The sequence below is a fragment of the Absicoccus intestinalis genome, assembly GCF_033971885.1.
Lineage (GTDB): Bacteria > Bacillota_I > Bacilli_A > Erysipelotrichales > Erysipelotrichaceae > Absicoccus > Absicoccus intestinalis.
In genome coordinates, this window is sequence record NZ_JALBUS010000005.1 from 56,636 (window position 1) to 113,509 (window position 56,874).

Below are 56,874 nucleotides of genomic sequence, written 5' to 3' on the forward strand. Positions count from 1 at the left end.
ATCCATTCTTTGTAGGAATATGCCCTACTTTACAAAATCCTGATCATTGACAATGTTCAGGAATAACTGATTTAAGGGTTGCCATTTGGTTTCCATATCGTCCATGTTCTTTGCCACCCCTTTGATTTCTTCTAATTTTCTTTCCGCATATTCATTGATGATGCCAATCTTTGGCACCGTTTCCATTTCGGGAACATTTTTCTTGATTTCAAGCAATCGGCGGACCGCTGGTCTCATTTCGTCTTCCAGTTCGGCATCCAAAAGTTCATCAAATCGCACAGGTGGACAAGATTGTTTGTCAAGGATCCATTGAGCAGCCAAAAGAGGTCGAAGCACATATAAATATTTTTTCAATTGCACTTCATCACCTTTCAAATAATTTCGATAGTTCGAATCTGCCATATGCAAATAGTGAAATAAACTTTTCTTAGCCGAGAAATAGTGTGGTTGAATTTGTTTGATCCACTCGGCTTCTTCTGTTTCTGTATAGACAATTGGTGAAACACACCATACCATGATCGTCGGATTGGCATGATACAACAATTGCAGACTTTTCTTCACATCCCATCCAGAAATATCAAAAACTGTATCCAATCGCCATTCGATCACATCTCGTACGCGGTCCAATCGCAAATAATCGGCTTCTTTCCGGACATAAATGAAACGTACATCATAGTCACTGTCTGGTGAGGCAAAGCCCCATGCTCGGCTTCCCGATTCCACAGCCATGATAATTTTCACATCTTCTGTTTCTTCGATTTTTCGTAGTTCTTCGATGATCTTTAATTTCATTTCCTTGTTCATTTGTTTTTTTCCTTGTTTTAATGAATCAATTATAACAGATGATATTGTGCTTCTACAGAGTGACATGAGATCCTATTGGCATCACATAAAAAAATTTCTGCTTCAATAAAAAAGTGACCTTTTCAAGAGATACCTTAAAGGTCACTTTATTCGATGTGTTCCATTTATACATTTTCCAAGGCATCAACATCCAATATCTTGATTCTTCTTCCGGAACGTTGGATAAGACCGGCCGTTTCAAGATATTTCAGTTTTCGTGAGAGTGTTTCTGGTGTTGTACCCAAATATTGAGCAACATCCATCATCCGCATTGGGATCGTAATCTCATTATCTACCGTTGTTTTTGGTAAGTTCAAGAGATAATTTGCCAATCGCTCTTCCACGCGTTCCATGGACAAGAACTGGGTTTGTTTTTCCAATTGCACCATCTTCCGGGCAGTCAGTTCAAACAATTTCAAGGCAATTTCAGGATACCTCATCAACACCTGATTGAATGCAGATTTGCTTAATGTACAAATGACCGTTTGTTCAAGTGCCTGGCCAAACAAAGTTTCATTGGGAATACCAAACAATTGTTTATCTCATCATTCTCCTTGATCTTCTCATCTATGCCTGAAAGTACAATAACAATGCCATCTTGCTGATGCCTTGGAGGAATCGGGATTGTCATACTACCAAGCGTTTTAGCATTAATGTTTCCGCGAGTACTTCCAGTATTAAAAGAGTGAACCCAGCCCTTAAAGGTATCAGACATACAATAGTATTTGACATACTTCGGATTGACTTTCTTGGGATCGATACTGAATTTAATAAGGAATCCTGCGTAGACAAACTGTCCATCTGAGCCATCATAAAAATAGTTTCTTCCTGTACTTGCGCCGGTTCGAGCAAAAACGATATCGTTTGGCTCGAGAATATATTGGCTTGCTCTTTCATCATCAACAGATTTTAGATCATCTTTGTTTAATGTTCCGTCATCACGAATATCTGTGATACGCAAGTAAGTGTACAGATCATCTGAAAAATCCACTGCTGAAGCTGCAATGCCATATGAGCCTTTACCGTCCGTAGTAAGATCAGCTAATGTCGCTGTACTGAAATCCATCATTCCACTTCCTATCCAATATATTTCTTATGCGCCAGCTTCACATTGCTCTGCTTGACCATCGCATACTGAAGCGTCGTATCTATTCGTTTATGCCCTAGTAGCTGCTGAAGCTGCTCGATCGGCATTCCCTTGTCAATCGCCTTCGTGGCAAGAGTCCGACGAAATTTATGCGGATGCACCTTGTCGATGTTCAGACGCTTGCCAATCTCCCTGACTCGTGATTCCACGCCGCCGATTGTCAGTCGCGAATGCGGCTCCTTCAATGTGACGAACAATGCCTCGCAGTCATCACTCCGGCTATCGAGATACTCCTGCAAGTGTATTTTCGTGCGAGCGTCAAAGTAGACGATACGCTCCTTGTTGCCCTTGCCAAGAACCTTACATTCTCGCTCATTGAAATCAATATCCGACTGGTTCAACAGCACCAGCTCACCAACGCGCATTCCCGTTGAGGCCAGCATATCAATAAGCGCGAGATCCCGCTTCTCCGCACAGCTGTCACGCATCTTCTCCAAGTCCTCATCGGAGTAGGTGTCCTTGATGCTGCTCATTGTCTTCACCTTGTGAATCCGGCGAATCGGACTCTTGATCAGGTATTCCTCATCCTCCAGCCAGGAGAAGAAGCTCGACAGAATCCGACGTACATTGTCGATCGTAACGCGGCTGAGACTGTTCTGCTTCTGATAATCCGTTAGGTATGATCTCAAGTCCTCTGTCATGATGTGCGTTACCTCCTTGCCCGTTTCAGTGAGCATGCGATTGATCGTGTTCTGGTAGTAGGTCAGCGTCTTCTCGGAACATCCCTCGATCCGCTTTGCCTCCAGAAACTTCTGTAACAGCTCCTGACTGCTGATTTCGTCCTTATCCGGTTTATCCTCCATGTACTTGCATAGCACAGCTTCAAGCGACTGTTCCAGCGCCTTTGCCTGTGCATTGTCCAAAATCGGCAGCATCCGCTGCAGCACTTCCTGTTTGATTGATTCTTTCATATTGTCGTTTCTCCTTCTATAGATTTTCCAAAGAACGACATCAACGGCAGTTCCGTTGGTTTGTTCCTCCCGCCGTTGGTGGGAGTTATAAACAAGAATTTACTTCATCAGGCCGATGCCATTTTCACCCAAGAGTTCTTAAACCATGATGCAATACCAGATGGGTGGGCAAAAGGCTCCTTGACTGACATTGCTGATTACCTTAATGGTCTTGCTATGCAGAAATACCGTCCCAAAACCGGCGAGATCGGCCTGCCTGTTCTGAAAATCAAAGAACTTCGGCAAGGAAGTTGTGACGAAAGCAGTGAGCTTTGTTCTCCTTCAATCAAGCCTGAGTATGTTATCAATGATGGTGACGTTATCTTTTCATGGTCTGGAAGCCTCCTTGTTGACTTTTGGTGTGGCGGCACTTGTGGGCTTAATCAGCATCTTTTTAAGGTCACATCTCAAAAATACGATAAGTGGTTCTATTATTCTTGGACAAATTATCATCTACAAGAGTTTGCCGCCATCGCCGCTGATATGGCTACAACCATGGGGCATATAAAACGGAGAGATCTCAATGCGGCTAAAGTTTTAATTCCCTCTCATGACGATTACATGCGCATAGATGCTATTCTCAAGCCTTTGTATGACCTTGTGATTGCAAACCGCATTGAGAACAGGAAACTTGCATCTTTGCGAGATGAATTGTTACCACAACTGTTGTCAGGAAATATTGACGTATCTGAGGTGAGAATATGAGCGATAGACAGTTAAAAATCCTGTTCAATGCTCAACTAAATGCGCAAGATATAGAAACACAAACCTATGTCTGTCGTCAAAATAATTCAGACATCTGCGGGAACAATGGCCTTCCTGGCATCTGTTCCTTCGTAAGTAAAGATGGAATTTGCCGAAAGCCACATCGCGTGTGGAAGAAACAATACTTGAAGCTCAAAGGTTAAGCCGCAGATAAATTCTTGTTTTTCGCCCTCATAACCGCCTGGTCCGACAACACGTAGAAGTTGTTCTTTACCACTTGCAGTGAGTTCATACACTTTCAATCGACCAGATGCAACAATATCCAGTCTTTCATCTCCCGGCCTGAAAATTTCTTCATTTTTTTCATAGGTCCTGTGATGGACCAATTTCATAATTTTCTGCTGTTCCTGTCTCGAAAGATCGTGGAACAGTGGAACCAGTGCAACACATAAATGTTCTTCGATGATCTTCTCCTCCTTATCTTTTTTATTGTAATACGATTTTATCAAATGTAGCAAGTAACGTATAGGTTGCTCTGAATGCATCACATACATCATTTGGAATCGCATAATTTCCGGTCAAATCGCGCAATTTTTTAAACTCGTCTTTTACATCCAGATTTCCTTCTCTGATTTTCTTTTGTATTTGTTCATATACTTGGCGTACCTGGAAGACTTCCGGATGATGTTGCCCATGAACCTTTGCGATTGCCTTTGTATACACATCTAAAATGGCATTGTTTTCTTCATAAAATTCTTTGATCATTGTATATACCCTCCTTATTTTACCGATGTTTTCAAAACATCGTACCCAATGGAACGGACTGCATCCGCTGCTATTTCCATATTTGTCTGTGTTTCATCAAACACAAATTTAGCCTTACTCGCATTAAAGAGCACTTTTACACTTTCCGATTGGACACCTTTTACCTTTTTTAGGGCGCCTTCTATCTTTTGCATGCAGGTTGGACATGCCAATGTTTCTAATTGTAAGATTCCTTTTTTCATTTTTCTTCATCCTTTCTATCATCAGTTTAGCCATAGCTTGCTGATCCATAATTGATTTCTATCAAGAAAACCTATTTTTTTGTCGTACAGAAGTCGCATGGCATTCATAATAACAACCAGAATGCTACTTTCATGAACAAACATACCAATTTCCATATTCATCCAGTCACTGGCAAACAAGCTCACCAACAACACCACAACGACAAACAAGGCGATTCCCATATTTTCGATTCGATTACGACGAGTTGCCTTGGCAAGACGAAAAGCATCGGGAAGACGATGAATGTCTGAATGCATCAATACTACATCGGATGTCTCAATGGCAGCATCCGTACCATCTCCCATCGCAATGCCAATGTCTGCCTCAGCCAAAGATGGACTGTCATTGATGCCATCGCCCACAAAAGCTACAATTTCTCCCATTTCCTTTCGCGCTTTGACATACGTTGCTTTGTCTTGTGGTAACATGTTGCCTCTTGCTTCTGTCAATTCAAGTTCCTGGCATACAAGCTCAACCGCCATCGGCTGATCACCAGAAAGCAGAATCAGATTTTTAACTCCCATTTTCTGTAATGCCTGGATATCTTCTTTCACGCCTGCTCGGATCTGGTCGCGGATACCCACAGCCATGGCAAGTTGTCCATCCACTGCCAATAAGACAGTGGAATTGCCATCCGCTTCCATGCTCGCAATATCGCGTTTTGTCTTGGCATCCAAGACAATATGATGTTTATGCATCAAACCAACATTGCCAACAAGCACATCGTGTTCATCCACTTGTGCAACAATACCGCCTCCCTGCATCACTGCAGACGATTGCACAACATGTGTCTGGTCACTCGAATATTCGTTCAATATGGCTTTTGCGAGTGGATGAGACGACTCCTTTTCAACACTGATAAGCAACTCAGTTGCAAGTTGATGGTCTTGACTTGTATATACAGTCCGAACGACCTGTGGATTTCCATAGGTCAGTGTGCCTGTCTTATCAAATAGGATCGTATCTGTCTGCGCAAATTTGCCTATGACATCACTTCCTTTAAACAAGATGCCCTGACGGGCTCCTTTCCCAATACCGGACACATTTGAGACGGGTACACCAATGACAAGAGCTCCTGGACAGCCCAGCACTAAAATGGTAGTGGCCATGGCAATATCTTTTGTCCAGAGCCAAACAACGATACCAAGCATCAAAACAATGGGCGTATAATATTTCGAAAACTGATCAATGAATCGCTCTGTTTTGGATTTGGAGTCCTGTGCTTCCTCTACTAATTCTATGATCTTTCCAAAAGTTGTATCTTCACCCACTTTTTCAGCCTTCAACTGTAAGGCTCCATTCTCAAGTATCGTCCCCGCAAAGACTTTGTCACCTACACTTTTTTCCACTGGAATGGATTCACCGGTAATTCCTGCTTCATTGACAATGCCATTACCAAAAGTCACTTCACCATCCACCGGAATTTGGCTACCCGTTTTCACAAGTAGAGTATCTCCTTTTACCACTTCATCAATTGCCACTTCTTCAAATTCACCCGATTTGTTTTTGCGCCATGCCGATGCCGGTGCCATTTCGACTAGACTCTGAATGGCTGAGCGTGTTTTTGCCAACGTTTTCTGTTCCAGATAAGCACCAAACAAGAACAAAAACGAAACAATGGATGATTCCTCAAAGGAACGAATCCCAAAAGCCCCCGCTATCGCAAGAGTCACCAATACATCTATACTAATTACCTTTACTCTTAATGCCTGCACAGCCTGTATGGCAATGGGAAGCCCACCGATCAGGGAAGCCCCAATAAGAAAGTAAGTAGAAATTTTTCCTGGCACGGAAAGCATTTTGAGACCAAACGAAATCAAAATAAAAATTCCCGTCATGACCATCCAATGATTGCGATTCTGTAACACCCATTTTTGCATGTCATCCTCCTCCTTTAGACAGTCTCAGTATAAAAAAATCTTCCAAAATAAAAATTGATAGGTATCAAGTTTCTGTATTTTTTGGGTGTGCATAAGTTATAATTTTCTACTTCCATAAAAAAACACGGAAATGGGCACACCATTCCGTGTTTCTGGTTATTCATTTAGACAATAGGAATACATTGAGCCTACCCCTATTCATACTGAAACTTTACTCCCTTCTCTTTGAACATTGCTTCCAATTCTTTCTTGTCAATCTTTCCCTCTTTTATGGCTTGTTGTATTCCCGGTCCAAGAGATATGGTTAATGGGCCCCGTCTCATTGTCCGCTGTGCCAATTCAACTGGTTTCCAACCACGATTGCTATATAGATGCGTATGATTGTGATAATCCATAAAAAGTTGTACCAGTTTTTCTAGATCTTTCTTTGAAAGAAGTACGCCACATTCCCTGAGTTCCGATGTGATCCATTTGAGTTGCAACGTAGGAGATACCAGACCAAGCACCGATTTGCGATGAATATCTCGCAATAGCTTCTCTAATTCTGGCCCTTTCCGATCTTCCAGATACTTGTTCAATTTCTTCTCGTTTCGTTTTGGTCCACCCTCTATCTCACCACTAAGATACTTCACTTGGAATTCTTCATGATGAGAAAGAAAGGAAAATTCACTTAATCGTTTTCCCACATGATTGGATTTCTTTTTATGTCCAGACATATCCACCAGTTCTTTCGCATCTGCTTTCAACCTTCCAAGAAAATCTTTCAATTTTTTCTCTTCAATGGATAGTTGTTTAGTGGTCGCATAAGTCAGAAAATCATCTGGAATAAAATAGGGCTTATCCGCCTGGGCATCTGTTAGTTGATAATATACCATCCGTTTTCCATAACCACTCCCCATGATCTCTCTAGCTACAAGCTCTCGATCCAATGGCTTTGATGGCTCCTCTGTATCCAGATCGTATAATTCATCCTCTTCAAAGACATAATAGGAATGTTCTTCTCTTCTCGCAATGCCAGAAAATGCCACAAGATCTTTTTGACGTATGGATGGTATATCTATCCTGGTGGACAAATCTTTATAAATTTCCCACAAATGACGAATAGGAACGGTACCATAAAGATTTACAGCAGCATCAAAAAAAGCATGAAGAAAATCTTGTTGTTTGGTTGTAAGGCCAGCTTCCGCATATTTTCTAGCCAATGTTTTTTCGGATAATGGTTTTGGATATGACATATTTTCACCTATCTTAAAAGTCATTCTATCATAAATCCGGTCTTAGCGATCGTTATTGACCCATCAAGATAAATAACTTCTCTTTTACCTTATGTATTGAACTGATCTAACGACGATTTCATAGGAAGCAAGGACAAAGAGTGTATCATAAAAAAACAGACATCTTTGAAATACATAGTCTGCTTTTCTATTTTATTGTTTGTTGATTTAATCATTTTCATCGGCAATTGCTTTTCTTGTATCTTGTACAACATCCGATAAGGTTATCTTTTTCAGTTCCTCCTCCATCGCTTGTTGAACTCGATTCAGTTTTTGATCCACCCCTTTATGGATATTTCTTCCGATCGGACAGTTTGCATTCGGATTTTCATGAAAATGAAAGAGGCCTTCTTCACTAACCGCATCAACTGCTTTATAAATCGCAAAGAACGTTATTTCATCCAGTGGTTTTGCCAGAGTTATACCGCTTTTTCCTTGACTGATCGCAATGATGTCAGCCTCTTTGAGCGCACACATGACATTCCGTACGATGACTGGATTGGCTCCAACACTGCTAGCCAAAAATTGGCTCGTTACTTTTTGTGTGTCTTAATAATACGTTCCTTGGATTTCAAAGAAGCACCAACTAAACCACTGAAACATTTTCCAACATCTGATTCTGGTACTCATAATTTAGTCTGTCAAAGATCTTGCCATTTATACACAACGCAGAATGTTCAATATTGATAAATTTCATCCCACATTTTTCCATGACTCTTTTGGAACCTTGGTTCTCTGCAGCACACCAAGCCCTCACAACTTTTATCTTCTTTTTTGCCGTTAAATATTGCAGGACAGCTTGTAAAGCCTCCGATGCATACCCTTTGGACCAATTTCTACGTTCAATGCTGATTCCAACTTCAATTGAACTCAATTCATCATTGTAATCATAAGCCCCAATGGTTCCTATCAATTCGCCATTTAATTCGATGGCCCAGCTGAAAAAGAAATCATCATCGTAATGATCGATGAAAGTCTGTATCGTTTTGTGAGCCATCGCCTTGGTTGCATATGGATTCCATCCAGAATACGCATACATTTTTGGATCCATACCCAAAATACGATATAACCAATCTGCATCTTCTTTTTCGTGTTTCCTTAGTACAAGTCTTTTCGTTTCTATTCGTTCGGTTCCACTCATTTCGTACTTTCCTCCCATTGATTTCAACTTTGTCTCTTATTTTATCAACGCTATGCCAACAATGCACAAAATCATTTTCGAATGACAGATTCTACATGTAGCGACTGGATTTAATCTTCAAATAACACAACATGATTTGAAATCACATCCGTATCATCAAATTCATTTCCAACCACAAATACCTTGGTTCGTATTATTTTTGGCAATATTCGTTTCCATATATCCCATTTCTCCTAAAGAAAAAGGCATCCAAAGTAGAATCTTATTGCATAAATTCGTACTTTAAATACCTTTTTATCACCCATCCGGTAAGGTTGAAGGCTATTTTCATTCAACAACATGGTATCGAAAAAAATATATATTTATCAAGAAAAATGGATTACCTTACCAAACGAAATTCCTGCATCAAATAATCATACAAGCAATAAGAAGCGTTTATCCTCATCTGTTTCCGCTCAAACATATAATTCGCATTCTGAAAACAATATGGCTTTTCCTGCCAAAAACACCTTATCCTCTGCCATTCTACAATAAAGCATGCCACCTCGTTGGGAAGCTTGATACGCTACAATATTTTCTTTGCCAAGTTTCTTGGCCCAATAAGGAACAATATGACAATGTCCGGATCCACATACCGGATCTTCCATGATCTTTAATTTGGGTCCAAAACTTCGAGAAACAGAATCGGTATTTTCTCCTGGAGCTGTTACATGCACAAGCAAACCATCCAATCGCAACAATTTTTCCATATCTGGTTCGAGCTTTTTCACAATATTCGCATCATCGAATACACAGAGTAGGTCTCTGCCCATATAAGCTTCAATCGGTGTGGCACCAAGAGCATCGACAATCTCTTTTGTGATAGAAACTTTTTTCAATGCATACGCTGGAAATTCCATTTCCAACAAATCATTCTTTTTCCTAACCATCAAATCACCACTACAAGTTGAAAATGTAACCGTATCTTCATTTGGAAGATAGAATCGAAACAACACATAGGCACAAGCAAGCGTGGCATGTCCACACAAATCAATTTCACCACCACAAGTAAACCAACGCAATCGATACTGACTCCCTTCTTGAACCGCAAAGGCCGTCTCTGAAAAATTGTTTTCTTTCGCAATATCTATCATCCGACTTTCAGGGATCCATTGGTCCATGATACAAATAGCCGCTTGATTGCCATGAAAAACTGTATCTGTAAATGCATCGACAATATATTGTTTCATCTGCTTCCTCCGCTTCTCATTTTGCCAAGATATCACTGCCTTATTTCCTTTTCCTTCTTATCAACAAACAGATCGATTATGGCTTGAATAAACCTTGCCACAGACACATTTTCGTCCGTTCTGAAAACCGATATATCCTTTTTAAGAAGCGTTTCCAGGATCGCAATGCGCCGATTCAAGGAAGTACCAAGTGCTTCAGGGCTCAATCTATCAACGTCAAACTCTGGGTAATCCATTGACTTCTCAAGTATTTTTAGATTTTTATAAATCAATTTGATGCTTTCAGACATAGCTAGCTTCCGTCCCATTCAGGCCAGTCATCGTCATCGGCTAATCTATCCATAATTTTTTCGGCTTCGTATGTTTTTTCTGTCGGGTTGTCGTCTTTATCCATTTTACTAACCGAATATAAGGCTAGTTCAGTAATAATATCATTAGGATCGCTCATAGATAGTACTTCATTAGCATTCGACATATTTTCTGATATCCATCTTTTTTCTGATTCTAATAGCATCATTTCACCTTCTTGCCTTTCTTATTTATACGGTTAGCTTGAATCAATAATCCAGTTTTAGGCCTTACCACAGACACATTTTCGTCCGTTCTGAAAACCGCCCTTTGTGGAAACCTGTCCCATTATAGAATGGAAAGGAAGGAGTTCATCGTCTCAGTCCTCATTGATTGAGCAAACATTTCATGCTCCATGAAAAAACTCAATAATTAATGCTAGCTATGTCATTACGATTGCCAAAGCACGAAAATATCAACGTAATAAGACTTGCATTAAAGCCTTTACAGTATCTTGCCCATCTAAACAAGTACCGATTAAATAGCCTTTCTCATTATCCCAATTTGCCAATCTACGATAGTAAAAGCCTTTTTTACTATCCTCAATAATGAACGGAACAATTCTATGCTTTCCACTTCCAGGCGAATTTGCTTTCACCAGTTAGAAACATGCGTCATCGGCGCACTTTAAAAACTCGAGGGTGAAAACCTTCAAGGGAGGATGATGTTTATTATCTGGACAATTTCTTCTGATTTGTCTTGTTACACATACCTTATGTACATCACAAGAGGATGTCCGCAAGAACTTTTAGTAGCAACTCGTTATCACTATGCTTTCGAATAGCGATACGACAATATGCGGAAGATAAACCATAAAACTGTGAGCAGTCTCTAACTTTTATTCCTCTTATCAGGAGTTCTTGCAGCATATTCTTTATCGTGGATTTGAACAACAAAAAATTTCCTTTTGATGGAAATACCATTAATGGAAGTTTTTCCAGTTCACCAACTAACCAATCTCGCTCGCTTAATAAGAATTGGTATGTTTTCTGCATGTATGTCTCATCCATAAGCACACATAGTCCAGCAAATTGCGCTGGTGTAGAAACCGAGAAACTTTGACCACAAGAATACATGCGTGAAAGCAACCTTATATTGCTGGAAATGCAGAATCCTAAACGAAAACCTGCAAGGGAGTATGTTTTTGTAAACGCATCTATTACAACTAGATTTTCATATTTCGTCGTAAGTCTCTTTGCAGAATAATCTCTCCACTGCGGTAGAAACTCTATAAAACACTCATCAATAACAACAATAATGTTATTTTTGACACAGCAATCGAGTATCTTTTCTATAAATGGTTTGCTTACGATTTGTCCTGTTGGGTTATTGGGATTACACAAAAACAACATGTCACAATCTGGTTGAATAACAGACAGAATTTCCTCGTCTAATTCAAAGCCATCTGCCTCACTTAATGTGTAGTGTAATACATCGCAGTTCACTAACTTTAAGGCGCGCTGATATTCTTCAAATGTAGGTTCCACAATGATTGCATGCTTAGGCTTGACTGCAAATACTACACGATACAGCAGGTCATCCGCACCATTTCCACATAAAATATGAATTGCAGGGACATTGTATTTTTCAGCCAAACAGGCAGTTAACTGGTTACACTCAGGGTCGGGATATACATCAGATATATCAGCAATCGCATTCATGTTTTCTTTTACTACCCTAGGAATACCTAACGAATTGGTGTTGACCGAAAAATCAATAAGTGTACCATCTCCGTATTCAGTTATGACCTTCCAAGAATAATTATTAAAATTCGACCGCATGAAATAGAACACCTCCAAATACTCATTTGTCTTCCAATCATCCATCCCCTACCCTACATCCAATCACGAAACTCAACCCTATAAAAATGCTCTTTCGATAAGTTCCCCCAGAGAGTATTTTCTTAGTTGAACCATCCTTTTGGAAAAAAGTAAAATGTATAAGAATGGCTTAAAATAAGGCTTTCATCACATCTTAGCCATTGACCTTGAACATCAATGCTACCGTCTCCACATGGCACGAGAAAAGCACCTGAATGTCTGGTTTCTGGCCACAATTCCGTTCGTTAGCGGGAATTGCTCAAAGCCGAAAATCGGCATTTTTACAGTTACTCTCCGTTTACAGATATATCCAAGTGCTATTTCCACCTATAATACGGCGGGCTGGAGGAAGCCATCGTCTCGACCTGCTCTCCTCTGCTCAATCGGTTTATGATCAAGGTCTCAACCCAGTATGCTGTTAGCTTGGTCGCTTATCTTGGTCGGTCAGCGATCAAGTGATTGCTGACCTATTGCTGCCTGAACCGGTATTTCCCTTTACCAAATCCGGAAACTGGCTCAATGATACCCCGCTCTACCATTTCCTTCAAAAGCTCAGAAGACCTTGACGCTTTCATATCAAGCACGCGCATGACATCCGACCGTCCAAAGATCGTCTGGCCTTGAAATTCTTCGCGAAGCTTCAGGATATGTTCTGTCGTTTTAGCTGTAAATCTATTGTCAATATCCGCCTTTAAAACCTCAATGTCCGATTTTCCATCTTGAATGTCCGGTTTTTCCGTTTCCTTGAACGCTCCGCTGATATGCAATGTCCGGTTGTGAAGCGGATTATCCTCGCCAAGCATGAGATTCCTTAAAAACAGTTCCAGATATTCCGTCGTCTCATGGATGCCTTTTGTGAAGTCATTGTAGTTAGCGCGGACAAGCGAATTGCGGAAATACCACGCGTTTTCAGCGAAGATGTCATTCGTTACGTCAAAACCAAGCGTCCGCAGATACTTGATGAAGAACACCGCCGTGGTCCTGGTATTACCTTCACCGAAAGCATGAATCTGCCAGAGCCTCGAAACGAAAAACGCAAGATGTCGGATGATCTCATCCATGGAAAGACCCCGATATGAGAACTTCCGCTCCTCGGAAAAATCATACTCCAATGTCGCTCTCAACTCAGTCGCACTGCCATAAATCACCGTCGCTCCGTCGAGCACCCATTCCTTCTTCGTGATGTTATAATCACGAATGTGACCAGCATGTGGATAGATGCCCGTAAACAATCTTCTGTGAATTGACAGGTACTCATTCGGTGTAAAACTGAATGCCTGCTCGGACAATATCTCTGCGATTCTAGCAGAAACCTTGTCAGCCTCTTCCGTGCGGTCATTTACATCATGAGATGGATTTTCCTTGTAATAGCTCTGCAGAAGCGCATTCGCTTCTTGGAAGGAAATCTCTCCCTCGATATTGCGAACCGCCGTATGTATCAGATAAGCAGATGTCTTCAGGCCATCAACTGCCTGAAGTCCAATGGCCGTATGCCATGCATAGCCCTTATTTCGCTTATTCGGTTCGGACTCCTTGATATATTCCTTGAAAGGGTCTTTATCCATCCCACTCACCTTCCTTTTCCTATTTCAACTGACACCGCGACACCCATCATTAAACGATTCAAGCTATGCATGACATCTAATCCCGACACGCGCGCCGTATCTATTAAGACCTCATTTTTGATACAAAGCCCGTATGAGTTTTTTGCCCGGAAACCGTTCTGTTTCTAGGCTTTTCTGCGTTTCAGGGCATAGAGCAGGAGCGCGTCTGTAACCCTGTACTGATATGATCTTGTGGCTACTGTAGTCAAAAGCAACACCCCCCAATCTGCAATCGTTAAAAAGTATGGCTATCGTTGAAAGGTTTATTAGTCCTGATATTCAGCCTGGGCATCGGTGTCGATTGCCTTTATCTCAAAGGTCTTTCGAATCGAAACGCAGAAATTGTATTTTATCATCAGGTTTGCCAGATGTTCACCATCAATGAGAATGATCTGATGCTTCTCCGCGTAGTCTCCGGCCTGCTGTGAAAACCTGGCAGTCGTTACAAAAAGTCCATCTCCATGTTTCTCGGCAATTGCTCCGACGAAATTTTGGATATCTTGTCTGCTTACCACCTTGTCCAACGCCCACTCTTTGGCCTGTACGTAGATGACCGAGAATCCAAGCTTGTCTTCCATGATGACACCATCGATTACTTCATCACCAGAGGCGATCGTTGCATGGCTACCATAAGTCACTGTTCCGTAACCCATCCTGGACAGAAGATCAACAACAAGCTTCTCAAAGGTATATGGTGTTATCTTCAACACCTCGCTAAGCAGATCAGAAGCCAAGCTGTAATTTATCTGCTTGTATGCATCCTCAAACTGGCCATCCGGCGTGAGGTCTGATAGCTTTGGAACTGCTAGCGCGGGATTAGGATTATCGGGGGGGTGGTTCAGGCGCAGACGCAAAATCTACAAAGGAAGGAAATTGCTCTAGATACTTGGATTCTATTTTCTCCGGATTATCCGCAACGACTTGTTTTCCGGCATTCGCAATGACAATTGTGGCACGGGCTGGGCTGTCGAGAAGCCCGACTTTTTTCAGATATGTTTTCGCCCACCCAACCCTGTTCTTAAAAACAGTCTGTCTTCCACTTGGAAGCATCTCAGCAAGTTCTTCCGAGGACAAATTCAGTTGTTCTGCCAAAAGAGCCGTAACATCCTTCATCTTGTAAATTTTGCCATCGCTGACCGCTACCAACAAGGGCTTCATCAATTCATCATATTTCGGCCTGCCATAATCGGTCTTCCTTATTCCTTCTTCCCATATTCAGCCTTCGATTCTGCAACCATACCCATATCATATGTTTCATTCACATACTGGTTTAGTCTGTTCGAATAAGCGTTGACGCGTTCTCCCATGTCGTTGTTGTCTGCCCACAGCTCGCATTGCGTCATCACCGTCTGGACGGCGTCGTCCATGCCTTCCGGCGGATACTTGTGCTTTTTCAGAAGCCTCTTGATGAGCATGCGCATCCTCGCCCGTGCCGAATCGCGCTTCTGCCAGTCGATGGTGCGGTTCTTCCGCAGCGTGTCGGCGAGTTCCTTTGTAATGGCGATTAGCTCGTCGTTCTCGTAGAAGTCTTTGATGGCCTGCGGCTTGGTGAGTGCATCGTAGAACGCGAGCTCATCAGCAGTAAGCCCGAGCTCTTGCCCCTCTTTCTGCGCTGCCTGTATCTGCTTGGCAAGATTGAGCATCTCCTCAATGACCTGCTCGTTTGTCAGCATGCCGTTGAGATACTGGTTCATCGCCTGCTGCAGGATTTCGCTGAACTTCGCTGATTTCACGACATTGGTATGCTTGTAGACGACCACCTGTTCAGCTATGATTTTCTTGAGGAGCTCGACCGCAAGGTTCTTCTCCTTCATGTTCGCGATTTCTTCAAGAAAATTTGGATCGAATAGTGAGAATTCACCGTTGGTATCCTGGAAAAGGTTTATCACACCGTCGCTGTGGATGCTAGCTTTCAGCAGATTATTGATCCGGGCGTTCATTTCCGGCAGTGATATCCTCTTTCCTTCGCCCTGATTCACAAGCCGATTGACGAGTACACGAACGGACTCGAAGAACGCGGCTTCTATGCGCTCATCCTCTGCAGCCAGTGAAGAGCAGAGGGACAGTGCCTGTTTTAGCATGAGTGATTCCTTGAGAAACGTATCGCGGTCGTCTTCCTTGCCCACGGCGACGATGAAGTTGACCGCGCCGCTGATTGCTTTCGAGCGGGCAAGGTTGCTGCCATGAATGAAGTCAGAGTAATCATAACCGTAGAACAGGTCTCGGCAGACAGACAGCTTCTCCTGGAACTTCGGATACGCGACCTTGGCCACATCCGTATCGCCATAGTTCTTCCGGTCGCGGGCCGTGTAATCGTTCATTGCCTCTTTGAGCGCGGATGCAATACCAACGTAGTCGACGATCAGACCGCCTTCCTTATCCTGAAAGACACGGTTCACGCGGGCGATGGCCTGCATAAGGTTGTAACCCTTCATTGGCTTGTAAATGTACATCGTGGCGAGCGACGGAACATCAAATCCTGTCAGCCACATGTCCACTACGATGGCGATCTTGAACGAACTGTCATTGTCCTTGAATTCAGCAGCCAGCTCGTCCTTGTGGCGCTTGTTTCCGATAATCTCTGCCCATTCCTCCGGGTCTTTGTTCGAACTGGTCATGACAACCTTGACCTTGTCCGTCCATGCTGGGCGCAGCTCGAGAATCCGCTTGTAGATCTTCATGGCGATCGGACGCGAATAAGCTACGATCATGGCCTTGCCGGTTAGCAGGTTCTCGCGGTAGTTCTCGTAATGATCGAGGATATCGTTGACGAGCGATTCGATGGTCTTGTCGTTGCCGAGGATGGCCTCCATCTGGCCTAGTTCCTTCTTACTGCGCTCGATGACATCTGGATCGGCGTTCTCCGCCATGATGTCATATTCCTTATCAATGAGAGCAAGCGTGTCCTCGTCGAGTTTCAGTTTGATGACGCGGCTCTCGTAATAGACGGGCCTTGTTGCTCCATCCTCCACGGCCTGCGTCATATCATAGATGTCAATATAATCACCAAACACCTCGCGCGTGTTCCGATCCTTCATGGCAATCGGTGTGCCGGTGAATCCAATATAAGTCGCATGCGGCAGACTGTTGCGAATTACACGTGCAGTGCCAATCTTTATCTCGCCGGTCTTGGAATCGATTTTCTCCTTCAAGCCGTACTGGCCACGGTGCGCCTCGTCCGCCATGACGATGATGTTGTGGCGCTCAGACAACGGCTCGTGAGATTCCTCGAACTTCTGCATGGTGGTGAAGATGATGCCGTTCGCTTTCCTGCCGTCGAGGAGCTCCTTCAGGTTCTGGCGGCTCTGCGCGTGGATCGGGTCCTGCCGCAGAAAGTCCTTGCACTTGGCAAACTGGCCGTACAGCTGATCATCCAGATCGTTCCGGTCGGTGATGACAACGATGGTCGGCGAGTCCAGAGCCTCCTGCAGAAGATGCGCGTAGAAGACCATCGACAGGGATTTCCCGCTACCCTGCGTATGCCAGAACACGCCGCCGCGGCCATCGGTCGCCATGCCTTTCTTCGTGGACTCGATGGCTTTGCGAACCGCAAAATACTGATGATATCCGGCAAGAATCTTGACCTGCTTCAAGCCTTCATTAGAGAAGCAGATAAAGTTCTTGATAATATCAAGCAGCCGTTCCTTCTGAAACATGCCTTCGAAGAACGTGTCGAACTGGGCGTACTGTGTGTTCTCGTAGCTTCCGTCCTTCGTTTTCCATTCCATAAACCGGTCTTCGCCTGAGGTGATCGTTCCAGCTTTGGATGTGCCGAGATCACTCATGACACAGATGCAGTTGTAGATGAACATGGACGGTATCTCGTGCATGTAGTTGCGGATCTGCGTGTAGGCTTCTGAAGCGTCCGTCTCTTCCCGCGACGGACTTTTCAGCTCCATCAGGACGACCGGTAAACCATTGAGGAAGAGCAAAACATCGGGCCGCTTTTTGCTATTCTCGATAAAAGTCCACTGGTTGGCAATGATAAAGGAGTTGTTGTCAGGATTCTTATAATCAACCAGATAAACAAGCCCAGCGCGTTCCTCGCTCCCGACAAGATAGCTCACCTCGATGCCGTGCTGGATATAGTCCATGAACACAGTATTCTTCTGAACGAGGTTTGCGTTATCGAAATTCTTCAGCTTGAAAAGCGCCTCGTGAATTGCACTATTCGGCATGTCTGGATTGATGCGGTGAATCGCATCATCCAATTCATCCTCATACAGTGGGTCCTTATAGTTACGGTCAAGATCCGGACCGTAGACATGCCGCCATCCCATATTCTCAAACAGCTCTATGATCGTGTTCTCATAGTTTGCCTCTGTATAAATCCCTGACATAAAATCAACTCCTTTTTTAACTTATCTTTATACTCCAGAGGAGTCCCTGTTCTCCATTAAACAAGAATTTATATGCAGCTTAGAGGTCAATGTCGGAGACGTCAATCTCTCCGGACATCAGTTTTGGAAGAAGTGAATCTCTCAATTCTGATAGGGATTTGCTTTCCGTCTGATTCGACCTTATTGCTGCGAAGGCTGGGATTGCGATCTCATTAAAGTGTTGAAGCTCAGTAACTTCTGGGATTACAAACGGCATGCCCTTTATGATTTTTGAATTAACAGCCGTAGCAATAGAAGAAGTACTGCCTAACGACTGATAATTGAAGTTTTTCAAATAGCAGTAAAGGTAAGGATTGATTTCCTTCATATTAGTTTTGAAGTGGGCAATGGCTTCATTTGTGACCATTTCACCATCAGTGATGGCAAGCCTCCCTACTGTTAATTTGAAGCTTAAAAGCACAGTATTATCAGGGACAATTACTATATTAAAACGACGAACTGCATCGTGCGTAAGGCGTTCAGAGGTGTTGCTAATATAAAGTTCGCAATTGCCCATATCAGAGATGGAAACCCACCGCTCATCCTGTTGATTTGTGGAAAACCATTCGTGCTCTTTACGCGGCGGTGTTTTGCCAATAGTGATATCGAAATATTCGTCAGCCCGGCAGCTTTTACGCTCCACATTATTTTCTATGAAGGTGTGTTTATAAAGAGCCATGACCTGATCGAATAAATTCTTGTTTATCTCTGTATTCAGTTGAATCTTCTCGTCAAGTGCCGATAACAGCCCGGCGATTTTCTGTTGGTCTTCTAATCCATAATCTGGCACCTCGTACTCCATCAAAGCCTTCTTATCGCCTCTGGGCATTTTTGTCCCCTTGGACGTAGCCATGGAATAGTCGAAGAAATTGTCATCTGCAAGCACATAATAGAGATATCTCGCATCAACGCCCTCCTTTGCTCTAAGCACGAGTACATCGTTGGAACATCCACCTCTTCTGTCGGCAAACCATATTTTCTTAAAATAAGGTCTGATATTAGAAACAAGCACATCTCGCTCTTGATATCCTTGCGTCTGTGTTGTTTTCGGAAGTGACGTTGCTGTTATTACTCCATTTTTATCAGGAAGCATATTTTCGGTCGAAATGTAGTTCTCTTCCGTCAATCCGGGTACATCAACCTTTTTCTTATAATAGGAGCAGATATCTGACAGTTTATATTTCATACCCAATCGCCCCCAGCTTCTTCCTGATCTCGTTCTCGAGTTCATGGGACTTCTTGAACATCTCGGAAAGCTCCGATGTCAGGCGATCCATTTTCTGCTCGAACGGCTCGCTGTCGTCTTCCTGCTCCTCGATGCCGACGTAGCGGCCCGGCGTCAAGATATAATCCTGCTTCGCAATATCCTGTGTGGTCGCAACAGCACAGAAGCCCTTCACGTTTTCGAGTGTTCCGTTCTGGAAAGCCGAGAAGGTGTCAGCCAGCTTCTGGATATCCTCGTCGGTAAAGTCGCGGTGCTTGCGGTCGACCATATGGCCCATCTTGCGGGCGTCGATGAAGACCGTCTTGCCTTTCTGCTTCTTGTTCTTCGTGATGAACCAGAGCGTTACCGGGATTGTGACACTGTAGAATAGCTGCGTCGGCATGGCAACGATGCCCTCGATCAGGTCGTCGTTGATGATGTTCTTGCGGATCTCGCCCTCGCCGCTCGACTGCGTTGAGAGAGCACCGTTTGCCAGCACCAGACCGATCTTTCCATTCGGCGCAAGGTGGAAGATCATGTGCTGAATCCATGCATAGTTGGCATTTCCAGCAGGCGGCCGCCCATACTTCCAGCGCTTGTCTTCCTTCAGATCCTCCTGTCCCCACGGATGATAGTTGAAGGGAGGATTTGCGAGAATGTAATCCGCCTTCAAAGTCGGATGCAAATCGTTCGTAAACGTATCCGCATTATATGGCCCGAGGTCCGCATCGATTCCGCGGATGGCCATATTCATCTTCGCCATCTTCCAGGTGTCCGGATTCGCCTCCTGACCATACACAGAAATCACCCCGCGATTATGACTGTGGCTCTCCGCGAACCGCTCACTCTGTACAAACATTCCACCGCTTCCACAGCAACAATCGTATACCCGGGAATTTGGCTCCGGCTTCAGGATTGCAACCAGTGTTTTGACGATGCTAGATGGCGTATAGAATTCACCGCCACCTACACCTTCCTTCTCCGCGAACTGCGCAATGCAGTACTCATATGTGCGCCCGAGCAGATCTTCACTTGACTGCGTATCGGACATGTCGATGTTATTCGTGAAGATGTCCACGACATCGCCGAGAACCTTCTTGTCCAGATCCGGTGAAGCGTAGTTCTTCGGCAGCACGCCCTTGAGGCTCTTGTTGTCATCCTCGATAGCGCGCATCGCCTTGTCAATGACTGTTCCGATCTCCGGCGTATGCGCTGCATCGGCGATAGTCTCCCAGCGTGCATCCTTTGGCACGAAGAAGATGTTGTCCATCAGGTATGCGTCCGGATCGTCTTCGAACCCGTCGCCATCCTCGACCAGCTTCTGGTACTGCGCTTCGAACGCCGCCGAAATGTAGCGCAGGAAGATAAGACCGATGATGACCTTCCTGTATTCTGCTGCCGGAATGTGCCCCCAAAGGACGCACGCTGCATCCCATATCTGTTTCTCAAAGCCAATATTGGCATTTGTCTTTTTTGCCATTTGTTATTACCCCTCGTTTTCCGTTTTCTTTATTGATTCCGCTGCCGGTTCTTCATCCTAAACTATCTCCATGATGTCAAAGCCTTTACAGTTGAAGGCTATGCATATTCGGAGAAGGACATAAGTGATCACGTTGCCACGTTTGGCTAGTTTTGCGATTGAGGTAGAGCTAACTCCACTCATTTCTCGTAACTGTTTCTTTTTAATAATTCGGTCAATCAACAGCTTGAACAATTTGTTATAGTTAAAGCACATCTCATTGCCTCCGTACTTTCACCTTTCTATATAGTTGTGAATCCTTACTATTTCACATCATTTGAGAAACCCCACCGTTTGCCTGATTCACCAACTTTCTCAAAAGTGGTGACAATTTCACTGCCGCCTTCATAGTCTGGATTCGGATATGATCAAGTTTTCAATGATAATGAGCTTTTCCTCGTCCTGACAGTTCATGAAAAACCGGTAGAGTCCAGCGCCATATTTTCCGGATGTAGTCATTATATTGGGAAACATACTAATTTCAAAAAGTCGATTTTGTAAACTCACATTAACAATTGATAGTTACTGAGTAACACTACAATCACTAAAGACACATAATAATTATATTGAGAATTAACGTTAAAATCTATTATATTCTATGAATGCAAAATTAATTTTAACTTCCTGTCAATAGTTCAAGTACTCCGACTGCTCACTGACTAATCATTAGTAGTCCCGCGCCGGAGCAAAATCCAAATTATTACAGGTAGGTCAATAGGATAGGACTGCCACACTATGTATAGAACGTTACATTATTTATAAAGACACATCCCAGTTTCAGTCCATATAAAATAAGGGCTATAACTTCTGACTGGGTACTGGTCAAATTGTTTGATACTAATTAAATTTACTTCAACTATTTTCTATCATCAAATTGCTCGATAAATAATTACATGAAATGTTTTTACATCTCATAAGCTACCAAGTAATCGAATCTAAATTCTTCATACTATATAACTCTGATTCATTCGTTTCTTCTAATATCTTGAAAATAACTTTGCAATTAACTAAATGTAATCCCCATCAATCAATTGCTTCAAAGTTTCTTCAAAATTGGATTTTGTGATTTTGAGTTTATCATTATGAACCTGCATACGAATAACTCGCGGATAAGCATTTGAATGTTCAAGTTCTGCAATAATACTACCACTTTCTCTTTTTCCTCGACCACTATGCAGTGAAGGTCCGAATAATACAACCCTATACTGTGGTGCATATTGCATTTTTTTAAAATCATATTTTTAAATTTGATTGTAGTCCAAACAAAATTCAAACCTACTTTTTTCATGCCCATGTTTCTTAGCTACACCCAACAATACATCTTCTTTGACTTTGTTTCCACCAATCACAACAATTTTACCATGCTTATACGAATAGAACTCATCCTCTCCTTGAAGAAGATCAGACATATTCATCATATCTAACCATTCCTTCAATCTCCCTGTTCGATTCAACTTTACAAGAATAGCTAAAATTTCATCAGGTAATCGATTTACTATTTGATCCTGTAACTCAGAGAGTTCAACAATTGACAATACCATATTTAACCCTCCTCGAAAATGTTCTTTAACTCTGCTGTTGCCTTTTGTAGCTTATACTTCAATACTTTTATTTCGTCTATTTTCATCAAATATTTTTCTGCAATTTTATTCTGCTGTTATTCTTGATAAAGCTATGGTTCCTTCTTCACTCTCCAAATAAGCCTTTACAAAGTATGGATTCGCTTTTGTTTCATCTAATTCAATGACATATAAATTTCCATTCACCAATATATGTTGTCCATCTTCTACAGATGCGATAGCCACTTTTATAGGTGAACCATTTTTAGAAATTACCAAAGAATTATTCTTCAAACAGTACTTTTCCTGCTTTTCATCTAATCCAATTAAATAAGGTAATTCATCACTAATCATTCCGTCCTTAATATTAGAAAGCATCAGATATTGATATGATGTTGGTGTATCCGAAACCATATTATCTAGAACAGATGCTCTAATTTGAGCGCCTCTAGTAATTTTTTTATAATTTTTCCAAAAGGAACACCATCCTTTACCTTAATTTCTGTTTGTAGATATCTTGAAGGATTAACTGCATAGTCCATATTGGCAATTTCTGTAATTGACACTTGCTTAGAAAATTTACCATCTATTTTAAGCATATTAGCAATAGTTTGAATAGCTTCATCGCTAAACTTATTTTTTCTTCTTACTGTAGCAAACTCACTCGCATCAATAAATCGAATAGACTCAAAATTGTTTTTACTAAGAACTAGCATTGAACTAGAAACTAAAGTATGAGAGAACATATTTTGTGGTAAAGCAATGGCAGCCTCAAGGAAACCCATTTTAATAAATCTTTCACGAATTTTTTTATTCATTCCACCATTCCATGTTATTTCATTTGTAGTTAATACGATAGCCTTGCCATCATCACTTAAATGTTCAACGACATTTAGAATAAAATACCAATCTGATGTAGTAATTTTTCTTGTTTCTGGAATCAACTCATTAATATCAATTATTTGGCGATTATTACTCGACAGGTATTTTGTTCTAATGTTCCAAGGGTAATTACAAAAAATTCTATCAAACTTTTTATCCTTAGAAATATCCAATACAGAACCTTGCTCTATTTCAACTTTATTGGTAAATAAAGAAAGTCTAATTTCCGAAATTGCCTTTGATTGCGTATTAATATCCATTCCATATAAGGAGCATTTATCATTTTGCAATGCGGTAAACGTAAGAAACGTACCGATACCACTACATAAATCAGCAACGGTATTAACCTTTGGATTTAAAATGTTATATGCCAATTTAACTATACTTAATGGAGTTTCATTATCCTGGTCCAATCTGCTTGCATTATTATTTGAATACCATAGAACGACCGCAAGTAAAGCATCCAACGTAAACTCTTTCGAAATTTGTATTACATTTTCCCAATAATAATCTGATGTTCTGTCTTTTAGAAAATATTTCTATGATTCAGGTAATTTTTGATTCACAAAATCTATTAATTCATTTGTAGTTACTATTGCTTCTTTTTTTGCAAGATATGCCAAATATGCAGTACCAATAATTTTTGATTCCGATACATCATCTTGCTCTCTTAGTTTTAAATTGATGATCCATGCATATTTTTCAACATTATCAAATTCTTTTATTTTTAACTTTTTGAAATTCAAAGCTATTACCTCCTTGGTTATTCATAACCTTGTTCACACATTGATGTCGTGTAATCTCTTACCTGCAACACAAAATTTATTTAGTGCTACCAACATATGTGTAACAAAAAAGATTTTGGAAAACTGTATATAGTTTCCAAAATCCTTTTATTTCAACTATTTTCTTTTGCTTCTTGTCAACAAACAGATGGATTCAATATGTTCGGTTCTTGGAAACATATCCACAAGATCCAATCGATCTGTGACATAGCCTGCTCGTCTAAATTGTTTCAAATCCCGAACTAAGGTTCTTGGATCACAAGAAATATATAAGATTTTCTTTGGTGTTAAAGAAGTAGAGGCATAAATAAATTGCTGTGTCGTACCCGCTCTTGGTGGATCCAATACAATCACATCATAGGGATGATGATAGCGTTTGGCCTCCATCATAAATGCAGTGGCATCCATATCCACAAACTGCATATTTTTCATATGATTTTGTTTCGCATTGATTTTGGCATAATGAATGGCTTCTTTATTGATTTCTACCCCCATCGCACTTTTACAAGCATCCGCTAAGGATAAACCAATCGTACCCAAGCCACAATACGTATCCAATATCGTTTCTTTTCCTGTTAATTGTAATTTTTCTTTGGCCAATCCATATAATACTTCACATTGTTGAGAATGAATTTGATAAAACGCTGTGGCTGGAATCGTGATCTTTTTTCCACATAAAATATCATCGATGGTTCCATTTCCATATAAAACCATCGGCTTATTTTCCATAACTACACTGGTTTTACGACCATTGACTTCTTGCAGAATCGTTTTGATTTCAGGATGCTTATTTCTAAGCGCATGGATCATATTCTTTCGTGAAGGAAAGATATTGGTCCCGGTCACAAATACAACCATCACTTCATTGGTTGCATGTCCCCAACGAATCAAGACATGTCGCAATACGCCGGTTCCAGTTTGTTCATTGTATAAATAGATTTTCATCGATTGAACCAATTCCGTAATGGTATCGATGATATCATTGATGATCTTGGGTTGTAAGGATCGACCTCCATCTTTGATCACTCGATGACTATGTGGTGCATATTGTCCCGCATACACGACTCCTTTATGTTTCGCAAAGGCAACAATGACTTTATTTCGATAATGTTTATCTAAGGCAGCCGAATGAATGGGTCCCACCTCAATGGGTAAATGATTTTTGTTGACCAATTCTTCGACCATATCTTGTTTTTGTTTTAGATTCATACTATTCTCCATTTCTATATAACTCTAACAAAAAAACAGCCGATTTGCATCGACTGTCTTCATTTATTTATTGGAATCGACCAATAATTCACAAATCTTACGACTGTAAGCAATTGGATCATCAATTGGGAATCCTTCAATCAACGAGGCTTGATCATATAAAACATCAGCAACTTCTTTGACCTTATCTTTATCCGTTTCATATAAATGTTTTAACGTGGTAAAGATGGGATGGTTTGGATTTAATTCTAAAATACGTTCGGCTTTCATACCACCCATTGGACCACTGCCTTCTGGTGCATTCGCAAAGACTTTTTCCATTTCAAAAGAAACACCTTCACCGGCACTCAAACAAACTGGATCATCACTCAATTTATTGGATACTTTGACATCTACAACTCGATCTTTCAAGCTCTCTTTCATGAAATCCAACAACTCTTTATTATCTTGGGCAGTTTGTTCCAATTCTTTCTTTTCATCTTCGGAATCTAGATCCAAATCGCCTTGGGTTGCATTCTTAAATGTCTTTTCACGGAAAGTCTGCAACGTTTGCATGACGAATTCATCCACATCATCCAACAAATAGATGACTTCGTATCCTTTATTTTTCAAAGTCTGTACGATTGGCATTTTATCGATCAATGTCATATCCGAACCCGAAACATAATAAATCGATTTCTGATCTTCTTTCATACGATCGACATATTCATTTAAAGTAGCCAATTTTTGTTCATGACTGGTATAGAACATCAATAAATTTTCAAGTTTATCTTTGTCCATGCCCCAGTTGTTGTACACACCAAATTTAATATTCAAACCAAAGTTATTCCAGAACTTTTCATATTCATCACGTTCTTTGCTCATCATCGCATTCAATTCGGATAACACTTTCTTCTCGATACGTTTGGCAATCAATTTCAATTGATTATCATGTTGCAACATCTCACGAGAAATATTCAAGGAAAGATCTTGACTATCCACCAATCCTTTCACAAATCGCAAGTAATCTGGTAATAATTCTTCGGCATGATCCATGATGAATACACCGCGACTATACAGCTGCAAACCTTTCTTATAATCTTGTTGATAGAAGCCCATCGGTACTCGACCGGGTATATACAACAAAGCCGTAAAGCTAACATTTCCTTCTACACTAAAATGAATGACACGTTGTGGATCTTGGAAATCTTGGAAATGATCCTTATAAAATTGATCGTATTCCTCCTTCGTGATCTGGGATTTTTGACGCTTCCACAAAGGAACCATGGAATTCAATGTCTTGTCTTCTACAACCGTTTCGTATTCCGGTTTTTCTTGATCTTTCGTTTCCTCTTTGACCTTTTGTGTCTCCACTTCCATCTTGATTGGATAACGAATGTAGTCCGAATACTTCTTGACTAGATTTTCCAAGGTATATGTTTCCAAATATTGTGAATAATCTTCATCATCGGTATCTTCTTTTAGGGCTAAAATGATGGTTGTACCTCGATCTTCTTTATCACTTTCGGTAATAAAGTAACCATCATCCCCTTGGCTGACCCATTTATAAGCCGTATCTGCTCCATCTTTTTTCGAAACGACGGTTACCGATTTGGCCACCATGAAAGCTGAATAAAAACCAACACCAAATTGACCAATGATATCTACATCCGCATCGGTATTCTCTTCTTTCTTTTCCATTTGTTCCTTAAAAGCCAAAGAACCCGATTTTGCGATCGTACCCAAGTTTTCTTCCAATTCATCGGCATCCATACCAATACCATTATCGGAAATGGTCAATGTACGATTTTCTTTATCTGGATCTAAGCGAATTTCAAATGTGGATGTATCCACATGTCCAGCATGTTTAAAATAATATTTATCGATCGCATCACTCGCATTGGAAATCAACTCACGTAAAAAGATTTCTTTATGCGTGTAAATCGAATTGATCATTAAATCCAAAAGACGTTTTGATTCTGATTTAAACTGTTTTTTTCTTGGCATACTCACCACTCCTTTTTAGCACTCCTTGTGTCTACCTGCTAATCATACAACGCATTGTTAGCACTGTCAAGGAATGAGTGATAAAAAAGAAGTGGAATATCCACTCCTCATTCTTCAATAGGTATTTGTTGGTTAATACATGAGAGAACACGTACAAAGGCAGATAAATCTTCTGTGGAACAATTGCGAATGGCTTTTCTAATCAAATCTTCTTCCAATGGAAAATATTTAACCATAATTTCATGTGCTTCATCGGTCAAACTAACATATACATTGCGACGATCCGTGTCGGAATGTACCCGTTTTACCCAATTTCGTTTTTCATAATTCGTGATCAATTGACTGACAGCCGATGGACTAATTTCCAAATAATTGGCCAATTTTGATGGTTGCACTTGATGCATTGGATTTTCTGCATAGATATAATGAAAGATCATATAATCTCGTAACGTCATATGATTCATTCGTTTCAGAGATTGAAAAAAATATACATCTTGTAACTTAAAATACACTTTAATCGTTTCAAAAGCTTTCCGTGCTGCTTCCGTATTTTCCATTTGTTTTTCCTCATACTTTCCAAATAAAATCACCCCCAATGCTTTGGTTTCCCAAAGCAGAAGATCATTTTCCTTTTTTTCCTCTTTTATTCACTAACTCAAACAATAAAATTCATTATACTAGAATGAGGATGCGCTCTTTTCACGCAAGATTTTTGTGGCCAACGTCCAATTGGCTTCCGATTGCTTTTGCGTACATCCTTCATAAGCACCCAAATAGGCAGTAAATCCCAAATGGGAATACATCGCAATGGCCCCATAACTATTGGTTTGCGTAGCCAGATATAAAGGATATTTTCCCGGTGTCGCATCGTATTTCATAATTAATTTAGAAACCATGCTCGACCCAATTTTATGATGCTGATGCACTTGAGATACCGCCACGTAATGAATGCGCAAACGATCCATGCCAAAATGATGTCCTGGCCATAAACCCGCACTGCCAACCAATTGGCCTTCTTTATCACAGACAAATAAGAAATTGTCTTTGAAATGGGGATGAGATGCCATTTCATGAAAAGTTTGTTTGGCTTTTTCAAACGTGTCAAATACACCCAAGTCCAATTGTAGTTGGGCCCATGCATTTTCAAAGGTAGGCTGGTAGACAACATATTGATAAGCTGGATCCAATGGCACTTCATGTGTGCAAACTTTTCGTCCAATGATCATCAATAAAGATCGATATTCTACATTTTTATCTACAATTGTCATTTTTATCACCAATAATAGTATATCATGGAAACAGGAGGATTTTATCATGACACTCACAAAACAGTCACTCGCAAAATATTTTGATCATACGTTTTTAAAAGCCTATGCGACTGAAGACGACCTTCGTAAACTATGTAACGAAGCCAAAGAAATGAATACAGCTATGGTCGCCATCAATCCAGAATGGATCACTTTCTGTAAAAAAGAACTAGCTGGTACCGATATCCATGTGGGGGCTGCCATTAGCTTTCCACTTGGACAAACAAGTCGTAAATCCAAATTGGACGAATGTCAAAATGCGATCGATGATGGCGCCGATGAAATTGATTATGTCATCAATATTGGTCGGGCTAAAATGCATGATTGGACCTATATCCAAGAAGAAATGGAAGCGATGGTCCAGCTATGTCGCACACACAATGTGCTCATCAAAGTTATTTTTGAGAATTGTTATTTAGAAAAAGCAGAAATCAAAAAACTCGCCGAGATTGCAACAATCGTCAAACCCGACTACATTAAAACATCGACTGGATTTGGTAGTGGTGGAGCCACAGTAGAAGATGTTGCCTTAATGGTGAAAACGGTTCATGGCACAGTCAAAGTAAAAGCAGCAGGTGGTATTCGTTCTTGGGAAACTTGTAAAGCGATGATTGAAGCAGGAGCTAGCCGTATTGGTACATCTTCTTCGGTAAAGATCTTAAAAGAATTTGAGGAAGCTTGACATGCAGCCATTACTCTGTAAAGGCTATCCCACACGATCCATTTGGGCCAATGATCGTCTCGCCAAAAAACGTGGTCTAGATCAGCCGATTGGCACATTTTGGGATGTTTCGATTCACGATCATGTACCAACAACGATCCAAAATGTAGAAGGCCATCCCTATTTAAAAGACTTGATCCATCAAGATCCCGAAGGCCTATTAGGACCCGGACTGGATACAAAAGATTTTATTCAATGTGTCTATTTAGATGCCAAAGACCAGTTAAGTATCCAAGTCCATCCCGATGATGCTTATGCGCAAACCCATGCACATGACAATGGAAAATTTGAAACCTGGTACATTCTGGATGCGAAACCTGGAGCTACACTGGTTGGTGGTACCACGACAACCGATGCGAACATCATTAAAAAGGAATTACTTTCTGGTGAAATCAAACCGTATTTAAAACAATGGACTGTACATACAGGAGATTACTTCATCATTCCCAATGGCACGTTACATGCTTTGGGCAGTGGTATTTTGGCATTAGAAATTGGTACAAACAGTGACACGACCTATCGTTTCTATGATTATGATCGGGTAGATGCACAAGGAAAGAAACGCCCACTACAAATCGAAGATAGTTTTCAAGTTGCTCATTTTGAAAATACCATTGGCTTTATTCCTGCACACGACACATCTTGTCGATTGTGTGAAGATCCTTTTATCGTTGATGATATCTATGTAACAAACCATCAAAAGATCATGTGTGGACCTGCCTTCTGTATCATTACGAATGTAACGGATTCTGATATACTATACACATGGAAGGAAGACACCCAAACATTACCAGCCTATGACAGTTTATTTGTGCCTTATAGTGCCGAAGAACTGACTTTACATACTGGTCATGTATTGGTAAGTCGTCCAAAGAGAGGATAAACATGAAGAAAACAATTCTAGTCACTGGTGCCAATGGTTATTTGGCATCTTTGGTATATAAAACCAATCAAGACAAATTCAATTGGATCCGCATGACACGAAAAGATGCCGATTTATCGGATCCAGATGCCGTTGCTACCTTTTTAAAAAGCCAATCCTTTGATATTTGTTTCCATACAGCCGCCAATGCCACAACGGCTTGGTGTAATGAACACCCTGAATTGGCTCATACGATCAATGTTGAATCCACGCAAAAAATCATAGATGCTTGTCAAGAAAAAGATGCCTTATTGATTTTTTCCAGTTCGGAACAATGTTTTAATGGTAAAGAAGAACATGGTCCCTTCAAAGAAGACGAGCCGACCAAAGCGGTTACTGTTTATGGACAAAATAAAAATGAATGTGAAGATCGCATTCATGCACAATGGTCAAGATCCATCATTTTACGATATTCTTGGCAAATGGGATTGTCTAGTGATGGCATCAAGGCAAGTCCATCCATCATAAAAAATGTCATGCATGCTCTGTTGACACAAACGCCAACAAAATTTACTTGTAACGAAAAACGCTGCATGACCTATGCCAAACATCTTGCCGATCAATTTGAGCAAATTACCCAACTCGATCCGGATACCTATCATGTAGCTGCACAAAATACAATGACAACCTATGAATCCGCTGTATATGTAGCCCAACAATTAGGAGCGACACCAAAAGCCATTGCCACCTATATTTTGCCAAATACCGAACGATATCGTGATCGTTTCCGTGATTATCGATTGGATGCATCCAAATTAGAAGCCCACGGTATCCATTTTGGTACGTTTGAAGAAAATGTGAAAGAAGTTTTAAAAGACTTTGGATGGCTGGTATGACATTACAAGAACTCGTTGAAAAGTATTATGTAGAACAAAACTACAATTGTGCCGAAACCTTGTTGCATGCCGCCAACGAATACTATGACTTACATATTTTAGAAGAAGATATGAAAATGATGGCTGGTTTTGGTGGAGGTATGTTTGTAGGCAGTACATGTGGTGCCATGGTTGGATGCATTGCCGCTTTATCAAAGATGACCATTCATACCAAAGCTCATGAAGAATTGCAAGCCATTCGTCCTTTGATCCAAACGTATCAAAGAAATTTCAAACAAATCTTGGGTGCCACACAATGTGTGGAATTGAAACCCAAATACAATACAACTGAAAAACGTTGTTTGCCTACTTGTTTGATGGCTAGTCAAGCTCTAGAAAAAACCATACAAGATCTAAAAAAAGAAGGGGAGTAAAATTTTACTCCTCTTCTACTTTTTCCCATTCAGAATCCAATTGTTCATCGGACTCTTCTTCGTTATCGTCTAACGTTTCTTCTCTTTTACGCAAACGCAAACGAGCATTTAATAAATTGGCTTGTTTTGTTGCTCCACGAAGCATTCTTGAATATGTGATAAACGCAATCAATGCAACAATAAAGAGAATCACACAACAAGCAATGCCAAATAAGAAACCTTGTGCCATGACTTGCAGTACACCGGTCACCACACAACAAGCCATACAGATAAAGATAAAGAACAATGTCGAACGAACGGAATTTCGATATTTACGGAAGAATTCATATTTTTCTTCTTCATTATCTATGGTCTTTCGATATTCACCCGGCTGTTCTTCATTTCGTAAAACAAACCATCCCGCTACTTTTTTATCTTTCGACGGAGATACCGACAACAATTTCCAACCGTCTCGTTTCCATTGCGCTTTTGTTTGGGCAGAAGGCTCTTGTTGGTAATAATTCAACAAATAGTAATAATCTTTTGGATCACCTTTTACGAAAACAAATCGTTTTCCATCACGACGCACATAATGATAGCCACGCTGTGATTGTTGTTCTAAATAATCTTCTTCTTTCGCATATTCAGACAACAAGAAACGTTTCTTTTCTTCATAAAGATCTCCTTCTGGAATATCCTCCGTTTCCAGATCTTCCTCTTCTTCGTCTTCATCCAGATCAATTACTTCAATGTCTTCATCTTCTGGTTCCACTGGTACAGACGTTTGAATTGGTTCCACCTCTTCTGGCGCTTTTCGATCTTGTATATCTTCGCTAATTTTTTCGGATGGTTCCGGTTGATCTTCTTTTTCATCCATATCCATGACCGGAATATCCATTTCATCTTCCACTTCGCCTTTTGTTGCATCATCCGTATCCTCAACATCAACAATATCAATATCGTCATCTTCATCTAAGTTCATGACTTGTCCATTGGATGTATCTAGATCCACATGTTTTGATTTGGACGCATCCACAACCTGCAAGACTTCATCCAAAGAAATTTCTAAACTTTCCTTATTGGTCTTCTTCGGCTTTTCTTCTTCCACCTTTACCAGTTCGATATCATCGTGATCTGGGGTGGCATCTGGTTTTTGGATCAAAGATTCAATTTCTTTTTCATCCACATCCGCTGGTTTTTCTTCCTCGGTCTTATCAACAATAGCCAATTCTTCGATCAATTCATCTTCTGAAGCTTCTTCAATTTCCTCGGGTCGTGCAACTTCTTCAACGGGGGTTGGTTCCACCGTTTCGGATTGAACAACGGGGGTAGGTTCTTCTTTTTCAACCGTTGCAGTTGATTCCATATTTTCAACCGGTTCTGGCTTTGCGACACGTTCCTCTTTCGGTTTCCAAACTTTGACTTTTTCTTCCGCTACATCTTGTTCATGTGCTAAAGATTCCTTCATTTGTTGGACTTGACGTGCCCTGACCTCTTCTACCGGATCAACGGGTGCTTGATGACGTCTTGGCTTGTCTTTGGGGGCCAAAGTAACATCTTCAATTTGAAAAGAAGTATTCTCAAAAGCTTGAGAATGCACTTGTACACGTGTCGTTTTATTACGATTAGCACGCTTACCCAGATGAAATGCACTCTTTCGTTCTGGCTTTTTCTCGCTTTGTTTCTCATCGACATTGAATACACTTTGGGCATCAAAATGCTTCAATTCGGGTTCATTATAGTGAATGCCCGCCGCATGATCAGCTTCCTGAATTCGCTTTAATTCTTCGAGGGCACTTTCTTTCTTTTTTTGTTTGGATTCTTCGGCCATACTACGTCACCTTCTAACGTTATTATTTTACTAATTAATACGTAGTTAGTCAAACCACGGAAAATTTCCATTCTGAAAGATGGTGATTTCCTCGCCCTTTCGCGTCTTCCCTTCGATTTGCAGATCCTTGGTCCCGACCATAAAGTCCACATGGATATTGGACTGATTCAATCCATGCTCTTTTAATTCTTCACTCGTCATTGATAAACCCTTTTCAATACATTCCGGATACGATTGTCCAAACGCAAAGTGACAAGAAGCATTTTCATCGATCAATGTTTCATAGAAGATTTGATGGTAATTCGAAATCGGTGAATCATAAGGAACCAACGCAATTTCACCAATATAGGAAGAACCTGCATCCGTAGATAAAATTTCTGCTAAAACTTGTTTTCCTTCTTTCGCATCAAAATCAATGACCTTGCCATCTTTGAACTGAAACCAAAAATCTTTGATCAATGTACCTTGATGCGATAAAGGCATGGAAGCCACTAACTTTCCTTGAATTCCCTTTTTCAATGGGGCGGCAAAAATTTCTTCCGTGGGAATATTCGCAAAATAAGAAGTTCCATCGATGAGCAAACTATTTCCACCCGCAAATCGATAGTGTTCTGGCAATTCCACCATAAGATCCGTTCCTAAATGGTTTCTATAGTGTAAAGATCGAAGCTCTAAAGAATTGATCCAATCCACTCGCTTTTCAAATTGCTGTTTACGTTTTTCCCATGTATCGACCGGATCTTTTTCATCCACATGACAAATCCGCAAAATATCTTGCCATAGACGATGGGTATCTTCATGTCCATAAATTTGTTTTGACCAGGATCGGGTCGCAACAGCAGCCACACACCATTGACAATGCATAAAATCCAATTGATGACGATAAAAAGCCGTATCTTTTCGAAAGGCCTTTCGATAATTCGTGAACTTTTTTGGATCCACATCCTTCATCAAATTGGGATCATCGCCAACCAAATACAAGTAACAAGCTCCTTTCTTGGCGGTTTGATTGTAAAGATCCGATACATAGGATGGCACTTTTTCCACATCATCCGCATAAAGATAACGATGATGTGAAATGATCTCATCGCGATAGCGAACGATCACATCTTTGGCTCCTGCACGAAACGCTTCTTGAGATAGAGCCTCAACAAAGGAATACACTTCCACAGGAGCTTGGATAACCACAATTTGATTTCTTTTTACATGGAGTCCTACTTGAATCAATAATTTTGCATAATTTTCAAACATATTACTATTCTACCTGAAAAAAGCGTGCACACGCACGCTTTTTACTTATTTTGACAATGTGGACAAGAACCAGAAGAACAAGAATCCTTTGTATCACAACATCCAGTTCCCGTTTTTCGCATATGACGAACCGCAAAATAGATTAGGATCACAAGGATAGCACCAACAATAAACGTAGACATATGTTTCCTCCTTCATTAAACATTTTCAACAACCGTATCTTCTTTTGGCTTTGGTTGTGGTCGTACAACTAAATAAATACAGATAGCCAATAAGATCAGAGCAACCACGGTCCAGAAACCAAATTGACCACCAAAGAACAACCAGTTACCCAATTGATAACCAATCAAAGCAACGACCCAACCTAAGATAAGTTGGAAACAAATGCAGTAAACACCCCAAGCTTTTGAACCCATTTCTCGCATCATCGTACTCATTGCGGCAATGCAAGGTGGGTTGAACAAGTTCAATAACATATAACTGAAAGCACCCATTGCCGTAAACAAACCAGCTACTTTTGCTTGTCCACCAGCCAATACAACGATCGTGCTGGCAGCCAATTCTTTTGCGGATAAAGCAACCAAGACAGATACGCCGCCTTCCCAGTTACCAAATCCAAGAGGAGCAAAGATTGGGGCAATGAATTGGCCAATACTACGCAAGATTGAGCGAGACAGATCCATAGATTCTGGATCTAAGTATTGTAATGACCAACTATAGGACATCAAGAACCAAACAATGACAGATACCGCAAATATAATGGTTCCAGCTTTGATGATAAAGTGTTTACCACGATCCACAACACGTAATAAGACCGTCTTGGCTTGAGGAAGATGATAGGCTGGTAATTCCATGACGAATGGTGCCGTTTCACCCGCAAATCGTGCAGTCTTTTTCAAGGCAATTCCGGAACAAATAATGATGATCCAAGATAAGAACAACATGCCCACCGCAATATAAGGATTACCGCGGAAAAAGACACTTGTGACCATACCAATGATTTCCGTTTTTGCCGAACATGGAATAAACGTACACAACATAATTGTCATACGACGATCTTTTTCATTCTCGATCGTACGTGTGGCCATGATGGCCGGCACACCACATCCCGATCCAATCAACATCGGAATAAAGCTCTTGCCGGATAACCCAAAACGACGGAAGATACGGTCCATGACAAAGGCAATACGTGACATATATCCACAATCTTCCAAGATGGCCAGGAAGAAGAAGATCAATAAGATTTGAGGAACAAAACCTAATACGGTTCCAACACCACCGATGATACCATCAACAATTAAATGTTGCAGCCAAGTCGCTACTCCAATCGAAGTCAAGAAATTGGTTACGGCATTTGGTACGATTTCACCAAATAAAACATCATTCGTCCAATCGGTCATCCATGTACCTAAGGTAGTGACCGAAATATAATAAACAAACCACATGATGATCGCAAAAATAGGCAAAGCTAAGATTCGATTGGTCACGATCTTATCAATTTTATCCGATACACTCAATTCCCCTTTTTTACGTTTCTTCTTTACACAAGTTTGAATGATCTTGGTAATATAATCATACCCTGACCGGTGATGATACTTTCCGCATCATCATCCATTTCTTTTTCACAATCGATGATATGACTTTCTACATGGTCTAAGATAGCAGGATCCAAATGCATTTCTTGGATGGCTTTTTCATCTCGTTCAAAGACCTTAACAGCCGCCCAGCGAAGTCCGGCATGGCCCACCGTCGATTCGATGGATTCTTCAATATGCGCCAAAGCATGCTCGACCGATCCGGTAAATACATGAGGATTTTTGATGGAAGGACGCATTTTCGCAAGTTGTATCGCTGCTTCAGCGACTTCCATCGATCCTTCACTACGTAAAGCCGATAAGGACATCACTTTACATCCCAACTCTTTTTCTAGTCCTTTTAAATCAATTTCGTCTCCATTTTTCTTGACCAAATCAATCATATTAATGGCTAAAACCATAGGAATATCCAATTCCAATAATTGTGTGGTTAGATATAAGTTACGCTCAATATTTGTTCCATCCACAATATTGATCAATGCATCGGGTCGTTCATTCACAAGATATTGTCTTGCCACCACTTCTTCCATACTATATGGCGATAAGGAATAAATACCTGGTAAATCTTGAATGGTCACATCCTCGTGAGCACGAAGTTGACCTTCCTTTTTTTCAACGGTTACACCTGGCCAGTTTCCTACATACTGACTGCTCCCCGTTAAATCATTAAATAGGGTCGTTTTCCCACTATTTGGATTTCCCGCTAAAGCTATCTTCATCATCTATTTCCTTCCTATTCCACTTCGATCCATTCAGCTTCCGACTTACGAATGGATAATTCATATCCGCGCACCGTCAATTCGATGGGATCGCCTAAAGGGGCTACTTTGCGAACAAAAATTTCTACACCCTTGACAATGCCCATATCCATGATGCGACGTTTTGTAGCGCCTTTTCCAGTGATCTTTTTAACGGTCACACTCGTTCCTACTGGTATTTGATTTAGTGTCATATATCTTCCCTTCCTATACCATCACTCGACGCGCAAGTGAAGTATCTATGGCAACACGAACATTTTTTACTTCAACGATCAAATTTCCATCAATGCTTTGGATGACTTGTACTTCGGCTCCTTCCACAAATCCCAAATTTGCTAGATGCTTACGCATTTGATCATTGCCTGTAACTCGTTTCACAATATATACCGTATTTATATCGGCAAGTGATAATGGCATATCCTACCTCCATAGATATATTCTTTCTAACATAGTTAGTATAGAGCAACTCGAATAGTTTGTCAAATCTATTTTAGATAGCACTAATTTTATTAAAATAATCTAATTACATAGCTAAAAAAAACACCCACATCAAGTGAGTGTCCCTTTCTTAGTTTAAAGCAGCTTTTGCTTCTTCACAAATCTTTGTGAAGCTTTCTGCATCATGGATAGCCATTTCGCTTAACATCTTACGATTGATTTCGATATTCGCTAATTTCAATCCATGCATTAAACGAGAATAAGATAAACCATTCATACGAGCAGCGGCATTGATACGAGCAATCCAGATCTTACGCATGTTTCCTTTTAACTTGCGACGATCATTGAATGCATATTTGAAAGAATGCATTACCTGTTCATTTGCCGTTTTGTATAATGTATGTTTTGAACCAAAATATCCTTTGGCAAGTTTTAATACGCGCTTTCTACGAGCACGAGTAACAGTTCCACCTTTAACTCTAGCCATTCTATTTTCCTCCTCTATTTAAAATTACTTTTGTAACATATTTTTAATACGTTTGTAGTCTGTAGCATGTACCGTTGTAGGTTTTGCCAAATGACGTCTTTGTTTCTTTGTTTTACCGTGGAAACGGTGAGATGTATAGGCATGTGATCTCTTTAATTTTCCTGAACCTGTCTTCTTTACTCGTTTGGCAAGTCCTCTATGAGTTTTCATCTTAGGCATAATTTGCTCCTCCTTACTTCTGCGTCTTCTTAGGCGATAAAGTGACTGACATTGTATTTCCTTCCAACTTAGGACGCTTCTCTACGTTGGCAATATCCGAACACGCCTCCATGAATTTATCCATGGTATTTCGTCCAGTTTCCTGACGCGTAATCATTCTTCCGCGGAATCGCATATCAATCTTTACTTTCATCCCCGCTTCAAGCCATTTTCTCGCATGACGTAACTTCGTTTGAAAATCATGTTCCTCCACCACTGGTGATAAACGCAATGACTTAATTTCAACAACATGTTGTTTGCGCTTTGCTTCTTTTTCCTTCTTCTGCTGCTCAAAATGATATCGACCATAGTCTAATATCTTGCAAACAGGCGGCTTAGCTTTTGGCGCCACACATAACAAATCTAAATTTTGACTCGCTGCAATACTTTGTGCTTTTCTTTTAGACATGACGCCCAATTGTTCACCATCAGCACCAATGACACGAACTTCTTTGAATGGAATCTTGTCATTAAATAAATCATGATTCACATTATTTGGGGCTACTTTACGATTACGGATATCCGACACCTACCTTCTATTCATAAAAAATGGGCACGACAAACGTACCCATTCTAACTTAAGCAATTTCATGAATTGGCTTAAACCCATGTATCCAAATACATCAGGTGAGAAGAGGTACTTCTATCTTTCCATTCCTTACTCGAAGATATTACCACATGTTCAATGTCATGTAAAGAAAAAAAGCTCGAAATTCGAGCTTATTTACAATGGTGGATCCTTGGGGATTCGAACCCCAGACCCACTGATTAAGAGTCAGTTGCTCTGCCAGCTGAGCTAAGGATCCATGTGATTGCTTAGGTATATTAACATGATTTCCTACTTCATGCAAATATTTTTTTCAATGCTTAAAAAAAATCGAATTGATACATTTATTTTTTTCTATATTTGAATTATAATCTAACCATGGGGGAGTACCTTTCCATTTTCCTTAGAAAAAAAGGAAAGTTAGTATTAGGAGATGTAATTATGTTAACAGGCAAAGTAAAATGGTTTAATACCGAAAAAGGATATGGATTCATCATTGATGCCGATGGCAAAGATGTTTTTGTCCATTATTCTTCCATTCAAGCCGATGGCTTCAAAAATCTAGAAGAAGGTCAAACCGTATCCTATGATTTAGTCGAAACAGATCGTGGACCACAAGCCAATAACGTAAAAGTTATCGGCGAATAGTCGCTTTTTATTCAGTTTTGATTGTTCGTTTATCCTTCCCCCTTAAAAAAGGAGAGCCTTTCGCTCTCCTATATTTTTTGCTTTGTATACTTCACAATTTGATAAGTCACATCATTTTCTTCCTCTTCTTCTAGAATGGTTTTGGTATATAAAGAAGAATCAAACATCGGAAAATAAACATCGGCATCTTCTGCATCTTGAATGTGAGTCAACAACAATTCATCCGCATAAGGCAACATCTGTGCATAGATTTGTGCCCCACCAATCACATAAACATCCACATTCTTATCTTTATAAGCTTGAATAAACGCATCAATGGTTGCAAATACTTCAACTTCTGGTTCCACCAATGGAGCCGAACGCGAAATCACAATGTGATGACGACCCGGCAATAAATGCGGCAACGACTCATACGTTTTTCGCCCCATCAAAACAATATGTCCTTTTGTGGTTTGACGAAAAAACTGCATATCTCCCTTCAAATGCCAAATCAAATCATTATTTTTTCCAAGTTCATAATTTTTGCCAATCGCAGCAATCTCAATTAATTTCATTTTCCTCCTTTTATTGGGATATTGGAAAAGAAATCTTTCCCATATGTTGATAATTTAATAATTTGATATCGGTAATATCCTTGCTATGATCAAAATCATAGAAATTCTTGATATCCGGATTTAACCATAATTTTGGAGTCGGCAACGATTCCTTGGTAGAATAGCGCTCCAATTGTTCTTTGATCCCATCTACTTGATTTACATAAATATGCGCATCTTTGATAGACCAGCTCATCGTGCCTGGTTGCAAGCCTGTGACTTGGGCTAACATGCACAACAATACCGCGTATTGAGTGACATTGAATGGCAATCCCAATGGTACATCGCAACTTCGCTGATGTACCCACACATTCAATTTACCATCTGTGATATCCCATTCACTCGACCAAACACAGCTTGGTAAAACGGCAGTATCTAAATATTCATCTTGCCATAAAGATAAGACACGACGACGATCATCCGGTGTATGGATTAAACTATCGATCAAACGATCCATCAACCCCATTTTTTTAACGATATAACCATAGGCCGTACCAATGGTATGTGCATATTTTGGATTAAAATGCTTCAAGACCTTACCCGTTTTTTGATCTTTCCAATCACCGTTTTCATCGATTTCCCATAAATCCCAAATGTGAACATTTCGTTCTTGTAGCCATCGCACATCATTGGACTGTACTTGATAAATCCATAACATTTCTAAGACGGCTTGTCGAATAAATAATTGTTTTGTCGTTAAAATAGGAAATTCTTCCCCTACGTCCAAGGTAAAATAGGCACTCGGAATCTTGATTGAATCCACTCCCGTACGATTCTGTACCTGCTTTCCTTGACGCAAGATATTTTCACAAATTCGACAATAAATTTCATCCCACGCTGACATTTCCTTCTCCTTTTTTCAACAAATGATCTTCAATAAAATGACCAACAGCCCCTTCATCATTGGTCAACGTTGTTACATATCTCGCATTCATTTTCGATTCTTTGGATCCATTGGCCATACATACACCACAACCAACTAACCCCAACATTTCTTGATCATTGGGTGCATCTCCAAAAGCCATGATCGTTTCCAAGGGAACACCATAATGCTTCGCTAATTTCTTCATGCCAAATCCTTTGTTGATATGGGGATCGACATATTCAAATAACGTATCACTGGTCGCAAAACCAACGACACGAGCATCATAGAAATGACTGGCTCTTTCCAATATGACCGGCATATAGCTTGGCTCAAAATGCATCATCAACTTATTGATATCGCGATTTTGCATAAATTCATGCATATTCACTTCAATTTCCGTTTCACCAAACATCAAGGCATCGGCTCTTGTTTTTTCATTGGACTTGCTGGTGTAACGAGTAGGGCCCATCACAACATGAAATTCGACATCCAGATCTTCAAAAAAACGAATGATCTTTAATACGACATTGCTAGAAATCAAATGATATTCTTCTTTATCACGACGTCGTAGATCATATAAGACGCCACCATTCATCCCGACAATAAAACTTACATCTTGTTCAATGCCCCAATCATGGATCATCGGACGAACCGTTTCAATCGGACGTCCAGAAGCAATCCCAAATAAGATCCCATGATCTTTTAAACAACTGATCACTTCGCGATTAATGGCAGGTACTTTTTTGTGTGAATCCAAAAACGTGCCATCTAGATCCGTTGCCACTAATGTGATTGTTTCGTTTTCCATAATTTCTTACCTCATAAATTCAATAAAAGCTTTATATCCTCGATATGCCTCATATACATCGGCTTTCGATGATATTTCATGGGGCGCATGCATATTGTGAAGTGGAACTCCACAATCAATCACACGCATACCATAATTAGCCAAGATATAGGCGATGGTACCACCACCACCAGCATCTACCTTACCTAATTCACCCGTTTGCCAATGAACCTGGCCTTGTTCCATGACAGCGCGCAATTGGGCAATATATTCTGCATTCGCATCGTTACAACCACTTTTGCCCCGTGCACCCGTATATTTATTGAATGCAAGGCCATAGCCAAACTTTGGCTGATTCTCATTGGGACTGGAAACATCTGCATAATTGGGATCATGGGCCGCACATACATCACTAGACAACATAGCTGAATGGATCAAAGCCCGACGAACTGCCAAATTTGAATCTTTGCCTAAAGCATATAAGACTTCAGCCACAAAATCCTCAAAAAATTGAGACTGCATACCGGTTGCCCCTTGGGATCCTACTTCTTCTTTATCCACCAATAAACAAGCCGCCGTTCGTTTTAGATGGCGTGCTTCCAACATCGCTTGTAAAGAGGTATAGGCACAAACTTTATCATCTTGCCCATACGCCAAGATCAAGCTTCTATCCAAGCCACATGAACGAGCTTGACCAGCTGGTACCACTTCCAATTCAGCACTGATAAAATCTTCTTCTTCAAATCCATAGGTTGTTTTTAAGATTTGCAGGATATGTGCTTTTACGGGCTCTTCCTTTACATCGGCCAACGGAATCGATCCAATCGTCACATTTAACGATTCTCCTTCCACGACTTGATCCGCTTTTTTATTCATTTGTTTCGAAGCCAAATGAATCAATAAGTCACTGATCACAAAGACAGGATCTTCTTCTTTATCACCGATAGCCACATCGATCGTTTGCCCATTTTTCAAAACAACCACACCATAGATAGCCAACGGAATGGTTACCCATTGATATTTTTTGACACCACCATAATAATGCGTATCAAAATAGGCCAGATCTCCCTCTTCATAGAGCGGATGTTGTTTCAAATCCAAACGAGGACTATCAATATGAGCCCCTAAGATATTCATCCCTTCTTCCAAAGGATCATCGCCAATTTGCATCAAGGCAACCGCCTTATTCATCTGATTCATATACACTTTATCTTGAGGATGCAACGACTCTTTCTTTTGAATGATTTCTTCGATATTGCGATATCCTGCTGCCTCGGCTTTTTCAATGGCCAGCTTCACAAAGCGACGTTCCGTCTTGGCTTCACTTAGAAATGCCATATACTCGTCACAAAAAGACATTACTTCCGCTTGTTTTTTTTCATCATATTCTTTCCATGCTAATCCCATATGATCTCCTCCATTCTTTTCAATAATCTTTTTGATAATTCAATTTTTGATGGATCCGTATTTTTCCAAACGATCCCGCCACCATGATCATTTAATTGTCCATTTTGATTTAAAATATCTTCTAAATGACGAATGGTTCCCCAATTGCCATCCACGATATGGACATCTTGTGGCAAAAGCTTCTTTAACGCATTCCGATAAAACAAAAAATGTGTACAACCTAAAACAATACTATTTACTTTTGGACTTTGATGTAAATATTCATTTAAAGTACGCGCAATCATCGTTTCCTGATCCAATCGATCTTCCTCTACGATTCGAACCAATTGAGGACAAGGTACCCGATAGATCGTATGTTCATCATCAAATCGATCCATCAAGCGCGCAAATTTTTGTTCTTTTAGGGTCAATTCCGTGGCCCATACAGCAATATGTTGTCTCGGTCCTTTTTCACAAGCGACTTTTAAAGCCGGTTCCATACCAATGATAGGAATCTCGTAACGATCGCGCAATACATCCACACAGGCACTTGTCGCTGTATTGCAGGCAATCACGATTGCTTTCACATGTTGTGCGACAAACCAATCGCAAATCGCAATGCATCGTTGCGTAATTTCCTCTTTGGTTTTGGTACCATATGGATTGTATTGCGAATCTCCTAAGAAAATAAAATCTTCTTGTGGTAACACCTTTTTAGCAACCGATAATACACTGATTCCACCCAATCCAGAATCAAATATACCAATGGGATCATTTTCCATTTTGTTGCCTCCTATCAAAATATTTTTCCATAAAATCCGCCCAGCCATCCATTGTGCATGGACGATCGGTCACCACATCGGCAATCGCTTTCGTATCTTCTGAGCCATTTTTTAAACAAACGCCTAACCCACTATATTTCAACATCCCATTATCATTGGATGTATCACCAAAAGCCATGACCTGTTCTGGCGATAAGCCATTGATTTCACAATATTGTGAAAGTGCATATCCTTTATCCGTATGAATATTGGTAAATTCAAATAAGGTCGGTTGCGTTTTGAACCCAATATAATTTGGACTTGGATGCGCTCGAAAATAAGCCTCCACATCAGCCATCTGGTGTGCCTTTATTCGAAACATGATCTTTGCGTTTTCTTTCCGATAGAGATAGGACAGATCATCCACTTTATGGATCGATCGATGCCCCGAAAGAGCCGAACTAATAACGGTCGTATCGCGTTTGACACAAACGATGGCATCATCTTCATAAATGATGGGGTTGGCATGAAATTGTTTCATGATTTCAATCGTTTCCTTGATCCATTCCGGTTTCATCAAATAATATGTATATTCTTTTTGATGAACCGCATCACGAAGACTGGAACCATTCATACCAATCAACATATCAACAGGTTCAATATGCCATCCTTCGATCATATGATCAAGATCCCAAAAAGGACGACCACTGGCCAAGCCAAAATAAATATTCTTTGCCTTTAAGGTCTTGATCATTCGCTTAGCTCTTGGTGTCAGCAATTTATGTCGAACCACCAAAGTATCATCGATATCACAAACAACTAACTTCAAATCTTTTATCATGTTTCCAGTATACCACGAAAAAGAGCTAACCATTCCGATTAGCTCTTGCGTTCAAAGAATTAATGAATCAATGCGACTTTTCGATACATATCCGCATGCAATCGATATTTATCTTGATGAGCGATAACTTCTGGACAAGCTGTAAAGGCACGATCCAAATAATACGTATTTCCATCGGTACCATCAAACATATAGATCATGGTGGCTATACCACAATCCAATACATATGGATGTACTTTCATTTTTCCTTTCTGTTCATACATGGTCTCAATAAATTCTTTGGGTTCTAAATGGACAATTGCACTCATATGTCATCTCTCCTTGTCGATGTCTACATTATGTCGAAAAGTATCCATCTCAACAATAAATATTTTGTTTTATACAAATAAACAAAGATTTTTCATTTGTAATATAACATGTAAGCGTTATACCTATTTTGTTATCCAAATAAATTAACGTATCATAAAAAAAGGAATCAAACGATTCCTTCTTCCAAGTGCTTTTGGTTTCTCTTGATAAACCTTGTCTCTCACACTTGTATAGATGAAAGGAGTTCCTCTCTATTATGTATGGAACTCCTTCCTGCGTTATATCTCATCCCGATGTTGTTTTCTTTCTCTTCTTTTGAAGTATGCAAAATTTTCGCATGGTTTATAAAACATCTGGCCTGAGCATCTACAGAGCTTTTCTACCCTCTGTTATAACCTCTTTTCACTTGTATCATAAAGAAAAGAGGTCCACCTTTCAATCCATCTGGAAAGAATGACCTCTCAAGTGGTATTTATCGATTGACGATAGGTTTTCGTTCCGCTTTTAGATTGTGTTGTTTTTCTGCCCGACGATCCAATTCAGCTTCTACATCATCCAAGGTAATGCCTTTTTCTGCCATTAACACCAACACATGGTAGGAAAGGTCGCAAATCTCACCAATCAACTCTTCTTTGGATTGCGATAAAGCCGCAACCACAACTTCTGTTGATTCTTCTCCTACTTTTTTTAATATTTTTTCCAATCCCTTGTTGTAAAGATACGTTGTATAACTACCTTCTTCTGGATTGGCTTTTCTTTCGACAACCGTTTGATAATCCCGCTCTAACGCTTTCATTTTACTTCTTCTCCTTCTAGTGTCCGATAAAAACATGTACGATGTCCCGTATGGCAAGCCGCACCATCTTGTACGACCTTCAATAAGATCGTGTCATCATCACAATCGACCAAGATTTCTTTGACATGTTGATAATGGCCACTGGTTTCCCCTTTTTTCCACAATTCCTGACGCGATCGCGACCAATACGTGGCCAATCCCGAACGCAACGTTTCTTGTAGACTTTCTTCATTCATATAACCCAGCATCAACACTTGGCCATTCTCGATATCTTGAACCACACACGGAACCAGACCATCGCCTTTATTAAAATCAATTTCAATCATAAACGTACAGGAATTCCTTTCTCTTTTAAATATGTTTTGACATCATGCACCGTCAATTCATCATAATGAAACAGGCTAGCGGCTAAAGCAGCATCCGCCGCTTCTTGATCAAACACATCATAGAAATGTTCCAACGAACCGCAACCACCACTCGCAATCACGGGTACGGGCACTTCCTCTCGTACCGCTTTACAAAATTCCAAATCGTAACCGGCTTTGGTTCCATCCGTATCCATGCTCGTCAACAAGATTTCACCTGCACCCAAAGCCACACCTTGTTTGACCCATTCTAAAGCATCCAAACCCGTATCGATCCGACCACCATGTACAAATACATTCCAGCCCGATCCATCTTCGCGCTTTTTACCATCAACAGCCAAGACCATACATTGATTGCCAAATTGTTTAGCCCCTTCCGAAATCAATTGCGGATTCTTTACTGCGGCACTATTTACACTCACTTTATCGGCGCCAGCTCGCAACATTTTACGAACATCTTCGATCGTACGAATGCCACCACCGACAGTAAATGGCATATAAATTTCTTTGGCAACTTCTTTGACAACATTGACCATCGTATCACGATGTTCATGCGTAGCTGTAATATCTAAGAAAACCAATTCATCGGCTCCTTGTTCATAATATTTACGAGCCAGTTCTACGGGATCGCCCACTTCTTTTAAACCAACAAAGTTGACACCCTTGACAACTTTTCCATCTTTTACATCCAAACAAGGAATGATTCGTTTAGTCAACATGATGATGCTCCTTACAATATTGAATGGCTTCCGGCAAATGCAATGTATCCGAATAGATAGCTTTGCCCGTAATGGCACCATACAAATCCAAATCATTTAAAGCGGCAATATGTGCCATATCACGAATCCCACCACTTGCGGTAATATGTATCGATACCGTATTTTTTAGTTGTTTCAACATTTCCATATTCGGACCTTGCAACGTACCATCTTTGGAGATATCCGTAAAGATCAACGTTTGAACGCCCAGACGTTCCATTTCCTTCGCAAAATCCAAATAATAATAGTCACTGTCTTCGAGCCAACCTGCACCACAAACATATCCATTCTTACAATCCATACCCACAGCAATCTTGTCTCCATATTGTTTGATGGCCGCTTTCAACAAAGCTTGGTCATGGATTGCAGCCGTGCCTAGGATTACTCGCGAAAGGCCACGCTCCAAATAATAGGTGATATCTTCCATCGTCCGTATGCCACCACCCATTTCACAAGGAACCGAAACCGCATTGGCTACTTCACAAATCAGATCCGCATTCTTCTTGGAGCCTTCTTTCGCACCATCTAGATCCACCAGATGAATATACTCTGCCCTTGCTTGTTCAAATTGTTTCGCAATGGTCAATACACTATCGCCCACTACTTCTTTTTTTCCATAATCACCTTGATACAAACGCACAGGTGCTTGATCAATGATATCAATAGCTGGCAATATGATCATACAAATTCCTCCACAAAATATTTTAATATCGCAAGTCCATCTTCGGCACTCTTTTCTGGATGAAATTGTGCACCCAATACATTTTCATGATAAACCAATCCTGGAATCTGATAAGGACCGTAGTGACAATACCCCAAAAGATCAGCTGGATCCATGTCGCTGGCATAATACGAATGAACAAAATAAACAAAAGGACGAGGGGATACCTCTTTAAAAATCGGATGCTCTTGTGCTTTTTCCAATTGGTTCCAACCAATATGAGGAATACGAATGGATGCATCCGTCATCGGGATCACTTGTCCTTTTAAAAAACCAAATCCAGGTGTATAGCCATCTTCTTGTCCGGCTTCAAATAATACCTGCATTCCCAAACAAATGCCTAGTAATGGTTTCTTTTCTTCTTTGACGAATTGACAAATGGTCTCATACATACCGGAATCATGGATATTTTGCATCGAATCGCGAAAAGCACCAACACCAGGCAAGATCAACTTATCACATGTTTTTAAAGCATCTGGATCCGAAACGATCCTATTTTCCACACCTAGATGATTACATGCATTTTGTACACTGGCTAAATTTCCCATGCCATAATCAATGATCCCAATCATTCGAGTTTTCCTTTCGTACTGTATACCCGATCGCCATTGACGATGATAGCTTGACTGATCGCATGTCCCAAAGCTTTAAAGATGGCTTCGATCTTATGATGATCATTGTTGCCATAATATACATTGACATGCAAAGTCAAACCACACGCAAACGCAAAGGCACGTAAGAATTCTTCTACCATTTCACAAGACAGGGTTCCCACTTGTTCGCGTTTCAATTCACAATGATAAACAAGATAAGGACGGCCACTAAAGTCCAAAGTGACATTCGCTAACGTTTCATCCATCGGCAAAGTGAAAGAACCATAACGGTTAATGCCCACTTTATCCCCCAGGGCCTGGGCAAAAGCTTGACCTAATGTAATTCCACAATCTTCGATCGTATGATGATCACAAACATACAAATCACCTTGGGCTTTGACATCTAGATCAATGCCAGCATGAAATCCAAATAAGGTCAACATATGATCAAAAAAACCAATGCCCGTATCAATTTGTGTATGTCCATTCCCATCCAAATTGACTTTCACTTCAATATCGGTTTCTTTGGTTGTTCGCTTGATTTGTGCTTCTCTCATAGCATTTCCCTCACATATTGTGACATGACATTCAAGACTGCCTCATTTTCTTGTTTATTACCAATCGAAATACGGAAATGATCCGTACCCGGAAAATCACGAATGGTGATATCGGCTTCTTTGAATAATTTCAATAATAAAGCTTTATTTTCTGCTTTTCCATAAATGAAGTTGGCTTGACTTGGATAAAATTCCACAAATCGATACAACATCAGTTTATCCAACATCTCATCCCTAAAAGAAGTGGTTTGTTGGATCACGATGGAAATATCTTCATAATGATGCAAAACGATCGTTGCGAGCTTTTGCGATACGGTATTGACCGAATAAGGAACTTTTCGTTGGTCAAGATCTGCTATTCGTTTGGCATTTCCACACACAAACCCCACACGAAGACCGGCCAAACCAAACGCTTTGGATAAGGTGCGCGTTACTAATAAATTCTCATATCGATCCAATTGATCCAATACGGATTGATCGCCAAATTCCATGTATGCTTCATCGATCAAGACCGGACAAGAAAAGCTTTGTACGATCTTTAAAATATCTTCTTTTGAAACACAGTGTCCCGTCGGATTGTTGGGATTGGAAAACAAAACGAAGTCAACCCCCTTTTCTTTTCCTTTTTGAATAAAATCATCCACATCGAAGGAACCATCTTCCTGGGTAACATATTTTTCAATATTTGCTTCATAACTCGATGCATAATAATCGAACATGCCAAAATCAGGAGACAATGTATACATGGTCTTTTCATGATCCAGATAGGTAGACAGCACCAAAGATAAACATTGATCCGATCCATTTCCAGCAATGATTTGTTCCGGTCTTAAGCCTTTGACTTGTGCATAGGCTTTCCGTAACGCACTACACGTATCATCTGGATATCGATTCATATCAATGGTCGGTAAAAGCTGTACCATTTCTTCCATCACTTTTTCCGATACATTATAAGGAGATTCATTCGCATTCAATAAGATTCCCGTTTGTGCATGAGATTGATACGCTTCTATTTCTTTTCCCATGATTGGACCCTCACTTTCACGGCATTCGCATGCCCATCTAAATTTTCTTCTTCCGCCATCTGGATGATATATTGTCCATACGCATCCAATGCTTCTTTTGAATAATGTAAGAAACAAGAACGTTTCACAAAACTGTCAACCCCCAAAGCACTGGAAAAACGGGCTGTGCCATTGGTTGGCAACACATGGTTGGTGCCACCAAAATAATCCCCAATACTTTCACAAGTATAATATCCCATGAATACACTTCCGGCATTGACCACTTGAGCGAGATAGGACATTGGATCTTCAACCATCAATTCTAAATGTTCTGGTGCAATTTCATTGGCAATATCAATACATTCGGAAATGGTATCACAAAGAATGGATTTGCCATAATTTTTTAAACTTTGTTCGACAATTTCTTTCTTTGGCAATTGCGCCGATTGTTCTTTCAATTCGGCATTGATCGCGTCAATTTGCGTTTGACTGGTTGCCAATAAAATCGGACTGGCCATCGGATCGTGTTCGGCTTGTGATAAGAGATCCGCAGCGACAAATGCAGGATTGGCATGATCATCAGCCACAACTAAGATCTCACTAGGGCCGGCAATCATATCAATATCCACTTTTCCATAGACCAATTTCTTAGCTGCCGCCACAAAGATATTACCCGGACCACAAATCTTATCGACCGATGGAATGGTTTCCGTCCCATAGGCCAAAGCCGCAATTGCTTGGGCACCGCCAATTTTATAAATATCGGTCACACCTGCCAATTTAGCAGCAAACGCAATGTTTGGATTGATCTTACCTTCTTTGTTGGGTGGTGTGACCATCACAATGCGTTTCACTCCAGCTACCGCAGCTGGAATCGCATTCATTAGTACACTACTTGGATATTGGGCTCGGCCTCCAGGAACATAAATTCCCACACTGGATAAAGGAAGCACCCGTTGACCAAGATAGACACCCTTTTCTTCTTGGAGAATATACGATTGGTTTACTTGTGCTTGATGAAAATACGTAATATTTTTTTTCGCTTTTTTCATCGATTCCATAAAGAACGAATCACAATGAGAAATGGCTTCTTCCAATTCTTGCTCGGATACTTTCCATGCATCCATTTCAATGCCATCAAATTGTTTGGTGTATTTTTGACAAGCAATATCTCCCTGTTGACGAACATCTTTTAAAATGTTGGATACCGTAACCAAGACATCACTGGAAATTTCTTGACTTCGACTCTTTAGATACGAAGATAATACTTGATAATCATTTTTATTGATGGGCTGCAGCATTTTGTTTCACCATTCTTTCCAAATCTTTTAACACATCCATGACTTCTTGTCGTTTCAATTTAAAACTGGCTTTATTTACGATGACACGCGCACTGATGGGACAAACATCATCTAAGACAACCAACCCATTTTCTTTTAGGGTCGTTCCGGTTTCCATGATATCCACAATGCCATCACACAGCCCCAGGATCGGTGATAATTCTACGGAACCATCGATCTTGATGATTTCAACATCCATGCCTTTCGCATTAAAATAAGCTTTGGCTACATTGGGGTATTTGGTCCCGATTTTGATATGACCAACTTTATTCAATAGATCAATGTCAGGTAAACTGGCCACGATGAATTTACATTTGCCAATTTCCAAATCGAGCATTTCATAATATTCTTTGCCACCCTCTAAGATAGTGTCTTTACCAACAACGCCGAGATCGGCAACACCATGTTCTACATAAGTCAAACAATCATTGGACTTTACTAAAAAATAACGAATGTCTTTTTTCGTATCTTCAAAGACCAAAGCTCGTCCTTTATCTTTTAAATTTTCAATGCCATATCCACATTCTTCCAACATGGCAACGGTTTTCTTTTCCAAACGACCTTTCGTTAAGGCAATAGATAAACTCATTCGACGACCTCCACTTCTTCACGATCCCAAATGATCAATTCCACTGGATTGGTTTTTCGTATTTCTTGCGCTTTTTTCAAAGCTTCCACTTGTTTCGTTTCAGGATAACAAATTTTTATGGTTTTGGTTTGTGGTGCTTTCACAACGGATAATAAATAATCCAATTTCACACTGAATCCACAAGCTGGCAAGTCACGGCCAAATTTTTTCAACAATGAATCATATCGACCACCACTTAAGACACTATGTCCAACTCCATTCACATAGCCCTCAAAAATAATGCCTGTATAATAATCCAAATGTGGTACTTTTCCTAAATCAAATTGAATATGGGAACGATAGCCTAATTCGGATAACTTTTCATATAAGCCTTGTAGCTGATATACGACGGCTTTCAATGCGGAATTGAAACTGAGAACCAGGGCTTGATCCAAAGCATCCGGACCAGATAATAATGGTAGTTCCATGAAGAATTGGGCTTCCTTTTCTTTTAGATGCAATTTTTTGACAAATTCTTTTAATTCCACCATGCTTTTTCGATCGACCAGATTGGCTAGTTCATATTGCACATTGGCATCCAACTGCAAGGTTTGACAAGCCAATTTAAAGAAATCACTGTTACCAATTTCTAATTGATAGTCATCAACACCGATGGCTTCCATCGTATCCAAGGCCAAAACTAAAACTTCAAGATCATGACTGGAGTCCAAACCAATGAGTTCCACACCACAGTCGCTGACTTCACCGAGTTGGCCAGCAAACATCTGTCGCACTTTAAAGACGTTGGAACAATAGCGAATGCGATAGGGTGGTTTGATCTTGGTGTATTTGGATGCACAAACACGAGCAATAGGTACGGTCATGTCCATACGTAAAGTTAGGATCTGGCCATCTTGATCAAAGAACTTATACATATCTTGTTCATTGACTTCACTAAATGCATTTTGATAGGTTTGTAGAAATTCAATCGATGGTGTCATGATGCGTTGATAACCATAGGATTCAAAAACACCTTCAATTCGTTTTTGTAGAGCGGTTTTCTTGGCACAATCTTCTAAAATGATATCGCGCATGCCCAAAGGAATTTGGATTTGTTTCATATTGCCTCCTAAATAAATAAAAAAACGTCCCTGATAAGGACGTTTGATACGTGGTTCCACCTTACTTCATCGCCACTTCACAATGACGACCTCTCTAAGTGCTATCACACTCTGGTCCAGTAACGAGGACAACCGGATCGAACTACTCGATTCGCACGACCAACTCCAGGATGTGTTCGTTTTGACGTACTCTTTCTTTTCACCAACCAGAAAGTCTCTACTTGCCGTTTCGAAAACTACTATTTCCCTTCTTTGTTGTATTTATAATATAGATAATCTGGGTTCAAATGTCAACTTGAATTGTAAGAAATTGTAACTAAAATGAAAATTGTTTCAGAACAGAGGCGCAATCAGACGCACAATGGCTCGCCAGGTTCGAACGATCATGTTGATGTCGCCTTTATAGTCTTCACTCACATCTTTCGATAAATCAAACATATGATCAAAATCCTTTTTCATATCAGCAATACAATCGACATGGGATAGGTAGACGCCATTTTCAAAATGAAGATACAAAGATCGATAGTCCAGGTTGATCGTTCCACACGTTGCGACAGTATCATCACTGATACACATTTTCGCATGAGGAAAACCAGGAATATATTCAAAGATGCGAACGCCACCGCGAACCAAATCGCGGTAAAAAGATTGGGTAAACATATACGTGATTTGTTTATCGGGTGTTCCTGGTGTAATGATTCGAACATCTACACCGCGTTTGGCGGCCAATGTCAAAGCACGCGTCATTTCATCGGTAATGATCAAGTAGGGAGTCACAAAGTATACATATTTTTTGGCATGATTCACAATGCTCATATATACATCTTCACCGAGATATTCATCATCCAATGGTGAATCCGCATAAGGTTGAACAAAACCTTTGGATGGTACGGGTTGAGCCGTCAAATATTTTGCCATGGCTTGATGGGTTGGATCGTTGGCATTCCACATTTCTAAAAAAGTTAGGGTCATGGAACGAACGGCACTTCCTTCCAAGCGAATGCCCGTATCCTTCCAATATCCATACGGATGGGTCCGATTGAAATATTCTTCTGCTAAATTATATCCGCCTGTATAGCCAATTTGACCATCAATGACCGTGATTTTTCGATGATCTCGATTATTCATAAAAACTAAGATCCAAGGTCGGATGGGATTAAAGACCTGACACTGAATGCCATAGCTTTTCATTTCTTTGATAAAGCTTTTATTTAAAAAACCAATGCTGCCCATATCATCATAGAAAATTCGTACTTCGACGCCAGCAGCCGCTCTTTCAATCAATACTTCTTTCATCTGCCCAAAAGAATAACCATCTTCAATGGCATGATATTCCATGAAAATAAAATGTTGCGCTTTTTTCATGTCTTCAATTTGGGCATTGAATCCATCGATGGCTTCTGGATAATAAGTAATGGCGGTATCTTTATAAACGGGAAAATGACCACAGTTCCATATCAGATGGGCATCTTTCGCACTATCGATATCCACCGATTCCATTTCTTTTAGGATAGCTCGGTCTTGATGAAAATAGCGATATAAAAATAGATCAATATGTGTATATACTTCGCGCACATGGGTAACTAGGCTGGTGCGTCCAATCAAAAAGTAAAGGCCCATCCCAAACATTGGAAAGGCCAAGATCAATGCCATCCATGGAACATTGATAGAAACATTCTTATCCCGTCCATAGATCCACAAAGCCACTAAGATGGCTAAATTATTGATGGCTTGTCCGATTTGTGGAGAAATAAATTGCAGTTGACCAAATAGATTCAATAGCCAGAAAATCTGAAACGAAACAGCAACGATCACCACGAAAAGACGCATGATACTATTCCGGACATTGGTCCTTTTTTCGACGCGCATTTTAGACATGATACCTTTCCTCCACTGTGCCATCCAATGATTTCCAAGTGAGTGTGTCCTTTTCTAGCAATATGTAACTATGCGCGCTTTCGGCTTTTGGCAGAGATATCGAGCCCGGGTTACAAAAGAGCGTATTTCCTTCTTGATGATGTCCAGGAATATGGGTATGTCCATAAAAAATAATAGGAACATGGGGAAAAGGTTTATGTCCATGGCAACAATAAATCAAGTGTTTGCCTGTATCGATATACACATTTTCTACCAAGGGAAAGTCTAAGACCATTTGGTCCACTTCACTATCACAATTTCCCCGCACACAAAGGATGGAAGAAGCCAATGGATTTAATAACGCAATAACGCCTTTGGGATCATATCCTTTGGGCAAATCATTTCGTGGCCCATGATAGAGAATGTCTCCTAATAAAACCATTCGATCGCATTGATTCTTTTTAAATTGATCAACAAGTTGCTGACAATAATACTGTGATCCATGTATATCTGAAGCAATCATCCATTTCATAACATAGATTATAAACAAAAAGAAGGTGTTTTTCCACCTTCCTATAATGCCGCCGCCAATAATCCATACGATACGATGGACATGATCACGGTTGCCAATAACACGCCTAATAAAATGGCACTGGATGCTTTTTTGATATCCATTTCTAATAATGAAGCAATCAATGAACCGGTCCAAGCGCCCGTTCCTGGCAATGGGATCCCGACAAATAATAATAAGCCAAGCCATTCGCCATGGTCCATTCCTTCACTTTTATTCATGGCTCGTTTTTCTAATTTTTCGATCCAAGGTCTTGCCCAACGGAATCGTTTTAACCAATGAAAGATTTTTTTGATAAACAATAAAATAAAGGGGATTGGTATGATATTTCCTATAACGCAAATAGGAATTGCTTGCCAAATATTCACTTTTAATAATGAGGCGACGATCAAACCACCTCGACATTCCAATAAAGGAATCATTGATACGATAAAAATCACAAATTGTGCGGATACATATTGTCCCAATGTATGCGCAAACCACGTCGCAATTGCTTCCATACAGCCTCCTAATTCCTGTTTATGATAAGTTAGGAAACTTACCTTGTCAATCATGGACTGGGTATTATAATAGAAACAAACAGGAGAAAACTTATGACCATCATGAAACCTTTTCGTGCGATTCGTCCGAGCCAGGAAATGGCTTCGCGCATTGCCAGTCTTCCCTACGACGTCTTCTCCCGAGCTGAAGCAAGGACGTATGTAGAAACGCATCCCTATACCTTTTTAGGCATTGATCGGCCCGAAACACAATTTGAACCAACCCATGATATGTATGCACAAGATGTTTATGAAAAAGCCGATGAAATGATCCATACCTATAGAGACAAAGGCTTTTTTATTCAAGACCAAACACCTTGTTTCTATATCTATGAATTGACCATGGCGAAAAGAAGCCAGACAGGTCTTGTAGGATTGTCCAGTATCGATGATTATTTACATGGAATTTGTAAGAAACACGAAAATACCGTCAAAGCCAAATTAATTGATCGGATCCATCATGTCGATAAAACCAGTGCCCAAACAGGTCCCATTTTTTTAGCCTATCGAAAAAATGAAAAACTACAAACATGGATCCAGTCCATGAAAGAGCAACGGCCCATCTATGATTTTGTGAAAGAGGATGGTATCCATCATCGGGTCTGGATCGTCACCGATACCAAGCCAATCGAAGATGCTTTTAAAGAAGTGCCCTATACCTATATTGCGGATGGTCATCATCGTTGCGAATCGGCTGTGCAAGTAGGCCTTAAAAGACGAAAAGCACATCCGAATTACACTGGAAAAGAAGAATTCAATTATTTTTTAAGTGTAGCCTTTTGTGAAGAAGAACTTCGCATTTTCGATTACAATCGTTTTGTGAAAGATCTAAATGGATTAACGACCAATGCGTTTATGAAACAATTATGTATGTACTATTCGATCACACCGCTTCCTTATTCCCATCATCCCGATCATAAAGGTGAGGTTTGTATGTATATGGAAAATCAATGGTTTGATCTGATGGAAAAAGAGCCCAATACCACCGATCCCGTTCTATCCTTAGATGTCAGTTATCTACAAGATCATGTTTTAAGGCC

General features: G+C 40.4%; 67 protein-coding genes, 1 tRNA gene, 1 pseudogene and 1 other annotated feature (1 of these 70 running past the window's edge). Of the genes and pseudogenes, 7 read left to right on the forward strand and 62 right to left on the reverse strand.

Annotated elements, in window-relative coordinates:
* Window positions 1-24 precede the first annotated feature (24 nt).
* The 4 genes from MOZ64_RS04550 to xerA form a co-directional block, all read right to left on the reverse strand.
* Complete coding sequence (locus MOZ64_RS04550) at window positions 25-804, reverse strand: nucleotidyltransferase domain-containing protein (protein WP_320325406.1); 780 nt, start codon at window positions 802-804, stop codon at window positions 25-27.
* Window positions 805-968: 164 nt separating this feature from the next.
* The gene (locus tag MOZ64_RS04555; RefSeq protein ID WP_320325407.1) at window positions 969-1,283 is read right to left on the reverse strand and encodes a Crp/Fnr family transcriptional regulator; all 315 of its coding nucleotides are present in this window, start codon (window positions 1,281-1,283) and stop codon (window positions 969-971) included.
* 26 nt (window positions 1,284-1,309) lie between these two features.
* Window positions 1,310-1,912 carry a restriction endonuclease subunit S gene (locus tag MOZ64_RS04560; RefSeq protein ID WP_320325408.1) on the reverse strand — a complete coding sequence of 201 codons (603 nt, stop codon included), beginning with the start codon at window positions 1,910-1,912 and terminating at the stop codon, window positions 1,310-1,312.
* Window positions 1,913-1,920: 8 nt separating this feature from the next.
* Complete coding sequence (gene xerA / locus MOZ64_RS04565; RefSeq protein WP_320325409.1) at window positions 1,921-2,901, reverse strand: site-specific tyrosine recombinase/integron integrase; 981 nt, start codon at window positions 2,899-2,901, stop codon at window positions 1,921-1,923.
* Between the two features lie 78 nt (window positions 2,902-2,979).
* On the opposite strand from xerA, the gene MOZ64_RS04570 reads away from it, so the two are divergent.
* Window positions 2,980-3,645 carry a restriction endonuclease subunit S gene (locus tag MOZ64_RS04570; RefSeq protein WP_320325505.1) on the forward strand — a complete coding sequence of 222 codons (666 nt, stop codon included), beginning with the start codon at window positions 2,980-2,982 and terminating at the stop codon, window positions 3,643-3,645.
* An 86-nt stretch (window positions 3,646-3,731) separates the two neighbouring features.
* Here the strand turns inward: MOZ64_RS04570 and MOZ64_RS04575 are convergent, their stop codons facing one another.
* The 27 genes and pseudogenes from MOZ64_RS04575 to MOZ64_RS04705 all read right to left on the reverse strand — a co-directional run bounded on the left by MOZ64_RS04575 (window position 3,732) and on the right by MOZ64_RS04705 (window position 28,779).
* Window positions 3,732-4,190 (reverse strand): cyclic nucleotide-binding domain-containing protein, encoded by a 459-nt coding sequence (locus MOZ64_RS04575; protein WP_320325410.1) that lies wholly within the window; start codon window positions 4,188-4,190, stop codon window positions 3,732-3,734.
* Window positions 4,132-4,410: an iron-sulfur cluster repair di-iron protein, ric gene (locus tag MOZ64_RS04580; protein ID WP_320325411.1), complete on the reverse strand. Its 279-nt coding sequence runs from the start codon at window positions 4,408-4,410 to the stop codon at window positions 4,132-4,134. The genes MOZ64_RS04575 and MOZ64_RS04580 overlap by 59 nt, the downstream gene beginning before the upstream one ends.
* A gap of 14 nt (window positions 4,411-4,424) precedes the next feature.
* Window positions 4,425-4,652, reverse strand: a complete 228-nt coding sequence (locus MOZ64_RS04585) for a heavy-metal-associated domain-containing protein (RefSeq protein WP_320325412.1) — start codon at window positions 4,650-4,652, stop codon at window positions 4,425-4,427.
* 21 nt (window positions 4,653-4,673) lie between these two features.
* Complete coding sequence (locus MOZ64_RS04590; RefSeq protein WP_320325413.1) at window positions 4,674-6,572, reverse strand: heavy metal translocating P-type ATPase; 1,899 nt, start codon at window positions 6,570-6,572, stop codon at window positions 4,674-4,676.
* A 194-nt stretch (window positions 6,573-6,766) separates the two neighbouring features.
* The gene (locus tag MOZ64_RS04595; RefSeq protein WP_320325414.1) at window positions 6,767-7,807 is read right to left on the reverse strand and encodes a hypothetical protein; all 1,041 of its coding nucleotides are present in this window, start codon (window positions 7,805-7,807) and stop codon (window positions 6,767-6,769) included.
* Window positions 7,808-8,014: 207 nt separating this feature from the next.
* Window positions 8,015-8,380 (reverse strand): annotated as a pseudogene (locus tag MOZ64_RS04600) (Rrf2 family transcriptional regulator); the annotation flags it as partial.
* Between the two features lie 52 nt (window positions 8,381-8,432).
* A complete protein-coding gene (locus MOZ64_RS04605) occupies window positions 8,433-8,987 on the reverse strand; it encodes a GNAT family N-acetyltransferase (protein WP_320325415.1) in 555 nt (184 codons plus the stop codon).
* A gap of 455 nt (window positions 8,988-9,442) precedes the next feature.
* A complete protein-coding gene (locus MOZ64_RS04610) occupies window positions 9,443-10,216 on the reverse strand; it encodes a PhzF family phenazine biosynthesis protein (protein WP_320325416.1) in 774 nt (257 codons plus the stop codon).
* Window positions 10,217-10,248: 32 nt separating this feature from the next.
* Window positions 10,249-10,506, reverse strand: a complete 258-nt coding sequence (locus tag MOZ64_RS04615) for a hypothetical protein (RefSeq protein WP_320325417.1) — start codon at window positions 10,504-10,506, stop codon at window positions 10,249-10,251.
* 2 nt (window positions 10,507-10,508) lie between these two features.
* Complete coding sequence (locus MOZ64_RS04620) at window positions 10,509-10,733, reverse strand: hypothetical protein (protein ID WP_320325418.1); 225 nt, start codon at window positions 10,731-10,733, stop codon at window positions 10,509-10,511.
* 553 nt (window positions 10,734-11,286) lie between these two features.
* Window positions 11,287-12,390, reverse strand: coding sequence for a pyridoxal phosphate-dependent aminotransferase (locus tag MOZ64_RS04625; RefSeq protein WP_320325419.1), 1,104 nt, complete (start codon window positions 12,388-12,390; stop codon window positions 11,287-11,289).
* Between the two features lie 461 nt (window positions 12,391-12,851).
* On the reverse strand, window positions 12,852-13,949 hold the full coding sequence (locus tag MOZ64_RS04630) for a Fic family protein (RefSeq protein ID WP_320325420.1): 1,098 nt from the start codon (window positions 13,947-13,949) through the stop codon (window positions 12,852-12,854).
* Window positions 13,950-14,254: 305 nt separating this feature from the next.
* On the reverse strand, window positions 14,255-14,842 hold the full coding sequence (locus tag MOZ64_RS04635) for a restriction endonuclease (protein ID WP_320325421.1): 588 nt from the start codon (window positions 14,840-14,842) through the stop codon (window positions 14,255-14,257).
* Window positions 14,811-15,146 (reverse strand): winged helix-turn-helix domain-containing protein, encoded by a 336-nt coding sequence (locus tag MOZ64_RS04640; protein WP_320325422.1) that lies wholly within the window; start codon window positions 15,144-15,146, stop codon window positions 14,811-14,813. The genes MOZ64_RS04635 and MOZ64_RS04640 overlap by 32 nt, the downstream gene beginning before the upstream one ends.
* 38 nt (window positions 15,147-15,184) lie before the next feature.
* Window positions 15,185-18,328, reverse strand: a complete 3,144-nt coding sequence (locus tag MOZ64_RS04645) for a type I restriction endonuclease subunit R (protein WP_320325423.1) — start codon at window positions 18,326-18,328, stop codon at window positions 15,185-15,187.
* Window positions 18,329-18,407: 79 nt separating this feature from the next.
* Complete coding sequence (locus tag MOZ64_RS04650; RefSeq protein ID WP_320325424.1) at window positions 18,408-19,553, reverse strand: restriction endonuclease subunit S; 1,146 nt, start codon at window positions 19,551-19,553, stop codon at window positions 18,408-18,410.
* Window positions 19,543-21,051 carry a type I restriction-modification system subunit M gene (locus MOZ64_RS04655; RefSeq protein WP_320325425.1) on the reverse strand — a complete coding sequence of 503 codons (1,509 nt, stop codon included), beginning with the start codon at window positions 21,049-21,051 and terminating at the stop codon, window positions 19,543-19,545. Before MOZ64_RS04655 ends, MOZ64_RS04650 begins: the two co-directional genes overlap by 11 nt.
* Before the next feature lie 57 nt (window positions 21,052-21,108).
* Complete coding sequence (locus tag MOZ64_RS04660) at window positions 21,109-21,306, reverse strand: helix-turn-helix domain-containing protein (protein WP_320325426.1); 198 nt, start codon at window positions 21,304-21,306, stop codon at window positions 21,109-21,111.
* A 791-nt stretch (window positions 21,307-22,097) separates the two neighbouring features.
* The gene (locus MOZ64_RS04665) at window positions 22,098-22,313 is read right to left on the reverse strand and encodes a hypothetical protein (protein ID WP_320325427.1); all 216 of its coding nucleotides are present in this window, start codon (window positions 22,311-22,313) and stop codon (window positions 22,098-22,100) included.
* Window positions 22,314-22,331: 18 nt separating this feature from the next.
* A complete protein-coding gene (locus MOZ64_RS04670) occupies window positions 22,332-22,631 on the reverse strand; it encodes a hypothetical protein (RefSeq protein WP_320325428.1) in 300 nt (99 codons plus the stop codon).
* A gap of 105 nt (window positions 22,632-22,736) precedes the next feature.
* Window positions 22,737-23,003 carry a restriction endonuclease subunit S domain-containing protein gene (locus MOZ64_RS04675; protein WP_320325429.1) on the reverse strand — a complete coding sequence of 89 codons (267 nt, stop codon included), beginning with the start codon at window positions 23,001-23,003 and terminating at the stop codon, window positions 22,737-22,739.
* 65 nt (window positions 23,004-23,068) lie between these two features.
* Window positions 23,069-23,998: an N-6 DNA methylase gene (locus tag MOZ64_RS04680; protein WP_320325430.1), complete on the reverse strand. Its 930-nt coding sequence runs from the start codon at window positions 23,996-23,998 to the stop codon at window positions 23,069-23,071.
* 72 nt (window positions 23,999-24,070) lie between these two features.
* Window positions 24,071-24,277: a hypothetical protein gene (locus tag MOZ64_RS04685; RefSeq protein ID WP_320325431.1), complete on the reverse strand. Its 207-nt coding sequence runs from the start codon at window positions 24,275-24,277 to the stop codon at window positions 24,071-24,073.
* Window positions 24,278-24,433: 156 nt separating this feature from the next.
* Window positions 24,434-25,525, reverse strand: coding sequence for a 23S rRNA (uracil(1939)-C(5))-methyltransferase RlmD (gene rlmD / locus MOZ64_RS04690; protein ID WP_320325432.1), 1,092 nt, complete (start codon window positions 25,523-25,525; stop codon window positions 24,434-24,436).
* Window positions 25,526-25,588: 63 nt separating this feature from the next.
* Window positions 25,589-27,511, reverse strand: coding sequence for a molecular chaperone HtpG (htpG, locus tag MOZ64_RS04695; protein WP_320325433.1), 1,923 nt, complete (start codon window positions 27,509-27,511; stop codon window positions 25,589-25,591).
* 107 nt (window positions 27,512-27,618) lie between these two features.
* Complete coding sequence (locus tag MOZ64_RS04700) at window positions 27,619-28,068, reverse strand: MarR family winged helix-turn-helix transcriptional regulator (RefSeq protein ID WP_320325434.1); 450 nt, start codon at window positions 28,066-28,068, stop codon at window positions 27,619-27,621.
* 120 nt (window positions 28,069-28,188) lie between these two features.
* Window positions 28,189-28,779, reverse strand: coding sequence for a GNAT family N-acetyltransferase (locus MOZ64_RS04705; RefSeq protein ID WP_320325435.1), 591 nt, complete (start codon window positions 28,777-28,779; stop codon window positions 28,189-28,191).
* Window positions 28,780-28,825: 46 nt separating this feature from the next.
* Between MOZ64_RS04705 and deoC the strand changes: the two genes are divergently transcribed.
* Genes deoC through MOZ64_RS04725 form a run of 4 tightly spaced genes read left to right on the forward strand, consistent with a single transcriptional unit; the run spans window position 28,826 to window position 31,710 of the window.
* Complete coding sequence (gene deoC / locus MOZ64_RS04710; protein ID WP_320325436.1) at window positions 28,826-29,500, forward strand: deoxyribose-phosphate aldolase; 675 nt, start codon at window positions 28,826-28,828, stop codon at window positions 29,498-29,500.
* Window position 29,501: 1 nt separating this feature from the next.
* On the forward strand, window positions 29,502-30,422 hold the full coding sequence (locus MOZ64_RS04715) for a type I phosphomannose isomerase catalytic subunit (protein WP_320325437.1): 921 nt from the start codon (window positions 29,502-29,504) through the stop codon (window positions 30,420-30,422).
* A gap of 2 nt (window positions 30,423-30,424) precedes the next feature.
* Window positions 30,425-31,297, forward strand: a complete 873-nt coding sequence (locus MOZ64_RS04720) for an SDR family oxidoreductase (RefSeq protein ID WP_320325438.1) — start codon at window positions 30,425-30,427, stop codon at window positions 31,295-31,297.
* Window positions 31,294-31,710, forward strand: a complete 417-nt coding sequence (locus MOZ64_RS04725) for a C-GCAxxG-C-C family (seleno)protein (RefSeq protein WP_320325439.1) — start codon at window positions 31,294-31,296, stop codon at window positions 31,708-31,710. Before MOZ64_RS04720 ends, MOZ64_RS04725 begins: the two co-directional genes overlap by 4 nt.
* Before the next feature lie 4 nt (window positions 31,711-31,714).
* Here the strand turns inward: MOZ64_RS04725 and MOZ64_RS04730 are convergent, their stop codons facing one another.
* The 11 genes from MOZ64_RS04730 to MOZ64_RS04780 form a co-directional block, all read right to left on the reverse strand.
* A complete protein-coding gene (locus tag MOZ64_RS04730; RefSeq protein WP_320325440.1) occupies window positions 31,715-33,520 on the reverse strand; it encodes a DUF2812 domain-containing protein in 1,806 nt (601 codons plus the stop codon).
* A 45-nt stretch (window positions 33,521-33,565) separates the two neighbouring features.
* Window positions 33,566-34,771, reverse strand: coding sequence for an aminopeptidase (locus MOZ64_RS04735; protein ID WP_320325441.1), 1,206 nt, complete (start codon window positions 34,769-34,771; stop codon window positions 33,566-33,568).
* A gap of 41 nt (window positions 34,772-34,812) precedes the next feature.
* The gene (locus tag MOZ64_RS04740; RefSeq protein ID WP_320325442.1) at window positions 34,813-34,953 is read right to left on the reverse strand and encodes a hypothetical protein; all 141 of its coding nucleotides are present in this window, start codon (window positions 34,951-34,953) and stop codon (window positions 34,813-34,815) included.
* Window positions 34,954-34,968: 15 nt separating this feature from the next.
* On the reverse strand, window positions 34,969-36,288 hold the full coding sequence (gene feoB, locus MOZ64_RS04745) for a ferrous iron transporter B (RefSeq protein ID WP_320325443.1): 1,320 nt from the start codon (window positions 36,286-36,288) through the stop codon (window positions 34,969-34,971).
* A gap of 23 nt (window positions 36,289-36,311) precedes the next feature.
* Window positions 36,312-37,088, reverse strand: coding sequence for a FeoB small GTPase domain-containing protein (locus tag MOZ64_RS04750; protein ID WP_320325444.1), 777 nt, complete (start codon window positions 37,086-37,088; stop codon window positions 36,312-36,314).
* 11 nt (window positions 37,089-37,099) lie between these two features.
* On the reverse strand, window positions 37,100-37,318 hold the full coding sequence (locus MOZ64_RS04755; protein WP_320325445.1) for a FeoA family protein: 219 nt from the start codon (window positions 37,316-37,318) through the stop codon (window positions 37,100-37,102).
* A gap of 13 nt (window positions 37,319-37,331) precedes the next feature.
* Complete coding sequence (locus tag MOZ64_RS04760) at window positions 37,332-37,541, reverse strand: FeoA family protein (protein WP_320325446.1); 210 nt, start codon at window positions 37,539-37,541, stop codon at window positions 37,332-37,334.
* A 151-nt stretch (window positions 37,542-37,692) separates the two neighbouring features.
* On the reverse strand, window positions 37,693-38,049 hold the full coding sequence (gene rplT / locus MOZ64_RS04765) for a 50S ribosomal protein L20 (RefSeq protein ID WP_128521244.1): 357 nt from the start codon (window positions 38,047-38,049) through the stop codon (window positions 37,693-37,695).
* Between the two features lie 24 nt (window positions 38,050-38,073).
* Entirely contained in the window at window positions 38,074-38,268 is a 195-nt protein-coding gene (gene rpmI / locus MOZ64_RS04770) for a 50S ribosomal protein L35 (protein ID WP_128521243.1), read from the reverse strand.
* A 13-nt stretch (window positions 38,269-38,281) separates the two neighbouring features.
* A complete protein-coding gene (gene infC / locus MOZ64_RS04775) occupies window positions 38,282-38,836 on the reverse strand; it encodes a translation initiation factor IF-3 (RefSeq protein WP_320325447.1) in 555 nt (184 codons plus the stop codon).
* A 201-nt stretch (window positions 38,837-39,037) separates the two neighbouring features.
* Window positions 39,038-39,113 (reverse strand) — tRNA-Lys (locus MOZ64_RS04780).
* A gap of 182 nt (window positions 39,114-39,295) precedes the next feature.
* On the opposite strand from MOZ64_RS04780, the gene MOZ64_RS04785 reads away from it, so the two are divergent.
* On the forward strand, window positions 39,296-39,502 hold the full coding sequence (locus MOZ64_RS04785) for a cold-shock protein (RefSeq protein ID WP_320325448.1): 207 nt from the start codon (window positions 39,296-39,298) through the stop codon (window positions 39,500-39,502).
* A 68-nt stretch (window positions 39,503-39,570) separates the two neighbouring features.
* Here the strand turns inward: MOZ64_RS04785 and MOZ64_RS04790 are convergent, their stop codons facing one another.
* From MOZ64_RS04790 to MOZ64_RS04885, 20 genes are all read right to left on the reverse strand, one after another.
* Window positions 39,571-40,056: a dihydrofolate reductase gene (locus tag MOZ64_RS04790; protein ID WP_320325449.1), complete on the reverse strand. Its 486-nt coding sequence runs from the start codon at window positions 40,054-40,056 to the stop codon at window positions 39,571-39,573.
* A 10-nt stretch (window positions 40,057-40,066) separates the two neighbouring features.
* Window positions 40,067-40,939 (reverse strand): thymidylate synthase, encoded by an 873-nt coding sequence (gene thyA, locus MOZ64_RS04795; protein WP_320325450.1) that lies wholly within the window; start codon window positions 40,937-40,939, stop codon window positions 40,067-40,069.
* Window positions 40,923-41,768: a Cof-type HAD-IIB family hydrolase gene (locus tag MOZ64_RS04800; protein WP_320325451.1), complete on the reverse strand. Its 846-nt coding sequence runs from the start codon at window positions 41,766-41,768 to the stop codon at window positions 40,923-40,925. The genes thyA and MOZ64_RS04800 overlap by 17 nt, the downstream gene beginning before the upstream one ends.
* A 6-nt stretch (window positions 41,769-41,774) precedes the next feature.
* Window positions 41,775-43,154 (reverse strand): aminopeptidase, encoded by a 1,380-nt coding sequence (locus MOZ64_RS04805; protein ID WP_320325452.1) that lies wholly within the window; start codon window positions 43,152-43,154, stop codon window positions 41,775-41,777.
* On the reverse strand, window positions 43,145-43,915 hold the full coding sequence (gene murI / locus MOZ64_RS04810) for a glutamate racemase (RefSeq protein WP_320325453.1): 771 nt from the start codon (window positions 43,913-43,915) through the stop codon (window positions 43,145-43,147). The genes MOZ64_RS04805 and murI overlap by 10 nt, the downstream gene beginning before the upstream one ends.
* Window positions 43,905-44,735, reverse strand: coding sequence for an HAD family hydrolase (locus MOZ64_RS04815; RefSeq protein WP_320325454.1), 831 nt, complete (start codon window positions 44,733-44,735; stop codon window positions 43,905-43,907). Before MOZ64_RS04815 ends, murI begins: the two co-directional genes overlap by 11 nt.
* Window positions 44,736-44,794: 59 nt before the next feature.
* Window positions 44,795-45,043 carry a hypothetical protein gene (locus tag MOZ64_RS04820; protein ID WP_320325455.1) on the reverse strand — a complete coding sequence of 83 codons (249 nt, stop codon included), beginning with the start codon at window positions 45,041-45,043 and terminating at the stop codon, window positions 44,795-44,797.
* Between the two features lie 473 nt (window positions 45,044-45,516).
* On the reverse strand, window positions 45,517-45,840 hold the full coding sequence (gene hisE / locus MOZ64_RS04825; RefSeq protein WP_320325456.1) for a phosphoribosyl-ATP diphosphatase: 324 nt from the start codon (window positions 45,838-45,840) through the stop codon (window positions 45,517-45,519).
* On the reverse strand, window positions 45,837-46,166 hold the full coding sequence (gene hisI / locus MOZ64_RS04830) for a phosphoribosyl-AMP cyclohydrolase (RefSeq protein WP_320325457.1): 330 nt from the start codon (window positions 46,164-46,166) through the stop codon (window positions 45,837-45,839). Before hisI ends, hisE begins: the two co-directional genes overlap by 4 nt.
* Entirely contained in the window at window positions 46,163-46,924 is a 762-nt protein-coding gene (gene hisF / locus MOZ64_RS04835; RefSeq protein ID WP_320325458.1) for an imidazole glycerol phosphate synthase subunit HisF, read from the reverse strand. The genes hisI and hisF overlap by 4 nt, the downstream gene beginning before the upstream one ends.
* Window positions 46,914-47,645, reverse strand: a complete 732-nt coding sequence (gene hisA, locus MOZ64_RS04840) for a 1-(5-phosphoribosyl)-5-[(5-phosphoribosylamino)methylideneamino]imidazole-4-carboxamide isomerase (RefSeq protein WP_320325459.1) — start codon at window positions 47,643-47,645, stop codon at window positions 46,914-46,916. Before hisA ends, hisF begins: the two co-directional genes overlap by 11 nt.
* Entirely contained in the window at window positions 47,642-48,256 is a 615-nt protein-coding gene (hisH, locus tag MOZ64_RS04845; protein ID WP_320325460.1) for an imidazole glycerol phosphate synthase subunit HisH, read from the reverse strand. The genes hisA and hisH overlap by 4 nt, the downstream gene beginning before the upstream one ends.
* Window positions 48,253-48,834 carry an imidazoleglycerol-phosphate dehydratase HisB gene (gene hisB / locus MOZ64_RS04850; protein ID WP_320325461.1) on the reverse strand — a complete coding sequence of 194 codons (582 nt, stop codon included), beginning with the start codon at window positions 48,832-48,834 and terminating at the stop codon, window positions 48,253-48,255. Before hisB ends, hisH begins: the two co-directional genes overlap by 4 nt.
* The gene (hisC, locus tag MOZ64_RS04855) at window positions 48,831-49,859 is read right to left on the reverse strand and encodes a histidinol-phosphate transaminase (RefSeq protein WP_320325462.1); all 1,029 of its coding nucleotides are present in this window, start codon (window positions 49,857-49,859) and stop codon (window positions 48,831-48,833) included. Before hisC ends, hisB begins: the two co-directional genes overlap by 4 nt.
* Window positions 49,844-51,139: a histidinol dehydrogenase gene (hisD, locus tag MOZ64_RS04860; protein WP_320325463.1), complete on the reverse strand. Its 1,296-nt coding sequence runs from the start codon at window positions 51,137-51,139 to the stop codon at window positions 49,844-49,846. The genes hisC and hisD overlap by 16 nt, the downstream gene beginning before the upstream one ends.
* Complete coding sequence (gene hisG, locus MOZ64_RS04865) at window positions 51,120-51,767, reverse strand: ATP phosphoribosyltransferase (protein WP_128520041.1); 648 nt, start codon at window positions 51,765-51,767, stop codon at window positions 51,120-51,122. Before hisG ends, hisD begins: the two co-directional genes overlap by 20 nt.
* Window positions 51,764-52,867, reverse strand: coding sequence for an ATP phosphoribosyltransferase regulatory subunit (gene hisZ / locus MOZ64_RS04870; RefSeq protein WP_320325464.1), 1,104 nt, complete (start codon window positions 52,865-52,867; stop codon window positions 51,764-51,766). The genes hisG and hisZ overlap by 4 nt, the downstream gene beginning before the upstream one ends.
* A 32-nt stretch (window positions 52,868-52,899) precedes the next feature.
* Window positions 52,900-53,129: a binding site (T-box leader), on the reverse strand.
* Window positions 53,130-53,200: 71 nt separating this feature from the next.
* Window positions 53,201-54,745 (reverse strand): cardiolipin synthase, encoded by a 1,545-nt coding sequence (gene cls / locus MOZ64_RS04875; protein WP_320325465.1) that lies wholly within the window; start codon window positions 54,743-54,745, stop codon window positions 53,201-53,203.
* Window positions 54,738-55,256: a phosphodiesterase gene (gene yfcE / locus MOZ64_RS04880; RefSeq protein WP_320325466.1), complete on the reverse strand. Its 519-nt coding sequence runs from the start codon at window positions 55,254-55,256 to the stop codon at window positions 54,738-54,740. The genes cls and yfcE overlap by 8 nt, the downstream gene beginning before the upstream one ends.
* Before the next feature lie 41 nt (window positions 55,257-55,297).
* On the reverse strand, window positions 55,298-55,795 hold the full coding sequence (locus MOZ64_RS04885) for a COG2426 family protein (protein ID WP_320325467.1): 498 nt from the start codon (window positions 55,793-55,795) through the stop codon (window positions 55,298-55,300).
* Between the two features lie 93 nt (window positions 55,796-55,888).
* Between MOZ64_RS04885 and MOZ64_RS04890 the strand changes: the two genes are divergently transcribed.
* Window positions 55,889-56,874, forward strand: the 5' portion of a protein-coding gene (locus MOZ64_RS04890; RefSeq protein WP_320325468.1) for a DUF1015 domain-containing protein. It continues 247 nt past the right edge of the window; 986 of the gene's 1,233 nt are visible here — the first part of the coding sequence; its start codon is at window positions 55,889-55,891; its stop codon lies off the right edge, out of view.

Bases quoted from the DNA above. Each gene is read 5' to 3' on its own strand.
- MOZ64_RS04550 (WP_320325406.1), bottom strand. From the start codon at position 804: ATGAACAAGGAAATGAAATTAAAGATCATCGAAGAACTACGAAAAATC.
- MOZ64_RS04555 (WP_320325407.1), bottom strand. From the start codon at position 1,283: ATGAGGTATCCTGAAATTGCCTTGAAATTGTTTGAACTGACTGCCCGG.
- MOZ64_RS04560 (WP_320325408.1), bottom strand. From the start codon at position 1,912: ATGATGGATTTCAGTACAGCGACATTAGCTGATCTTACTACGGACGGT.
- xerA (WP_320325409.1), bottom strand. From the start codon at position 2,901: ATGAAAGAATCAATCAAACAGGAAGTGCTGCAGCGGATGCTGCCGATT.
- MOZ64_RS04575 (WP_320325410.1), bottom strand. From the start codon at position 4,190: ATGCATTCAGAGCAACCTATACGTTACTTGCTACATTTGATAAAATCG.
- MOZ64_RS04580 (WP_320325411.1), bottom strand. From the start codon at position 4,410: ATGATCAAAGAATTTTATGAAGAAAACAATGCCATTTTAGATGTGTAT.
- MOZ64_RS04585 (WP_320325412.1), bottom strand. From the start codon at position 4,652: ATGAAAAAAGGAATCTTACAATTAGAAACATTGGCATGTCCAACCTGC.
- MOZ64_RS04590 (WP_320325413.1), bottom strand. From the start codon at position 6,572: ATGCAAAAATGGGTGTTACAGAATCGCAATCATTGGATGGTCATGACG.
- MOZ64_RS04595 (WP_320325414.1), bottom strand. From the start codon at position 7,807: ATGTCATATCCAAAACCATTATCCGAAAAAACATTGGCTAGAAAATAT.
- MOZ64_RS04605 (WP_320325415.1), bottom strand. From the start codon at position 8,987: ATGAGTGGAACCGAACGAATAGAAACGAAAAGACTTGTACTAAGGAAA.
- MOZ64_RS04610 (WP_320325416.1), bottom strand. From the start codon at position 10,216: ATGAAACAATATATTGTCGATGCATTTACAGATACAGTTTTTCATGGC.
- MOZ64_RS04615 (WP_320325417.1), bottom strand. From the start codon at position 10,506: ATGTCTGAAAGCATCAAATTGATTTATAAAAATCTAAAAATACTTGAG.
- MOZ64_RS04620 (WP_320325418.1), bottom strand. From the start codon at position 10,733: ATGATGCTATTAGAATCAGAAAAAAGATGGATATCAGAAAATATGTCG.
- MOZ64_RS04625 (WP_320325419.1), bottom strand. From the start codon at position 12,390: ATGGATGATTGGAAGACAAATGAGTATTTGGAGGTGTTCTATTTCATG.
- MOZ64_RS04630 (WP_320325420.1), bottom strand. From the start codon at position 13,949: ATGGATAAAGACCCTTTCAAGGAATATATCAAGGAGTCCGAACCGAAT.
- MOZ64_RS04640 (WP_320325422.1), bottom strand. From the start codon at position 15,146: ATGAAGCCCTTGTTGGTAGCGGTCAGCGATGGCAAAATTTACAAGATG.
- MOZ64_RS04645 (WP_320325423.1), bottom strand. From the start codon at position 18,328: ATGTCAGGGATTTATACAGAGGCAAACTATGAGAACACGATCATAGAG.
- MOZ64_RS04650 (WP_320325424.1), bottom strand. From the start codon at position 19,553: ATGAAATATAAACTGTCAGATATCTGCTCCTATTATAAGAAAAAGGTT.
- MOZ64_RS04655 (WP_320325425.1), bottom strand. From the start codon at position 21,051: ATGGCAAAAAAGACAAATGCCAATATTGGCTTTGAGAAACAGATATGG.
- MOZ64_RS04660 (WP_320325426.1), bottom strand. From the start codon at position 21,306: ATGTGCTTTAACTATAACAAATTGTTCAAGCTGTTGATTGACCGAATT.
- MOZ64_RS04665 (WP_320325427.1), bottom strand. From the start codon at position 22,313: ATGCAATATGCACCACAGTATAGGGTTGTATTATTCGGACCTTCACTG.
- MOZ64_RS04670 (WP_320325428.1), bottom strand. From the start codon at position 22,631: ATGGTATTGTCAATTGTTGAACTCTCTGAGTTACAGGATCAAATAGTA.
- MOZ64_RS04675 (WP_320325429.1), bottom strand. From the start codon at position 23,003: ATGATTAGTGATGAATTACCTTATTTAATTGGATTAGATGAAAAGCAG.
- rlmD (WP_320325432.1), bottom strand. From the start codon at position 25,525: ATGAATCTAAAACAAAAACAAGATATGGTCGAAGAATTGGTCAACAAA.
- htpG (WP_320325433.1), bottom strand. From the start codon at position 27,511: ATGCCAAGAAAAAAACAGTTTAAATCAGAATCAAAACGTCTTTTGGAT.
- MOZ64_RS04700 (WP_320325434.1), bottom strand. From the start codon at position 28,068: ATGGAAAATACGGAAGCAGCACGGAAAGCTTTTGAAACGATTAAAGTG.
- MOZ64_RS04705 (WP_320325435.1), bottom strand. From the start codon at position 28,779: ATGACAATTGTAGATAAAAATGTAGAATATCGATCTTTATTGATGATC.
- deoC (WP_320325436.1), top strand. From the start codon at position 28,826: ATGACACTCACAAAACAGTCACTCGCAAAATATTTTGATCATACGTTT.
- MOZ64_RS04715 (WP_320325437.1), top strand. From the start codon at position 29,502: ATGCAGCCATTACTCTGTAAAGGCTATCCCACACGATCCATTTGGGCC.
- MOZ64_RS04720 (WP_320325438.1), top strand. From the start codon at position 30,425: ATGAAGAAAACAATTCTAGTCACTGGTGCCAATGGTTATTTGGCATCT.
- MOZ64_RS04725 (WP_320325439.1), top strand. From the start codon at position 31,294: ATGACATTACAAGAACTCGTTGAAAAGTATTATGTAGAACAAAACTAC.
- MOZ64_RS04730 (WP_320325440.1), bottom strand. From the start codon at position 33,520: ATGGCCGAAGAATCCAAACAAAAAAAGAAAGAAAGTGCCCTCGAAGAA.
- MOZ64_RS04735 (WP_320325441.1), bottom strand. From the start codon at position 34,771: ATGTTTGAAAATTATGCAAAATTATTGATTCAAGTAGGACTCCATGTA.
- MOZ64_RS04740 (WP_320325442.1), bottom strand. From the start codon at position 34,953: ATGTCTACGTTTATTGTTGGTGCTATCCTTGTGATCCTAATCTATTTT.
- MOZ64_RS04750 (WP_320325444.1), bottom strand. From the start codon at position 37,088: ATGATGAAGATAGCTTTAGCGGGAAATCCAAATAGTGGGAAAACGACC.
- MOZ64_RS04755 (WP_320325445.1), bottom strand. From the start codon at position 37,318: ATGACACTAAATCAAATACCAGTAGGAACGAGTGTGACCGTTAAAAAG.
- MOZ64_RS04760 (WP_320325446.1), bottom strand. From the start codon at position 37,541: ATGCCATTATCACTTGCCGATATAAATACGGTATATATTGTGAAACGA.
- rplT (WP_128521244.1), bottom strand. From the start codon at position 38,049: ATGGCTAGAGTTAAAGGTGGAACTGTTACTCGTGCTCGTAGAAAGCGC.
- rpmI (WP_128521243.1), bottom strand. From the start codon at position 38,268: ATGCCTAAGATGAAAACTCATAGAGGACTTGCCAAACGAGTAAAGAAG.
- MOZ64_RS04785 (WP_320325448.1), top strand. From the start codon at position 39,296: ATGTTAACAGGCAAAGTAAAATGGTTTAATACCGAAAAAGGATATGGA.
- MOZ64_RS04790 (WP_320325449.1), bottom strand. From the start codon at position 40,056: ATGAAATTAATTGAGATTGCTGCGATTGGCAAAAATTATGAACTTGGA.
- thyA (WP_320325450.1), bottom strand. From the start codon at position 40,939: ATGTCAGCGTGGGATGAAATTTATTGTCGAATTTGTGAAAATATCTTG.
- MOZ64_RS04800 (WP_320325451.1), bottom strand. From the start codon at position 41,768: ATGGAAAACGAAACAATCACATTAGTGGCAACGGATCTAGATGGCACG.
- MOZ64_RS04805 (WP_320325452.1), bottom strand. From the start codon at position 43,154: ATGGGATTAGCATGGAAAGAATATGATGAAAAAAAACAAGCGGAAGTA.
- murI (WP_320325453.1), bottom strand. From the start codon at position 43,915: ATGGAAAATGATCCCATTGGTATATTTGATTCTGGATTGGGTGGAATC.
- MOZ64_RS04815 (WP_320325454.1), bottom strand. From the start codon at position 44,735: ATGATAAAAGATTTGAAGTTAGTTGTTTGTGATATCGATGATACTTTG.
- MOZ64_RS04820 (WP_320325455.1), bottom strand. From the start codon at position 45,043: ATGAGTGCAATTGTCCATTTAGAACCCAAAGAATTTATTGAGACCATG.
- hisE (WP_320325456.1), bottom strand. From the start codon at position 45,840: ATGAAAGCGTTAGAGCGGGATTATCAAACGGTTGTCGAAAGAAAAGCC.
- hisI (WP_320325457.1), bottom strand. From the start codon at position 46,166: ATGATTGAAATTGATTTTAATAAAGGCGATGGTCTGGTTCCGTGTGTG.
- hisF (WP_320325458.1), bottom strand. From the start codon at position 46,924: ATGTTGACTAAACGAATCATTCCTTGTTTGGATGTAAAAGATGGAAAA.
- hisA (WP_320325459.1), bottom strand. From the start codon at position 47,645: ATGATCATATTGCCAGCTATTGATATCATTGATCAAGCACCTGTGCGT.
- hisH (WP_320325460.1), bottom strand. From the start codon at position 48,256: ATGATTGGGATCATTGATTATGGCATGGGAAATTTAGCCAGTGTACAA.
- hisB (WP_320325461.1), bottom strand. From the start codon at position 48,834: ATGAGAGAAGCACAAATCAAGCGAACAACCAAAGAAACCGATATTGAA.
- hisC (WP_320325462.1), bottom strand. From the start codon at position 49,859: ATGGGAAAAGAAATAGAAGCGTATCAATCTCATGCACAAACGGGAATC.
- hisD (WP_320325463.1), bottom strand. From the start codon at position 51,139: ATGCTGCAGCCCATCAATAAAAATGATTATCAAGTATTATCTTCGTAT.
- hisG (WP_128520041.1), bottom strand. From the start codon at position 51,767: ATGAGTTTATCTATTGCCTTAACGAAAGGTCGTTTGGAAAAGAAAACC.
- hisZ (WP_320325464.1), bottom strand. From the start codon at position 52,867: ATGAAACAAATCCAAATTCCTTTGGGCATGCGCGATATCATTTTAGAA.
- cls (WP_320325465.1), bottom strand. From the start codon at position 54,745: ATGTCTAAAATGCGCGTCGAAAAAAGGACCAATGTCCGGAATAGTATC.
- yfcE (WP_320325466.1), bottom strand. From the start codon at position 55,256: ATGAAATGGATGATTGCTTCAGATATACATGGATCACAGTATTATTGT.
- MOZ64_RS04885 (WP_320325467.1), bottom strand. From the start codon at position 55,795: ATGGAAGCAATTGCGACGTGGTTTGCGCATACATTGGGACAATATGTA.